This window comes from Frankia canadensis, from assembly GCF_900197875.1.
In the GTDB taxonomy this organism is placed as follows: Bacteria; Actinomycetota; Actinomycetes; order Frankiales; family Frankiaceae; genus Frankia; species Frankia canadensis.
This window is the reverse complement of the sequence record NZ_FZMO01000334.1, coordinates 1-55,421: the sequence shown is the minus strand read 5'-3', so window position 1 is coordinate 55,421 and position 55,421 is coordinate 1. Positions and strand designations below refer to the sequence as shown.

Below are 55,421 nucleotides of genomic sequence, written 5' to 3'. Positions count from 1 at the left end.
GCGTTTCCGGCCGTGAGTGCGGGCGCCTACGGCTGGCCGCTCGACGACGCCGCCCGGCTGGCGGTGACGAGCGTGCTCGGGGCGACGACGGCGGTGCGCGAGGTCCGTTTCGTCCTGTTCGACGAGCGGACCCACCGGGCGTTCACCGCGGCGCTGGCGGCGGCCAGTCCAGGGTGAGCTCGCCGAGCCGCCAGCGCCGCGCGTCACCCCGCACGGGCCAGCCGGCCGCCCGCAGCTCACCGGCGGCGGCGATCCAGCGCTGCCGCGGCGAGAACACCGCCCGCGGCGCCGCCCGCGCCCACGCGTCGTCCAGCGCGCCGAGCAGGCGGTGAATGCCCTGACCGGGCACGTTGCGGGCGATGAGCGACTTCGGCAGCCGCTCGGCGAGCTCGGAGGGGGCCCGCAGGCTCGCCAGATGCGCCGCCAGGGTGAGGGTGGGGACCGTCGGCACCCGCCCGGCGGCGGCCGCCCAGCCGGGTGGCGCCTGCCCTGCCGGCAGGCCGAACCAGCAGGCCCGCCGCCCGATCTCGTCGCAGGTGCCCTCGACGAGCAGGCCGCCGGGCGCGAGCCGGCCCGTCATCGTCGCCCACGCCCCGGCCACGGCCGGCTCCGGATACTGCCGCAGCACGTTCAGCGCCCGGATCACCACCGGGCTGCCGAGCTCCGGGGGCAGCCCGAATCCGCCGCGGGCGAACGTCAGCCCGGGTGGCCGGGCGGCGGGCAGCGCGGCGGCGACGCGGTCGGGGTCGAGCTCCAGGCCGACAACCCGCACCCGCGGACAAACCGCGCGTAACCGGGTGTACAGCTCGACTGTAGTGACCGCCGACGCGCCGAAGCCGAGGTCGACGACCAGCGGATCGGCGCAGCCCCGCAGCAGCGGCCCGGCGGTGTCGAGCAGCCACCGGTCGATCCGCCGCAGCCGGTTCGGCGCGGTGGTGCCCCGGGTGGGCAGACCGAGGGCCCGGGCCCGGCCGGCCGCGAGCCGCCCGGCACCAGACGTCGACACCGGACCAGCCTCGCAGACCGGCCACACCCGTCCGGGGGCCGGGGTGACGTTGGATTCGTTACAGAACTGTGACCGCCCGGCTGGCATGGATGCCCCGCGACGGCGTGTTGACCAGCATGGGGACAGGCATTTCCCCCGGTCCGGCGGCGGATCCGGCTGGTGGGCTCCCGCCGGGCGGGCCGGACTGATCGGTTGACCCCACAACCGGGCGGGTAGAACGGTGGTTCTCGTGTCGGTCCACAGCAGGGATGGTCGTGCCGGGCGGACGCCCCAGGCGGAATGCGGAGGTGCCGGGTGCGTCTGATCGGCAGCGGGGCCGAGGCGGGCCGCACCGGGCCCGAGCGCGGGCGGCGGCCGCGGCGCGTCGCGATGCTGTCGATGCACACGTCGCCGCTGGAGCAGCCCGGCACGGGTGACGCCGGCGGGCTCAACGTCTACGTGGTGGAGCTGTCCCGGCAGCTGGCCGCGCTCGGCGTCGAGGTCGAGGTGTTCACCCGGGCGGTGAGCAGCCGGGCGCCGACGTCGGCCGAACTCGTCCCCGGCGTCACCGTGCGCCACGTCGACGCCGGGCCGTTCGAGGAGGTCCACCGCGAGGACCTGCCGGCCTGGCTGTGCGCGTTCACCGCCGACGTGCTGCGGGCCGAGGCCGGGCAGGAGCCCGGCTGGTTCGACCTCATCCACTCGCACTACTGGCTGTCGGGCCAGGTCGCCCTCGCCGTGGCCCGGCGCTGGGGCGTCCCGTTCGTGCACACCTCGCACACCCTGGCGAAGGTCAAGAACGACGCGCTCGCCGCCGGGGACCGGCCCGAACCACCCGGCCGGGTCCGGGGCGAGCAGGAGGTGATCGCCGGTGCCACCCGGCTGATCGCCTCCACCGAGGACGAACGCGAACACCTCGGCGGCCTCTACGGCGCTGCCGCGGACCGGGTGGACGTCGTCGCCCCCGGCGTCGACCTTGACGTCTTCCGCCCCGGCGACGCGGCGCGCTCGCGGGCACTGCTCGGGCTCGACCCGGACGGGGACCTGCTGCTGTTCGTCGGGCGCATCCAGCCCCTGAAGGCCCCCGATCTGCTGCTGCACGCCGCCGCCGAGCTGCTTCGCCGTGATCCGGGCCGGCGGGACCGGCTGACCGTGGCCGTCGTCGGCGGCCCGAGCGGCTCGGGGCTGGAGCAGCCGGACGTCCTGGTCAAGCTCGCGGCCGACCTCGGGATCTCCGACCTGGTCCGTTTCCAGCCGCCGGCGCCGCAGCGCGACCTCGCCCACTGGTACCGGGCGGCCACCGCCGTCGTCGTGCCCAGCCACAGCGAGAGCTTCGGGCTGGTCGCGCTGGAGGCGCAGGCCTGCGGCACGCCGGTGGTCGCCGCGGCCGTCGGCGGCCTGCGCACCGCCGTCGCCGACGGCGTCTCCGGTCTGCTGGTGCCCGGCCGCGATCCGGCGCGCTACGCCGACGCGCTGGACCAGCTGCTGCGCCAGCCGCACTGGCGGGCCCGGCTCGCCGCCGGCGCCCTCGGCCGGGCCTCGGGCTTCGGCTGGTCCACCACCGCCCGCGGCGTCCTGCGCAGCTACCGGCACGCGCTGAGCCCCGCGGCCGTCGCCGTCTGAGCCGCCGCCGGCGCGCTGGCCGTCACGGACCCGCCGCCGGCGTGCCTGGAGGGCCGCTGGCGGGGACCGCTGCCGCCAGGGCGGTCGACCGGATGCGAGGATCTGCACCGGATCCGGCATCGTCGCCGCGGCGACAGGGGAGGTTTGCGGTCATGACGGCACCCATCGACACGACGGAGCGCCAGCGGCTCGACGCGCTGATCGCCACCGCCCTGGCCGACCTCGACCTCGCCTTCGAGCACGTCGACACCGGCTCGTTCCTGGTCACCCTGGAGGGCGAGCACAAGCTGCGCACGATGACCTGGCTCGTCGTGCAGGACCACTCGCTGTTCGTCGAGGCGTTCTTCATGCGCGCCCCGGCCGAGAACGCCGCGGGCACCTACGGCTTCCTGCTCGGCCGCAACGCGCGCACCTACGGCGTGCACTTCTCCATCGACCGGGTCGGCGACATCTTCCTGACCGGGCAGCTCCCGCTCGCCGCCATCACCGCCGAGGAGATCGACCGGATCCTCGGCTGCGTCGGCACCTACGCCGACGACAACTTCGACCCGGCGATCGCCCTCGGGTTCGCCTCCGCGATCGAGCGGGAGAAGGCCTGGCGGGCCAAGCTCGCCGCGGATGGCGGCAGCGCGGCCAGTCCCGCCTGACGCGTTAGTCAGTGACCCGCTTCAGCCGCGCCGACAGGTGCGACTGCAGCGGCTTGCCCTCCGCCTCCATGTCGATCGCGTAGGCGAGGTCGCCGCCCTCGACCAGCCCGTACAGGCGGACCGAGCGGGTGACGTCCCGGGCGGTGGCGGTGCGGATCAGCACGTTGTGGTCGAGGTCGATCCGGGTACCGGTGACCGTGCCGACATAGATCTCGGCGATGCCGAACGGGTGCGCCAGCATCACCTCGACCGCCGTCGCGCCGTTCTCCCCCGGCTGTACCCGCCAGAAGCCCGTCTCGGTGGCCAGCGGGCTGCCGGGCTCGCGGCCGTCGCGCGGCTCGTCCGTCCACCAGGTGTGCGAGACGTATCCCAGCGCGGGCCGGCCGTCCGCGGCGAACGTGATCTCCTGGCCGTAGTGGAAGCCGTCCATGCCCTCGTAGCCGCCGACGCCCTCGCCGCGCCAGGTCCCGACCAGGAAGGCGAGCGGCAGCAGGCTGGCGTGCAGGTCCACCGCGCCGCGCACGTCGGCGGAGCGCGGCCGCTCGGCGGCGGTCCGGTCCCGGGCGCTCACCGCAGTCCCTCGTACAGCTTGTGGACGACGTAGCCGGAGATCCAGGCGATCAGCACGCTCATCGCCACCAGGAGCCCGGTGAAGAAGTAGTGCAGCACGCTGCGCAGCCTAACGGCCGCCACGACGTCGACCACGCCCGGGCGGGTGAGGCAGACTGGAGGGATGCCCCGTCGCCTCGTCGTCAAGGTCACCGCCGGGCTCGACGCCCCGGAGCGTTGCTCGCAGGCCTTCACGGTGGCGGCGGTCGCCGTCGCGGCCGGTGCCGACGTGTCGCTCTGGCTCACCGGCGAGTCCGCGTGGTTCGCCCTGCCCGGCCGGGCCGCCGAGTTCAGCCTGCCGCAGGCCGCGCCGCTGCCGGACCTGCTCGCCGGCATCCTCGCCGGCGGCCGGGTGACGGTGTGCACCCAGTGTGCGGCCCGGCGCTCCTTCGGCCCGGACGACGTGCTCGACGGGATCACGATCGCCGGCGCGGCCGCCTTCGCCGACGAGGTGCTCGCGGACGGCGTCCAGGCCCTCGTCTACTGAGCCGCCGGGCCGTCTGGCGTCGGCTGCCCCCGGCGCCGTCAGGCCATTGCACAAGCCACTGCACGCGCAATAACGGACCACGGGCGGGTCACGCCGAAAGGGCCGTACGCCGCCGTCGCATGCGCTTTCCTGAATCGCATGACGGCTGAATCCGACATACTCTTCGCGGTGGTCCTGTTCGCGGCGGCCGGGCAGCGCACCGTCCGCCGCATCATCGCCCCGTTCCCGGATCGGGAGTCGGCGCTCGCCTTCGCCCGGGAGAACGGGCTGCGATGCTTCGCCGTCGGCCCGATGCACTTCGCGGTGCCGACGACCGTTCCGCCCGACACCGGGTTGTCTCCCACCTCGCCCGGCGCCGGCTGGGAACGGGAGCACCGGGTCTGCCGCTGATCCCGAAGCGGACAGAAATGGCCCTGACATGGGCAGGAATGCCCCTGACATGGGCAGGAATGCCCTGAACGACGAAAGGGGACAGCGGACGATCGCCCGCTGCCCCCTTCCCTGGTCGGCTGAGCTCAGGCCGCGACCTCGACCTGGGTGTCCACCGGCTCGCCCTGCCGGGCGAAGACCTTCTGCTCACCGCCGCCGCCGGGCACCAGGACCCGCACGGTCCACGTCCCCGGCCGCGCGAAGAACCGGAACTGGCCGGTCGCGGACAGCGGGACCTCGGCGGTGAAGTCGCCGCCCTCGTCGAGCAGCCGGGCGTAGCCGCTCGACACCGGCTCCCCGCCGCGCACCACGATGCCCTGGATCACGGTTTCCTTGGCCACGTCAATTCCCTCCACGGACGGTCCGCCGCTGGTCGCGCCGCACATGCGTCACGCCCCCCTCTCGATCGGCACGCCCACCAGCGAGCCGTACTCGGTCCACGATCCGTCGTAGTTCTTCACGTTCGGCTGGTCGAGCAGCTCGTGCAGCGCGAACCAGGTGTGCGCCGAGCGCTCCCCGATGCGGCAGTAGGCGATGATGTCCCGGGACAGGTCGACGCCGGCCTCGTCGTAGAGCGCGCGCAGCTGGTCGTTGCTCCGGAAGGTGCCGTCCTCGTTCGCCGTCTTCGCCCACGGGATGTTCTTCGCGGTGGGAATGTGACCGGGGCGCTGGGACTGCTCCTGCGGCAGGTGCGCCGGCGCGAGCAGGCGGCCGGAGAACTCGTCGGGCGAGCGGACATCGACGAGCGCCTTGTCCCCGATCGCGGCGACGACCTCCTCGCGGAAGGCGCGGATGTCGGTGCGCGGCTCGCTCGCGGCGTAGGTCGTCTCCGCGCGGGTGGGCACCTCGGCGGTCAGTTCGCGGCCGTCGAGCTCCCACTTCTTGCGACCACCGTCGAGCAGCCGGACGTCCGCGTGCCCGTACAGGCTGAAGTACCAGTAGGCGTAGGCGGCGAACCAGTTGTTGTTGCCGCCGTAGAGGACGACGGTGTCGTCGTTCGCGATGCCCTTGCCGGACAGCAGCTTCTCGAACTGCTCCTTGTTGACGAAGTCCCGGATCACCGGGTCCTGCAGCTCGGACTTCCAGTCGAGCCGCACGGCGCCCGGAATGTGACCCCGGTCGTAGGCGGAGACGTCCTCGTCGACCTCGACCAGGACGACCTTCGGGTCACCGCTGTTCGCCTCGACCCACGAGGCGTCGACCAATGCCTTCTCGCGGCTCATGCCCGCACTCCCTTCACGGTGATGGAACGGAAAAACAGGTACATCTGGCAGCCGAGGCAGAACTCGAACACGGCGTTCAGGAATGCCGCGACAAAGGCGGCGGCCGCGGCCGCGTAGCCGAGCACCGCGACGCCCGCGAGGAACCCGACGACCCCCACGATCCCGAAGATCGTGCCCACGAACTGGGCGAACCGGGGCGGAGCCGGGTCCTCGGTGCTCGCCGGGGGCCCGAGCCGGGGCCTGATCAACGCGCGGAAGACGACGGCGTACGGCGCGTACCGCACGCCCGCCGCGGCACCGATGGCGAAGACGACCGTCTGGGCGAGCAGCAGCCACCCGCTGCCCGTGACGAGCACGACGGCGAGCACCACGGTGGTGACGGCAGCGGTGAACCGCATGCCCCGGGGATCTGTCACCGGACTTCTCCTGACTGCGCCTGACTACCCGATCGGATACGGAGCGAAGCAGGGCGCACCGATCAACTCGGACGGCGCGGACCCGCGGTCAGGAAAAAGCGACACAGGCAGCTGCTCACGCGGCACAGGTCGACCGCGCGGCGCTGCACAAGCTGCGTCCGGAACATAGTTCGTGTCACGGTAGCAGCGAACGTCACGTCTGTGTTAACCCGCGGGCGATGGTTCCGAAGAATCACTGTCTGCCCGATTGGTCCCCGCCCGGTGGGACGATCTCCGCGAGAGTGGCGAACACCGCGTCGCGCGACGGCGGGGCACCGCTCGCCCGCCGCACCTCCAGGCCATGCCCGTCCAGGACGAGCACCGTCGGGGTGCGCCGAACGCCGAGCCGGCGCACGAGCCCCAGGTGTGCCTCCGCGTCCACCTCGACGTGGCGCACGCCCGGCACCGTCTCGGCGACACCGGCGAGAACCCGCCGCGTCGTCCGGCACGGCGCGCAGAACGCCGTCGAGAACTGCAGCAGCGTCGCGCGCTCCCCCAGCTCGGCACCGAGCGCCGCGAGCTCCCCACCCAGTCCGTCCGCCGCCACCTCGCCCGGCGCGGGCCCGACACCACTGCCCACCGAACCCTCCAGCCCACCCTCCAGCCCGACCGCGCGTGGGAGCCGCGCACCCGACACGACGGGCGGCGAGACCCGCGACCGGCGCGGGCGCAACCGGCCGTCCCGGCGGCGGCTGGCGACGCCGATCACGAGCGCCACGACGACCGCCGCCAGCAGGACCCAGACTCCCGTCACGCTACGTACAGCACCCCGGCTCCGCTCCCTCTTCCCACCTCACGCGCCGCCGAGGTCACATCCGGCCGCACACGTCATCCGCGCGGACGTCCCGGTCAGGGGGACGTCCCGGTCAGGGGGACGTCCCGGTCAGGGGGACGTCGGGGTACCGGTGCCGATGGTCGCGTTCGGGTCGAGCACCACGTTCTGGCCGGAGGCCGCGAAGACGATCCGGTCCGCGGCCACCGTCGCCGAGGTCAGGCGCATGTTGAACGGCAGGCCCGCGATCGGCACGCGGACCGTCAGCAGCTCTCCGACGCTCTGGCGCAGGGCCGGCGGCAGCACCGCGCCCACCGAGGCGGCCAGCTCCCGCGGGGTGAAGGTCACCGCGGCCGGCGCCACCCCGATGTCCGCCGTGCCGGACACCGGGTAGCTCGTCCCCAGCACCGCGACGCTCCCGGCCACCCGGATCGCCTCACCCTGCGCGCCGATCGTGAGCGCGGAGCCCTGGCCGTGCAGGTAGGTGTTGATGTCGGCGAAGGTCAGTTCGACCCGGGCCGTCAGGTGGTCCACGGGCACCTGACGCACCTGGCCGCGCACCACGTCACCGAGCGGGACGCGGACCCCGGCGAGGTCGGCGTGCACCCGGTCGACGCGGACCCCCTGCTGGACCTGCCCACGCACGTCGACCCGGACGTCGCGGTAGTCGCCGGCGACGACCTGGGTCAGGAACGGGAAGCCGCCGAGGGACACGTCAGGCCGTGACGACAGGGCGTCGGAGCGCTGCGCCTGGATGGCGATCTGGCCGGCGACGACGCGCGCCGCGATCCGGTCCACGGCCACGAGCAGCCCGAGCAGGACAACCACGACGACGGCCGTGATGCGCAGTCCTCGATGGGATCCGCTCATCCGGGCAGGTGCCGTCCGACCAGGTAGACGAGGGGAGCCGCGCAGGCGAGGGGCAGGACGGCGGCAAGCAGCGCCGCCGATGCCGGCGGCGGCGCGGGCTCGTCGCGGGCCCGCACGAGCGTGCGGTCGACCAGTGCCGCGACGAGCGCACCGGCGGCCGCGGCGGCGAGCCCGGCGGTCGCCGACAGGCTGGCGGCGCCGGGACCGCCGAGGCCCGCACCCGCCGCGGCGGCGGCGAGCACCCCGAGCACCCCGGCGGGCGCCCAGGCGAGCCCCGCCCAGCCGAGCAGCCGGGCAACGGCGACCGCGGTGCCCGCGCCGAGCAGGCCGGCGGTCGCCATCAGGTCCGCCGGGTTCGGGGCACCGGACTCGGCCCGCAGCGCGAGGTAGCCGGTGGCCAGCGCGCCCAGGCTGATCCCGCCGAGCGCCGTGACGAGCTCGGCGCTCACCCGCGTCGCGGGGGCGCCCGGGGGCGCTCCCGCGGCCGGCGTACCGGCGGTGGGCGTCGGGGAAACCGCAGGGCCGGGGGAGGCGGCGGGGGTTGCCGAGGCCGCGGGGGTTGCCGAGGCCGCGGGGACGGCGACCGGTCGGACGCGCAGCGTCACCGCTCGGCGCAGCGTGAGCTGATAGAGGACGACCGCCGCGACGGCCGAGCCGACGACGCCGGCGGCCGAGCCGTAGGTGTGCCGGTGGGTGACGAGCACGGCCACGTCGGCCAGCACCGACCAGGCCGCGACCAGTCCGATCGTGCCCGGCGAGCAGCGCAGCACCCGGCCCCAGGCCCAGGCGAAGGCGACCTGCTCGGCGGCGAGGACCACCGCGAGCGCCCAGGTGGCGAGGATCGCGGCGGCGATCGCGAGCCCCGCCGCGACCACGGCGGCCACCGGCGCGAGCCAGGCCGCGTCCCCGGACTCATCGTCCCCGGGCAGGCCGTCCCGGGATGGGAGGGTGCTGCCGGGTGATCCCGGATCGCCTGCGCTCACGCCCGCCATGCTGTCATGCCCTCGTCGCGCGCCCGGCGCCGCACCGGTGGCGGGCGCGCGAACACGGATCAGCCGCCGGCGAACGGCGGCAGGGCCTCGACGACGGCACCGTCGGGCAGCACGACGCCGGCCGGGTCCCGCCGACCCACCGGGCAGTCGTCCACCAGGTAGGAGCAGCGCCGCAGCACCGCCGGCAGGGATCCACCGTGCCGGGCGGCGACGATCACGAACAGCTCCGCGAGGGTGCGGGCCGGGACTGTCTCCTCGGCCACGCCGGCGGCGGCCCGCGCGGCGGCCCAGTACCGCACGGTGACCCGCGGCGGCGCCGGTTCGGACTCGGCCGTCATCCGACCCTCGCCTCCGGGTCGGGGGGCACTGCCCTCGCGAGTGGCACCGCCGTCCCGGGAGCCACCGCCGGTCCGGACGGCCGGGTCTGTGCCGTCAGGCTGACGATCTCGGCGCCGATGCGGTCCAGCAGACCGGGGTTCAGGCCGGCCTCGGCGTGGCCGAACTCGGGCTCGATCCACAGCCGTGCCTGCTCTCCCGCCGCCGCGGCGAGCGCCCGCGGATGATCGAGCGTGAAATACCGGTCGCGGCATCCATGAACGATCAGCAATGGCGTTGGAGCAATCGATCCGATGAGGTCCAGCGGAGACGCCGGAATTGGCACGAAAGCGCCCGAATCGATGCGTACACGTAACACTCCGCGTGCCACCATCCGGCCAGTCGCGTGTTCCGCGAACCAGTGGATCCGACGCATGGGCCTGGTATCCCGCACGAACCAACGGCTCGTCGCGCTCACGCTGACCACCGCGTCCGGAGGATGACGAAGGCGGTGACCGTGACAGAGCGTACCAGACTTGACCATCGCGGCCTGCCGGATCACTGCGGCCCCACCCATCGACCAACCAATGGTGGCAACGCGCTGATAGCCGAGCCGGCGGGCGGCCCCGACCGCCGCGTCGACGTCGAACACCTCACGATCACCGAACGTGCAGAACCCCGTGGATCGGCCATGCCCGCGCAGGTCCATGACCTGCACGCCGGCATATTTCCTTAACCCGGCCGATACACGGCGTAACGCGGGCCGCGTCATCGATCCCGAGAAGCCGTGTGCCACCACAACGGCCAGATCCCGTGACTCTCCGTATAGATCGTTGATCTTAGGATCGTGACTCGTGGCCAGGATCTCAGAATCCGCGGTAGGTAGTAGCCCGTAGACGGTAGGAGCCGAGTAGGACACTCCGCTATCCTCCCCACATACCGGCCTTCGTTTCATGCCCATGACGGTCGTGAGACGCCCAGTGCCGGGGTTGGAGTTACTCACCGGGTCGACGCTGCCCCACCACAACACCTGCCTGGAGGAGTCGTCTTGAGCGTCGTCCTTTTGCTCACCAACGCCCCCGGTCCCTCCGCCGAGTCGTTTCCGTCCCTTGGTCTGCTCACCCACACGGTACGAGTCGCGCCGCTCGAGGCGAGCGCGCTGCTGGACGCCCCGCCCGTGGACGTGATCACGGTGGACGGCCGCCGGGAGCTCGTCATCGCCCGTGGCCTGTGCCGGCTGCTGCGTACCACCGGGCTCACGACCCCGCTGCTGGCGCTGGTCACCGAGGGCGGCCTGGCCGCGGTGTCCGCGGACTGGGGCGTCGACGACGTCGTCCTCGACTCCGCGGGTCCCGCCGAGGTCGAGGCCCGGTTGCGACTGGCCATCGGTCGGGTCGCCGCCGCCGGCGGCACCGCCGAGGCCGGTGTCATCCGGTCCGGCGACCTGTCGGTGGACGAGACCACCTACTCGGCGAAGCTGCGCGGCCGCCCCCTCGAACTCACCTTCAAGGAGTTCGAGCTGCTCAAGTACCTGGCCCAGCACCCCGGCCGGGTCTTCACCCGGGCGCAGCTGCTCCAGGAGGTGTGGGGCTACGACTACTACGGTGGCACCCGGACGGTCGACGTCCACGTCCGCCGGCTGCGCGCGAAACTCGGCCCCGAACACGAGGCCATGATCGGCACGGTCCGGCACGTCGGCTACAAGTTCGTCGCGCCGCCGATCACCCCGCTCGCGGACGGTCCCGGCGGATCGGGCGGCCGGGTCAACCGCGAGGACACGCGGACTCCCGAGCGGGTCTAGGACCGGCCCGGGCCACGGCCAGGGCGGGTCGATGGCGCGACAGCGGGGCTCCCCGCCCCCTACGGTCGTACCATGACCTCCCTGACCTGGCAGTCGACGCTCAGCGGTGCCGACGTCGACGGCGTCGAGAGTCTGCTCGTGGCCGCGGAACGGGCCGACGGCTGCGGCCCGGTGTCCGAGGACGTCCGTCTTGCCCTGCGTCCGGGGCTGCCTGTGGGCGCCGGCCGTCACCTGCTGGCCATGCGGACGGTCACCGGCGGATCGTCGGCGCTGTCCGGTGCCGACGATCCGCGGGAGATCGTCGGCTACGCGCATCTCGGCGGGGGCATGGGCAACCATCAGGCCGAGGTCGTCGTGCATCCCGCGCACCGACGCCACGGCATCGGGAGGGCCCTGGCCGGCGCGCTGACCGAGGCGGTCGGCTCGCCGCCCGCACGGCTCGACGTCTGGGCGCACGGCGACCTCCCGGGTGCGGCGGTGCTCGCCGATCGGCTCGGTTTCGCCCGCGCGCGGGTGCTGTTCCAGCTGCGCCGTCCCCTCGACGCCGGGCCGCCGCTGCCGGCGCCCGAGCTGCCGCCCGGCATCGACGTACGCCCCTTCGTCCCCGGCCGGGACGACGAGGGCTGGCTGGCGGTCAACGCCGCGGCCTTCGCCGACCATCCCGAGCAGGGCCGGTGGACGCGTGCCGATCTGGCCCTGCGCCAGGCCGAGCCCTGGTTCGACCCGGCGGGATTCTTCGTCGCCGAGCGTGACGGTCGCCTCGTCGGCTTCCACTGGACCAAGGTGCACGAGGTGGACACGACGCCGCCGCCCGGCGCCGCGGGCGGTCCCATCGGGGAGGTCTACGTGATCGGCGTGCTGCCCGGGGCGGGCGGGGCCGGGCTCGGCCGGGCGTTGACCCTCGTCGGCCTGCGCCATCTGCGCGCCCACGGACTCGCCTCGGTACTGCTCTACGTCGACGAGGACAACGACCGGGCGGTGCGGATGTACACCGGCCTCGGCTTCACCGAGTACTCCCGGGACGTCTCCTACCACTGGACCGGCCAGCCGAGCGGGCGCGGGCCGCGCGACTGAGCCCGCCCGGACCGACCAGCCCGCCCGGACCGACCAGCCCGGCCGCCCCGCCCGGGCGGGAGACTTCGCCGGCCCGTCACCGCGGGCGCGCCGTCCCCGGCGGGGCGGGATCGTCAGGTCATGCTCCGCGCCGGCTCGCCACGCCGGACGCCGTCGCCGGGCCGCCCTGGTCGACGTCGATGACAGAGGTCAGGTTGGTGACGGTGAGCAGCCGGTAACCGTCCTCGTTGAGGTTGCGCAGCGCCAGCCGGCCGCCGGCCGATCGCTGGCGCTGGTGGGCGAACAGGATCACCGCCAGCCCCTGGGAGTCGAGGAAGCTGACCTCCGCCAGGTCCACGACGATGTCCCGAACGCCGGCGACCCGGGCGTCGAGCAGTGCCTCCCGCAGGGGATCCAGCGACGAGTAGTCGATGTCACCCACCGGGTGCACGACGATGGCGTCTCGACCGGTCACCTCGACCCGAACACTTGGCTCCATGGCTCCATGGCTCCGCTGACGACCGGACGGCCTGGGCGCCGCGAGAAGCCGGCCGGGCTGCCTCCCACCACGCGTCGTGCCCCTGGCAAGCGCGACGTTGCGGGCCTACCCCGACCACGCCCCTCCCACACCCGCCGAATTCCCACTGGGAAGCGGCCTTTCTCACACCGGACCGACACCCGACTCCCCCTGGCCGCTCGCTCGCCACGACCCTCCCGGGCCGATCGCCGGCCTTACCCCCCGACTTCTCCCCGTCTGGCGGGATGGGATCACACGTCGTCCGATGAGAACGTCTGTTCATGAACATCAACCCGCCCTGGTCCCGCGGTGACGTCGTTCCCCCGGACGCCGTCCCTCCCGCCGACCTCGCCACCCACCTCTACACCGCCGAGGGCGCGGCCGTCTCCGTCGGCCCGCCCCCCGGCATGACGGCGCGGCGACCGCTCGTCCTGCTCGGCGCCCAGGCGCCCGGCGCCACCCCGGCCGTCCTGCGGCTGCGGCCGGAGGAGGCGCGCCGGCTCGCGCAGACGCTGACCGAGGCCGCGGACGCCCAGCCCGCCCACGCCGAGCGGGCGAACCCCGCCGCCGCGGAGCCGACCAGCGCCGGAGCCGACCGGCCGCCCGAGCGCCACGAGCGGTACGTGGTCGCGGTACCGGAGGGGTGCGCGGCGGCGGAACTGCGGCGCACCCTCGCGCCGCTGCCCGCCGCGTCCCGTCTCGTCGACTTCTCCTCGGACACGGACGTCGTGCTCGTCTTCGCCACTGACGACCCTCGTTGGCCGTCCCGGTCCGGTCCCGCCCGGTGATCGGCTCGGCGGCGGCGCCGCCTACCCGCGCACCACCTCGATCCCCGAGATGACGGCGAGCACGAGGAACGCCGCCGCGGCGATCCGGGTGATCATGGAGATCGGTATCAGCCGCAGCAGCCCGCGCCCGCCGGCGATGGCAAGCCCGGCCACGGTCCACAGCGCCAGCACCGCGCCGAGCCAGACGGCGACAGGCGCGTCGAACCGGGCGGCCAGGTTCGCCGTCGAGATCTGGGTGAGGTCGCCGAGCTCGGCGAGGAAGACGACACCGAAGGAGGTGGCGGCCACCCGCCAGAACGGGGTGGCGGTGGCGGTGGCGCGGCCGGGCGCGGGAGCCTCGGCCCCCTCCGGAGAGGCCGGCGTCGCGGCGGCGCCGGCCTGCGTCCCGGCTGGTTCCCCGTCCTGGTGACCCTCGCGGAGCACGAGGACGGCCCCGGCCAGGAACAGCAGCGCCGTGATCGCGTCCACGAGCCGGTTCGGCAGCAGGGAGAAGGCACTGCCCGCCGCCACCGCCACGGTCACGTGGATGACGAACGCCGCCGCCACTCCCACCCAGACGTACAGGGGCCGGAACCGGCTTCCCAGCACGAGGCTCGCGACCATCGTCTTGTCGGGTAGTTCGGCGAGGAAGATGACGCCGAAGGTGACTAATGCCGCGGTGATACTCACGCCGGAACCTCTCGATCGGGCCAGGTCGTGAGCGGGGAGACGCCTTCGACCCGGCATGGCTGCCGTGTCGAAGGTCTCGCCCACCCGACCATCGCGGCCGGGCCCGGCCGCCGGGCGCCGACGGCCCGGCCCGCGACGGGCCGATCCAGCGGACGCCAGTATGTCGACGCACCGGGCCGCTCGAGGCAGCCCGGCGCACACGCCGCCGCCGACCCGGTGCGGATCGGCGTGGCCGCGCGCCGACGCTGCATCGCTCGGCGGGGCTACTCCCCTTCGGGGTGAGAGGCTACCCGACCGGCGGATGGCACGCATCACGCCGGAAGCCGCCACCTGGACATTTCAGAGGAACACACGAAGACACATCCGCGGGACGGCAACCCGCATGGACATCACGGATTGCGTCACTAGATTTACGTGAAGTGATTGACGATCTGGCCCCTCCCCGCTCCGACGCCGCCGAGGATCCGGTACCGGCGCCGGTGGCGCTCGCCCGCACCGTGACCGGGCTGCGCCCGGTGATCAATGCCACCGGGGTACTGCTGCACGGCGCGCTCGGCCGGGCACCCCTGTCGGCGGCAGCCCGGGCGGCCGTCGATCTGGCCGCCGGCACGACCGATCTGGAGCTCGATCTCCACACCGGCCGCCGGGACCGCCGGGGGCGGACGGCCCACGCGGCCATGGCCGCCGCGGTGCCGGCGGCGGCCGCGGTACACGTGGTGAACAACAACGCCGCGGCCCTCGCCCTGTCCGCCGCGGCCCTCGCCGGCCAGCGGGAGATCGTCGTCAGCCGGGGCGAACTGCTGGAGACCACCGACGGATTCCGGCTGCCGGATCTCCTGGTCGCCGCGGGAGCCCGGCTGCGCGAGGTCGGCACCACCAACCACACGACCCTCGGCGACTACGCCGACGCGATCGGGCCCGAGACGGGCTTCGTGCTCCGCGTGCACCCGGCCGGCTACCAGGTCGTCGGCTTCACCGACCGGCCCGGCGTCGGCGATCTCGCCGCGCTGTGCGCCGACTTCGCGGTGCCGCTCGTCGGCGACTGCGGCTCCGGCCTGCTCCGTCCCGAGCCGTTGCTGGCCGCGGAGCCGGACGTGACGACCTGGCTGGACGCGGGCGTCGGCGTGGTCACGGCCAGCGGCGACAAACTCCTCGGCGGTCCGCAGTGCGGCCTGCTGTTCGGGCGCGCGGACCTGATCGACCGGATGCGGCGGCATCCCATGTCCCGGGCGCTGCGAGCCGGCAAGCTCACCCTCGCCGCGCTCGAGGCGACGCTGCGCCAGGGCGACTCGCCGACGGGCCGCGCCCTGCGGGCCCATCCGGAGCGGCTGACCGCGCGCGCCGAGACGCTCGCGGCCTGGCTGCGCCGCGCCGGAATCGCCGCGTCCGCCGTGGCCGGACGGGCGTTCGTGGACGACGGGGCCGCTGCCGCCGCCGTCCCCGCCGGCGCCGAGACCGGGTATCGGCGCTGGCCCGTCACCATCGGCGCCGAACTGCCCAGCGCGGCCGTAGCACTGGACGCCGCCGTGGCGGCACCGCTGCGCCACGGTGAGCCCGCCGTGCTCGGCCGCGTCGAGCACGGCTGCTGCCTGCTCGACCTGCGCACCGTCCCGCCGGAGCTCGATCCGGTGCTCGCCGCCGCCGTCCTCGCCGCGGCCACCGCCGCCGGCGCGACCGGCCACACCGACCCGCCGACCGCGCCGCGCGGCACCACGACGACGCGGGTGCTGGCGCCCCACCCGTCGGCGGCGCACCGAGCCGTGTCCACCCCGCCCTCCGGGCCGTCGCACGCGCCCGAGCCGCCCGGGACGACGCCTCGCCCCAGCACCACCCGCCCGGATGCCCCACCGACACACATGGAACAACCACCGGGTCGACCTGGCCCGGCGTCGCACCCGTCGGCACGGCATCTACCCCCGCAGCACCCGCCCGGCGCGGCCCCGAGCAGCCGCCCGGCGCACACCTGCGCGCCGGAAGGGGGTGTCCTCGCCGCGGTCGCGACGTTGGACGGGCCCCCGGCCTCGACCGCTCGCGCCGCCCTCACCGCGACCGACGACACCACCTCCTGTCCGCTCCTCGGTCCGCTCCCGCCCGCGTCCACCGCCCCGCTCGAGACGGCGGAGATGGACACCGTCGAGTCCGCGACCATTCCGCCGCCGTCCACATCGGGGCGGCACACCCCGTGAGCGGTTCCCGGCTTCGGGATCATCCCGTCGTCTCCGACGCGGCGCGCCGGCTGTCCGCCGCGGCCGCCGGCTCGATGCTGCTCTGCTACGGGCTCGTTCATCTGCTGGTCTGGCCGGGGGCGCCGACCGGCACGCCGGGTGAGCGCTACGGCTGGGACGGCGCCTCCCGGCTGTTGGACTGGCTGCCCGCCGCCGCGGTCCGGACCACCGGCGGGCTCCTGCTCGCCGTCGCCGTGCTCGGTCACGCGTGCGGCGCGGCCGGCGTCGCCGGGGTTCCCGTCCTGCGCCGCTATCGGCTCGCCACGACCGGGGCGGGCGCCGCCGGCTCGCTCGGCCTCTACGCGGTGACGTGGCCGGGGCTGCAACCGTCGCCGACGGATTTCAGCGCCGGGCCGGTCATCAGCGGCCTGCTGCTGACCTGTGTGCTGGCGACGGCCTGCGCGCGGCGGTACCCGCCCCCCGCTGCCGGCGACCATCCGGGCCGGCGGTGACGCCGGCGCTCGGTGGCGTCAGCCGAGCGCGTCGAGCTCGCGGAGCAGGTTGAGCCGGGCCGTGGGCTCCCAGGCACGGCGTGCCCAGGCCGTCGCGTAGACGGGACCGCTCAGCAGGGCGCGCACGACCGCGCCGCGCCCCGCCCGCCACACCTGGTCGTCGAGGCCCCCGTACTCGCGGCGGACACGGCGGACGTACTGGTCGTAGGCGGCCGGGTGCCGGGACAGGATCCGCAGGTCCGCGTCGTTGACGAGCGCCTCGTCCGGCTGGTGCGAGCGGTGCGCGGCGGTGGCCAGCACCAGGCGTGCCACCGTCTCCCCCACCTGCCCGGGACAGCCCAGGCGTTCGAGGACCGCTACCGCGAGCTGGGCGGAGCGCTGCTCGTTGTCGATCCGCCGCGGCACGAGGACGGCGTCGTGGAAGTAGCCGGCGAGCACGCAGGCATGGACGGTCGCACCCTCGGGCGAGGACCGGGCCGCGGGCGCAGGCCGCTCGGCGGCGAGCAGCACCCGCAGGGCGGCCGTCATCTCGGCCACGTGCCGCAGCGTGTGGTAGTGCCGCCCAGGCTCCTGGTAGCGCCGGGCGAGGTCCACGAAGGCCGCCACCCGCTCGCCGGGATCCGCCCGGGCGCCCGCGGTGACCAGAGCGTCGTCGAAGACCCGGGCCAGCGGGGAGCGCGGGCCGCCCGCGCCCGCCGCGCCGACGGCGCTCACGTTCGTCCCTTTCCCGCCACTCGCCCCTCCCCACTCGCGTGATGGCCGCCGCGGACCGCGCGCCACCCACTCGGCCACCCCCAACCTTGCCACGATCGAACACGTGTGCGACTGTTGGGCGGTGGAAGTGCAGATCCTGATCGACGGGCAGCCCTATCCGCTGCCGGCGGGGACCGATCCGGAGGAGCTGCGCCGACGGGTCGCCCAGGCGGTCTTCCGCTGCGAGGTCGAGCAGCTCCATCTGGCCGACGGCCGAACCATGCTGGTCAACTGGCGATCCGTCCGCCTGGTCGAGATCCGACAGGCCGGCGGTGCGTCCGCGCCCACCCGGGACAGGCAGCCCGCGGCGCCGGCGACGATCCCCCCGCCACCCCCGGCGAGCGGGCCGAACAAAGACGATCTCTCATGACAAGAACCCAATTCGCCATGTCTTCGATATAGCGGAGTATATCGGTCCTTTTCGGGCACCCGCTGACCGGGTGGCATTGATGCGGCGTTTATGGTTCGCACACCCCGTCGAGATGGTTAAGTGTTATTTGTCTACCGGTTGCGATAATTGCGATCTTTGTGGGACGCGGGGGACGCGGCCGGCCCACTCCGTGGAGAAGCCATCAGGGGGTCTCGTCATGAGCGGATACGACTATTCGGTTGCGATCCTGGGGAGCGGCATCGCCGGCTCGACGCTGGCCAACATCCTCGCCCGGCACGGGCACAGCGTGGTGCTCGTGGACAGCGGCAGTCATCCCAGGTTCGCGCTCGGCGAGTCTACGATCGGAGAAACGACCTACCTGCTGAAACTCCTGGCGGAGCGGTTCGACGTCCCCGAGCTGGCCCACGTGAGCAGCTTCGAGGGAGTGCGCTCGCACGTCACCTCCGCCTGCGGCGTCAAGCGCAACTTCGGCTTCGTGTACCACCGTGAAGGCCACGTCCAGAACCCCGAGGAAGTCACCCAGTGCAACGTCTCCGAGTTCCCCAACGGGCCGGAGATGCACATGCACCGCCAGGACATCGACTCCTACCTGTTCTATACGGCGGTCCGGTACGGAGCGGAGCCGCGCCAGCGGACGTGGGTGGAGAAGGTCGAGTTCAGCGCCGACGCGGCGACGCTGACGACGCGGTCCGGCGACAGGCTGCGGGTCCGGTACGTCGTCGACGCGTCCGGGCGCAACTCCGTGCTCGCCTCCACCTTCGGACTCCGCGAGGATCCCTGCCGGTTCCGGACGAGCTCCCGCACGCTGTTCACACACATGGTCGGCGTGACCCCGTTCGACGAGGTCACCACCCCGAGCGGGCAGCCGTCCGAGTGGCACCAGGGCACCCTGCACCACATCTTCGACGGCGGCTGGCTGTGGGTGATCCCGTTCGACAACCACCAGCGCGCCACCAACCCGCTGTGCAGCGTCGGGCTCAACCTCGACACCCGGCGCTTCCCCAAGGAGCCGGGCCGCTCCGCCGACCAGGAGTGGGCCGACTTCCTCAGCCGTTTCCCCAGCGTGGCGCGGCAGTTCGCGGGCGCCCGGCCGGCCTGGGACTGGGTGTCCACCGGGCGCACCCAGTACTCCAGCAGCCGCACGGTCGGTGATCGCTGGGCGATGATGAGCCACGCGGCCGGTGCGATAGACGCGCTGTTCTCCCGCGGCATGGCCAACACGATGCAGGTGATCTACGCCTTCGCCCCGACCCTGCTGGCCGCGCTCGACGACGACGACTTCTCCGCCGAGCGGTTCAATCACATCGACGCCCTCAACCAGACCATCCTCGACGTCAACGACAAGCTCGTGCACGGCTCGTACGTCTCGTTCCGCGACTTCGACCTGTGGCGGGCGTGGTCGAAGGTCTGGTTCATGGGCTGGAACATGGGCATCGCCCGAATCCTCGGCACGTACTTCGGCTACCTGGAGAAGGGCGACCGCGAGCTGTTCGACCGGCTGCTCGACGCGCCGCACCCGGGCACCTTCTGCCCCGACCTGCCGGAGTTCCAGCCGCTGTTCGCCGCGCTGAGCGGGGTGATGGTGGACGTGGAGGAGGGCCGGCTCGCCGCGGCGGACGCCGTCGGGCGCCTGGCCGGGCTCCTCGGCGGCGCGGACTTCCTGCCGACCCCGCTGCGCCTCGGGGACGTGCTCCGCCGCTGGCACGACGGCTCCTTCGAGTCGCAGCGCCGGATGTACGAGTGGGGCCGCAGCAGCTCGCCGGAGCCGATGCGGCGCTGGTACGAGTACGACCTCGACGAGCTGCTCAGTCGCGCCGGCGGGGTCGGCGAGCCGGTCAGCTTCTGATCGCGGGGCGCGGACCGGGGCCGCGTGGGGCCGGGGCGCCACTGCTGGGCGGGCCGTATCCTGACACCGGTACCGAATTCTGAGGGGTCGTGCGCTGGAAGCAGGCGGGCCTGCTCGGGATGAAGTACTCCGACGTCGAGACGATCGCCGAGCAGGTCAACCGGCTCTGACCCACATCGGCACAGGTGCGGGGACGCGGGCCGCCGGGGTCGCGACGGCGCCGAACCGCTCGGCACCCGCCGTCCAGTCGGCACGGGCGGCCTCGATCTCGCCGCGGGTACGGGCGACGAGGTTCCACCACATGACCACCTGCTCGGGAAACGGCTCGCCGCCGAGCAGCATCGCCCGCACGCCACGCCCACCGGCGCCGCCCGTGCCGCCCGTGCCGCTGGCGGGAACGCCGGCCACGGCCGGCCCGGTGCCGATCGGCAGCTCCTCCCGGCCGGGGCGCAGGTAGCCCAGCTGGCCGGCGACCAGGACGTTCGCGCCGATCCGCACCGCCCCGTCGAGGGCGATCACGGCGTACTCGAAGTCGCGCCGCAGCGGCAGCACGCCGCCCCCGCCGTGCAGGGCGAGCTCGGCTCCGACCAGAGGCGTGTCGGTGCGAGCCGGGGAGGCCGCGCCGCCCAGCTCGCCGAGCAGCACCGTCACCTCGACCGAGCCGAAGCCGGCGACGGGCAGGTGCGGGTGGTGGGCGAAGTCGGCGGGGCCGTGCCGGGTGCGGTCCGGTTGGGCGACCCACAGCTGCACGCCGTGCAGCTGGCCGTCGCCGTCCTCGGACGCCTCGGCGTGGGCGACGCCGTTGCCGGCGGTCATCAGGTTGAGTTCCCGGGGCCGCAGCGGCTGGTTGCTGCCCAGGCTGTCCCGGTGCACCAGCCCACCGGACAGCAGCCAGGTCACGGTGGCGAGCCCGATGTGCGGGTGAGGCCCGATCTCGACCGGGCGCCGCGGGCCGACCGCCAGCGGGCCCATCTGGTCGACGAAGCACCAGGCACCGACGGTCCGCCGCCCCTGGCGGGGCAGGGTGCGGCGCACCGGGATGCCGCCCACGTCGGCCGCCCGCCCGTCAACGACCTCCAGGTCGACGCCGACGGCCGGGACGGGTCCGCTCATCCATCCACAATACGTTGTACACGCAACAACGTGATATGGATGCCAGAACGGTGCCGCGCCGCCCGGGCGGCTCTCACGCGTCCCGGTGGACGGTGTCGGGGGTGAAGCCCGGCAGGCAGACGGAGACGTAGTCGGCGCCGTCGGGTCCCGGCGTGCTGTAGCGCACCCACTCCCCGGCAGCCGTGCGCACCGCCTGACCCGCTCCGACCTCGAGGGTTCCGCCTTCGTGCTCCACCAGGACCGCCCCGCGCAGGACGATCGTGTACTCGTCGAACTCGGGGCGCTGGCCGGGCTCGGCCCACCCGCCCGGGCTCGACATGTGCGCGATGCTCAGTCCGCGGGTGCCGGTGTTCACCGCCCCCACATACTCACGAATGACTTTGGGCAGGTTCCCGGCGGCCTCGACGATGGTCGGCTTCTCGATGAAAGTCGGCATGGGAGGCATCATCGTCGACCGCGGGGGCGCCGCGGCGGAACTACCGTCTCCGGGCGGAACAACCAGCCGCGTGGAACAAACTCCGTAGCGTGGAACGGCCGCCGCCGTGCACGCCCCGCCGGCAGTCGGCGCCGGGGGACGACGATACGATCGGCAAACTCCCCCGATGCCGGTGGGACGTGGAGGGGGCGTCGTGTCAACGGAATCGGTCTTTCTCACTCGTGCGCCCGAGCGGGCGGGCGGTATCTCCGCCACCGGCCGGGCACCCGTCGGGCAATTCCCGCTCGCGCCGCGACCGGGCACGGGATTCGCCGCGGTTGATTCGATCCTGGCCAACCTGACCTTTCACCACTTCGGCATCGTCGTCGCCGACCTCGACCTGGCCCGCGGGCTTTACACGGTCGCCCTCGGCATCGACTCCTGGCAGGTGGTGGCGCTGTCCGGCCCGGCATTGCGCCGTAACCGGACCATCGCCCTCGACGGCGCCCGGGTGGCTGTCGGCCGTCTCGGCGCGGGCCACGTCCAGCTGGTCGAGCCGGGGCACCAGCCGTCACTGGCGCGCGAGATGCTCGATCTTCGCGGCGAGGGTCTGTTCGCCATCGGCTACCTGGTCGACGATCTGGCGGCCGCGTTGCGCGGCGCGGGCCGCGGTGGTGCCCTGGTCGAGCAGATCCAGCCGGATCCGGGCAGCCCCACCCAGGCCTACCTGGACGGCGGCTCGGGCCTGCTCGTCGACCTGTTGCAGCGCGGCGCACCCTGGCCTGCCTGACCTTCCCCTGCCACCTGGGCCGACGCCCCGAGTGGTCGGCTGGCTTGTGTCCGGGACGGTTCAAATGTCATCATGAATAGGAGGCCGCCCGGCACCCCCCGAGCTGGGCGGCCTCACCTGTGCGCGGAAGTGCCCGCGTCCGTCGTCTCGCGCGGTCGGCCCGGCGAGGGGCGACGTGCCCGGTCAGGTGGTCTCAGGTGGTCAGCACCACGACGGTCAGCACGACGCCGATGAGGGTGGTCGCGATCGCGACGAAGGTCGCCACCCGGCCGCGTCCGCTGCCCCGCCGCCAGGCCAGGGCGCCGCAACCGATCGCGATCAGGCCGGAAAGCGGGAAGAACAACCCGACGGCGGCGAACGTGAACGCGAGAATCCACAGCGCCCGTGCTCCCGGCAGTTCGTCGGCGGTCACTTCCGGGCTATCGGCCATCGCCTGGCCGGGGTCATCGTCCGGATACGGAGCATGTGGCGCCGCCCCGGTGCCCGGCGCGGCGGCCCCGACCGGCTCCGCGCCTTCCGTGGCGCTTCCCGGACGCCGGGGGTCGGAACCGGCCGGCGCGCCGCCGCCCGCCTTCGCCGACCCGACCGATGCCCTGGCGGATGCCCCGGCCGGCGCCGGCCCGGAATCGGCACTGGCGGCGGTCGGTCTGGTCATGACGGACTCCTCAGTGGACGAACTACCGCTCGTCCTGATCGTTCCCGACGCAGCGTCGGCCCGCGGACCGACCCGTTCTCGTCGAGCCTGACGCAGATCCGCGGCGGCGTCCCGAACACCACGCCAAAAGCGAACATATGGAACATCACAGTTCCCCGAAAGCGCCCCCCGTATGGCCTGCGTCACAGCGGCGACGACGTATAGGACGTGCGCGGACCTTCGTCGCGGGGCGTGCGCGGCCGCCACCAGGGTCACCAGATCGGATCAGGCGCCCCTGGTGAGGGCAGGCGGCACCGCTCCCGGCAGACTGGACGCGGCCGGGCAACCCGGGCGTCACCGCGCGGGCGGGTGCCCGCCCGCGCGATTGCCCGGCGGGTCGGCCGTCCGCATGGCGCCTGTCACGACCACAACCGAAAGGATGGCTGTCGATGCCGACAGTGGGGCAGCCACTCAGCTCGATCGAACGCCTCGGCCCGGACCATCACCGCGTCCTGGTCGACCTCGGCGCACGCTCCTACCCGGTCGAGATCGGCCCGGGGGTACGCCGGGTCCTGCCCGAGATCGTCGCCCGGACCGGGGCCCGGCGCGCGGTCATCGTCTCCGCCCGTCCCCTGGACACCGTGCCGGATCCGCGAGTGCCAGCGCTGCGACTGCCCGCCCGCGACGGCGAGGCGGACAAGACGCTCGCGAACGTCGAGGCGCTGTGCGGGCGGTTCACCGACTTCGGGCTGACCCGGTCCGACGTGGTCATCTCCTGCGGCGGCGGCACGACGACCGACGTCGTCGGGCTCGCGGCCGCGCTCTACCACCGCGGCGTCGCCGTCATCCATCTGCCGACGTCCCTGCTCGCCCAGGTGGACGCGAGCGTCGGCGGGAAGACCGCGGTGAACCTGTCCGCCGGCAAGAACCTCGTCGGGGCCTACTGGCAGCCGAGCGCCGTCCTGTGCGACACCGACCTGCTGGCCACTCTGCCCCGCCGGGAGTGGATCAACGGCTACGGCGAGATCGCCCGAGCGCACTTCATCGGCGCTCCCGACCTGCTGGGACGCCCGGTCGCCGAGCAGATCGCGGCCAGCGTCGCGCTCAAGGCCGCCGTCGTCGCCCGCGACGAGCGCGACGCGAGCCTGCGCCACATCCTCAACTACGGGCACACCCTCGGCCACGCGCTGGAACGGGTCACCGACTACGCGCTGCGCCACGGCGAGGCGGTGGCCGTCGGTACCGTGTTCGCCGGTCAGCTCGCGGGCGCCCTCGGCCGGATCGGGCCCGACCGGGTCGCCGAGCACCTCGACGTCGTGCGAGGCTACGGCCTGCCCACGGCCCTGCCAGCCGGCGCCGGGGCGGCCGACCTCGTCGCCGTGATGCGGCTGGACAAGAAGTCGACGAACACCGGGCTGACGTTCGTGCTCGACGGCGCGAACGGTCCCGAGCTGGTCCCCGATGTCGACGAGCGGGTCGTGCTCTCGACGCTCGCCGCGATGCCGCGCCAGGACGCGGCGTGACCGCGCCCCCCACCACGCCCACCGCGCTACCGATCAGCGGCACCACCAGGCTGTACGCGGTGATCGGCGACCCGGTCACCCAGGTCCAGGCGCCCGCGCTGCTCAACCCGCTGTTCGCTCGGCTCGCGATGGACGCCGTCCTGATCCCCGTGCAGGCCCACCCACGGCGGTTCGCCACCGTGCTGGAAGGTCTGGAAGCGATCGGGAACCTCGACGGCGTGCTCGTCACGATCCCGCACAAGATCGCCGCCTGCACCCTGGCCAGTGAGCGCAGCACCGCCGCCGCGATCAGCGGCAGCGCCAACGTGCTGCGCCGCGCTCCCGGCGGCTGGCGCGCGGACAACTTCGACGGCGCCGGCTTCGTCCGCGGCCTCACCGCCGCCGGGCACCCGCCGCGCGGCGCGCGGGTCGCGCTCCTGGGCGCGGGCGGCGCCGGCAGCGCGATCGCGGTCGCGCTGCTCGAGGCCGGCTGCGGCCCGCTGGCCATCCACGACCCGGACCAGGACAAGTGCGCGGACCTCGTCGCCCGGCTGGACGCGCACTGGCCGGGACGCACCGTCGCCGCCGCCGCACCGGTGCTGGGCGACGCGGATCTGGCGGTCAACGCGACACCGCTCGGCCTGCGCCCCGACGACCCGCTGCCCTTCCCGCCCGACGCGCTGCCCGCCGGCTGCGTGGTCGCGGACATCATCATGAAGCCCGCGCGCACCCGGCTGCTGGCCGCCGCCGCCACCCTCGGGCTACCCACCCATCCCGGCATCCACATGCTCGCCGAGCAGCTCGACCTGTACCGCTCGTTCTTCGGTCTCATCCCCGCGCAGCGCGCCTGACCGGCGGCGAGAGGAGTCCCACCGTGTCATCCACCGCCCTGCCGCCCGCTGTCGGCGCCGGTGTCGCCGGGGTGCTCGGCATCGACATCGGCGGCACCAAGGTCGCCCTGCGGATCGAACCCGCCGCGCCCGCGCCCGCACCCGCACCGGTCGAGGCGACCCTGCGTTGGCAGCCGGCCGCACCGGCGGCGCGCGACGTCGAGGACCTCGCCGAGCACGTCGCCGCCCTGCTGGTCCGCTGGGCCGGTCCGGTGGAGGCCGTCGGCGTCGCGATGCCGGGGACCGTCGACGCGGCGGGCTTGGTGACCACCTGGCCGGGCCGGCCGAGCTGGACCGGGCTTCGGTTCGCCGACACGCTGCGCGGGCTGGTGCCGGGCGCCACGATCGCTCATGCCGACGACGGCGACGTCGCCGCGCTCGCGGAGGCCTCGGCCGCCGGCTGCCCGGACGTCGTCTACATCGGCGTCGGCACCGGGGTGGGCGGCGGGATCGTGCTGGCCGGTCGGCCCTGCCCAGGGCCCGGCCGCGGCTCGGCCGAGGTGGGACACATGGTGATCGCCATGGACGGCCCGCCGTGCGGCTGCGGGCGGCGCGGCTGCGTGCAGGCCATCGCCAGCGGCCCCGCCACCCTGCGCCGCGCCGCCCGCCACCGGGCCGCCACCGCTGTCACCGCCGCCACCGCTGTCACCGCTGTCACCGCTGTCACCGCTGCCGACGTCGAGCGCGGCGGCGAGGGCGGCGTGCGGGGCGTGGACTTCGTCGAGCTGCGCGCGGGCTGGGTGGACGGCGCCGACTGGGCGGTGCGGGCGGTGCGGGAGAGCGCGGCGGCGGTGGCGGTCGCCGTGGTCAGCCTCACCGAGCTGCTGCACCCGGCGCTGGCCGTGGTGGGCGGCGGGTTCGCCGACGGGCTGCCCGGGTTCACCGACGCCGTGGCCGAGCATGCCCGTGGGCTCGCGCGGCCCGGCCATCCGCCGGCGCCGGTGCGCGCGGCGGTCCTCGGCGGCCTGTCGTCCCTCGCGGGCGCGACCCTGCTCGCCCGCCAGGCCCTCCGGCCCGCCCACGTCCCAGCCGGCTGACCCGTCGCCCCACCCGGCCAGTCTCCCCCGGTGGTCGAACTCCCTGGCCGGGGCGCGGGCGTCGCCGGCCAGGGGCTGGGCTGCCAGGGACGCAGCTGCCGACAGGTGCGTCAGTCCGAGGCGTCGCTCCGGGGTGTCAGTCGCCGGAGAGGACCCCACCGGCGACCGGCGCCCCGGCGGCGACCGGCGGCGCCAGACCGGCCGGTGGCACGGCGGCCGTCGCGACCGCGGTGGGCGGCACGGGGGAACCATCCGAGCGTGCGGCCGGAACATCCGGCGCGGGCCGCGTGGAGCCGTCCGCCGATCCGGGGCCGAACCCCGCCGGCGACTCACCGAGCAGCGCGAGCAGGTCCGCCGGCCGGTGCAGAATCGCGTCCGGCTCGGCGGCGATCAGCTCGACACCGTCGGTCTCTCCCCACAGCGCGGCGACGGCCATGACCCCGGCACCGCGGGCGCTGTCGAGGTCCGCGACCGCGTCCCCGATCATCATCGCCTCGCCGGGTTCCGCGCCGAGCAGGTCAAGCGCCCGCAGCACGATGTCGGGTGCGGGCTTGGGCCGGGGGATCTCATCGGAGCCGAGCACATGGTCGAACAGCCCCAGCACACCGAGCTCGCCGAGCAGATGGCGGGCCCTCGGGCCGGCCTTGCCGGTGGCGACCGCCAGCCCGTAGCCGCGCTCCCGCAGCGTGCGCAGCATGTCCGCGACGCCGTCGAAGAGGACGACCTCGCGGGCGAGCCGGTAGCTCTCCCGGACGAACGGCTCCTCCATCTCCAGCGGCAGATTCATGATTCGCATGATGTCGGGGAAGTAGCGCCCCAGGTGACGCTCGTACTCCTCGAACGGCGGCTCGCCCGGGCCGACGACCTCGGCGTAGGCGATCGTGAAGGCCTGGCGCATGACGCCGAAGCTGTCCACGAGGACGCCGTCGAGATCGAAGATCACCGTCCGCCGGCGGATCCCACCGGCCGCGACCAGCCGGGCCTGCACGGTCTCGGGCGGGCCGAAGCCACCGTCCGCGCGGTTGCCGTCAGGTTCCGTACCCACATGCCCCTCCGGGCTCAACGCGTAGGACCTCGGTGACTTGTCGGCGGGGCGTCATCGGCCCGCGGGGACGAGGGCGGATGCCGCCCGGTGCGAACGGGCGGAGTCGTAGAGCCGTTCGATCGCGGCGATGGTCGGGCGGACCTCGGCGATCGCGCGTCCCCGGAAGGCCGGGTCGGCGAGCATCGCCGGCAGCTCGTCGAGCTGGCGCCGGTACTCGGTCCCGATGGGTTCCTCGGGCAGGTCGACCGCGGTGGTCTGACCGGTACGGGTGACGGTCAGGGCCGAGCGGTCCTGCCGGTTCGGCCCGAAACCGAACGTGCAGGTCAGCGAGGCGGTTCCGGCTGTGCCCTCGACGCGGATCGCGGTGATGTCGCGGGCCTCGTGCGAGGCCCAGCTCGCCCGCAGCGCGACCGAGGTGCCCTGTTCGGTCACCAGGAAGCCACGCACGGTGTCCTCGACGTCGCCTCCCGCGCGGGCGGTCCGGACACCTGCCGGTCCCTGCTCCGCCGCCTGGTCCTCCTCGTCACCGTGGCGCCAGGAGGCGGCCCACGCGCCGTCGCTGACGAAGTCGTCCGACGTCGTGCCGACGACCTGGTGGAAGTGGACGCTGCCGAGCAGCGGAGTGAGCGTGTCGAGAAGATGCCAGCCGAGGTCGACCAGCGCGCCGCCGCCGGACTGCTCGCGGCGGGTGAACCAGCCGCCCGCGTCCGGGATGCCGCGGGCGCGGACCCAGGCGAGGTCGACGTGGCGGATCGCGCCGAGACCCGCCGCGACCTCGTAGAGCCGACTGACGTCGGCCCGGTAGCGGGCCGCGCTGCCGGCCAGCAGGGTGACGTCGCCCGCTCGCTCCGCGACGGCCAGCCGGTCGGCTTCCGCCGAGCTGAGGCACACCGGCTTCTCCAGGAACACCGGGACGCCGGCGCTCAGCAGCCGCTCGGCGATGTCGGCGTGCCGGTGGTTGGGCACCGCCACGACAGCGAGGTCGGGCCGGACCGCGCCGAGCTCGGCCACGTCGGCGACGACCGCCAGGTCTGGATCCTCCCCGGCGACGGCAGCGCGCGCGGTGGGGTCGGGATCCACCGCCGCGATCACCGTGAAGCGCCGATGCTCCCGCAGCCGGGGCAGCCAGATCGACCGCCCGGCCCAGCCGAGGCCGACGACGGCGACCCGGATCGGTGTCGACCCGGCCACTGGCCCCCCCGTGGTCACGGGCCCGCCGTCGGTCACTGGGCCGCCATGGTGTCGGCCACGACGGCCGCGACCTCGTGCATCTGCTCCTCGGTGCCCAGCAGGGTGCGGTGGTGCAGCCAGATGCCGTCGGCGCTGAGCGCCTCGGTGTTCGGGCAGCGCCGCGCGATGTCGTCGACCGTCTCGTCCGGGGCGCCGGTCTCCCAGAAGCCGTTGGAGCGGTAGATCGCGCGGAACGCGGCGAAGGCGGGCAGCCCACGCTCGACAAGCGCGTCGACGAGGGCGTTGCGGCGCTCCTCACCGAGGCCGGGGACCCGGAACATCGCCATGTAGTGCGGCTTGCGGTCACAACGCTCGTCGCGGCCCTGGGGAACGACACCCGGGATGGCCGCGAGCGCGTCGGCGAGCACCGGCCAGCGCTGCTCGCGGGTGTCGATCTGGCCGGCGAGCCGGCCGAGCTGGGCCCGCAGGACCGAGGCGGAGAACTCGTTGAGCCGGAAGTTCGAGCCGGAGGTCTGGTGGAAGTACCGGCGGTCGGTGCGGGGGCGCCCGCAGCTGTGCCGCAGGAAGGCGAGTTCGTGCAGCTCCGCGTCCGGGAACGTGACGGCGCCGCCCTCACCGGCCGTCATGAGCTTGCCGTTCTGGAAGCTGAACGCGGCCACGGAGCCGAGCTCGCCGACCTTGCGGCCCTGCCACTGGGCACCGTGGGCGTGCGCGGCGTCCTGGATGATCGGGATGCCGGTGTCGGCCGACAGCTTGGCCAGCGCATCCATGTCCGCGATCTGGCCGGCCATGTGCACCGGCATGATCGCCTTGGTGCGGGGCGTCACGGCGGCGGCGGCCGCGGCGGGATCGATGCAGTAGGTGTCCAGGTCGACGTCGACCGGTACCGCCACGGCGCCGAGACGCTGCGCGGCCTGGGAGGACGAGATGAACGTGAACCCCGGGACGATGACCTCCGTGCCCGGCCCGACACCGAGTACCTGCAGAGCAAGCTCCAGGGCGTGGGTCCCGTTCGTGACGGCCAGGGCGTAGTCGGCGCCGTGATAGGCGGCGAATTCACGCTCGAAGCTGTCGACCTCACTTCCGCCCATGCGCCACCACTGGCCCTGCTCCAGGGCCCGGATCAGACCGTCGCGCTCCTCGTCGGAGTACTGCGGCCAAGCCGGCAGCTCCGGTGCGCGTCGCGCTCCACCGCTCATGGTCCCCACCCTTTTCTTACGTGACGATAGGTTCGCGCGAGGATCCCGGTCGTCGACGGTTCATTACCCTGGGTTGCCCGAAGAATCCGCACGAGTGCATGCGCGACGGACGGTACCGCAACGCCCTGAGACAGCCTGCCGTCACCCGGACCCGATCACGCAATGAACAACAACATGACAATGATTGCACCATGAGCATCCTGCCGAGACCCACCCACGCTGGGATTTTACCGCCCATCGCCCGGCAGCGACCCCCAGCGTAACTGCGATATTGTGCCCGACAGGGCGCCGGCCGACCGGGCCCCTTGGCTACAGCGATGATGAGGTCCGGTGAGCACGCTCCTTCTTCTGAACGGCCCGAACCTGGGCATACTGGGCCGCCGCCAGCCAGAGGTCTACGGCACGGCCACCCTCGCGGACATCGAATCCGCCGTCGCCACCCGGATCGCCGACCGCGGCTGGAAACTGGTTTCGGTCCAGCGCGAGTCCGAGGGCGAACTCATCCATGCGATACAGGATAACTATGATTCGGTCGGCGCGATAGTCAACCCGGGCGCGCTCATGATGTACGGCTGGAGCCTGCGGGACGCCCTGGCGAACTATCCGAATCCGTGGATCGAAGTCCATCTGTCGAATGTCTGGGCACGCGAGACATTCCGGCACGAGTCGATTCTCTCGGCACTCGCACGGGGGGTGGTCGTGGGCCTGGGAGCGCTTGGCTACGAGCTCGCCGCCCAGGCGCTGCTTGAGCTCGTGCCAGCTGGGACCGACTGAACGCCGGGTCTGAACGGCCCGGTCCCCGCCGAGCGCGCCGGCGGGGACCGCACCCTCCGCCCACGGACTTCCACGGCTGGGGAGCGCCCGCGCCGCGGGGAGCGCGTGTCCGCAGAACGTCCCGGCGGTGAGCCCCGCCACCCCGCCGCCGGCCGAGGTGAGCCGGATCTCCGGCCGGCACCGGAATGCCGGGCGCGAGGGCGCGACAATACGGGGCACCTCGTTACCGGAATTTCAGCCGTCGCCTACCGCCACGCCACCTGTCGGCCACATGGCCCAGGCCTGGGAAAGACCGTGCCGCGCCGCGGGGCCGTGGATTACTGACACGGGCCCGAATACCGAAGGTGCATGAGGCCCGTCCCGTCGGCGGACCGCCGCGTGGACCGGGGTGCAACGGCGCGCGATCGGCGGCGGCGTGGGAGCGGCGGGAAACCGAAACGGCAGGCGGCCTTTCCGGCACCAACTCTGTCGGCGGTCCGACACATGCGCGACTGTCCTGCCGGGCATCGCCGGCCGCCGCGACAGACCCGGTGACGCGACAGACCCGGTGAACGGAGGTCAGTCCTCCGCGAGCGCCCGGGTCGCCGCCTCGGCGACGGCCGGCGTCAGGCGCGGGTGGTCGAGCGGCGGCAGCAGCCCGCCGGGCGGGGTGAGATCCACCAGCGCCCGCACGGCGGCCAGCCGGGCCGCCATCGTGACCGCCCGGTGGGCGCGGACAGCGGCGCGTAGCAGGCCCGGCAGCGCGTGCAGCGGCCGGGGTCCGGAGGTCGCCGAGGCCAGCGGCGGCGGGGTCTCCGGCCGGATGCGCAGCACGGGCGCTCCCCGCGGCGGGGAGGCCAGGCCGATCAGGTCGACGACCAGGTCAAGCTCGTTGGCGAGCTGGTGAAGCGGCTGGATCCCGTAGCTGAGCGGGTCGTAGAGGGTCAGGTCACGGATGCCGGCGGCGAGCAGCAGGCCAGCGAGGTCGCCGCCGCGGGCGGGATCGACGACGACCACCCGGGCCCGCCCGGGCGGCAGGCCGCGGGCGAGCAGATGGCTGAGCGCGGCGGCGGTCGCCGCCACGGCGAGGCCGTCGTTCAGTGTGTCGAGCAACGGCGTGGCGCCGGCGGCCGCCGGCGCGGCGCGCACCGCGTCGATGTGGCTGACATGCGTGTGGACCAGCACCGTCGCCGCGAAGCCGGGGGCGATCATCCCGATCGCGAGCCCCAGATCGGCGGCGTCCCGCGCGGCGATCGGCATCGGGATGACGTCGAGCCCTGTCGCCCGGTGCAGGTGCACCGCCTGCGACTCGACCGCCGGCAGGGCCGCCTCGGCGGTGAGCGGCTCGAAGTCGAGCACGGCACTGGCATCGGTGAGCAGGGCCACCCGGCGCGGCCGCCCGGTGAACAGGTCGGTGTGCGTGGGGTGGCTGGCCAGGTGGCGGATGACCCGGCGGTCGGCGTCCGCGTCGAGCAGCGCGAGGTCGTGGCCGGTGATGACGGACGCGCACAGGGACTGGGTGAGCTTGCCGGTGGACGCGACGACGAACACCGGGTCCTCCGTCTGCAGCAGGTCCGCGCCCAGCCGGCTGCGCAGGGCGTGGATGAGCCAGGTCAGTGTCGCTGCGCTGTCCGCGTCGAGGGTGATCCGCCTGCCGGCCGGGTCCGGTTCGTCGGCGTAGCAGGTGATGGCCCCGGGAGCCGCCGCGACCACCGCGTCGATGACCTGCCGCGCCGTGCCCGGCACGCGAACCGTGACGCTGTATGCGGGATTGGCCTGGGTCACGAGGCACTCTCCATGATCGTCAATCCGGGCGGGCGAACGCCCGCGGCGCCGAACCGTCCGCCGCCGCGTCGCCGGTGTCGAGGCCGGCATCGGGCGGGGCGGTTGCGCCATGTGTACGACGATCGTCGACTATCCCGCCGCCTGCCCGAGATCCTCACCGCGTCACCGTCGAATCTCATCGCACGTCCCGCCGCGTCCCGGCATCACCAGCCGGGCGGAACACCAGCCGCGGAGGCCGGGTCCTCGCCGGACCGCTCCGCTCGTCGCACCGGGCCTGTCATCCCGACCCCGCGCTCCGCGACGCCCGGTCCCACGTCAGGACGACCCGGAGCGACCGGCGGATCGCCGGATTTTTCCCACGTTACGCCACACCGCGCGCTCGCAGGTCACGCACCGGCACACGCCGGACCGCGGTCCACCGCGGCGAACGCGTACGCCACGGGAGAAAACGCGTACGCCACGGGAGAAAGTGCCCCAGGTAGGAATCGGACCTACGGCCTACCGCTTAGGAGGCGGTCGCTCTATCCACTGAGCTACTGGGGCATGGGACGAGGTGGAAACGACCACGTCGTGACGTGCTGAGGTGGCTCGGGCGCACCGGGCCCGGTGCCTCTCGACGATCGAGAGTACCCGGGACGCCACTGCGGCTGATCGTACGGCCATGGGGGCGCGGGCGGCAGCCTCCCGGAGAATCACTCCCCCGGGAGCCGCCGAGGCGGCGTCCGGCAGCGCGGACCGCCGGTCAGCCGAACTGCTGGGCTATCTCGACAAGTTCCTTGCATTTCGGGCAGATCGGGAACCGCGAGGGGTCCCGGACGGGTTCGAACTTGTAGCCGCACAGCGCGGTGACCCGGCCGCCCTCGATCGACGCGCGGACGATCTCCTCGCGGCGGGCGTAGTGGGAGTGGTCGTCACCCTCGTTGGTGCGGGTGTCCGACGTCTCAGGTGCGATCTGAGTCGTGCTCATGCTGGCGATTCTAGTGCCGTGCCCGGCGTGCCCGGCGCGGGCGAGCCGGGCGCGGTCCGACTTGCGGCGGCCCGTGACGGGCGCCGCTCGGGGTGTCGCCACGGACGCCCACGGTGGTCCGACGGACACAGCCGCCACGGGACACATGGCACTTGCATTTCACGGGCGCGGCGTACTCTGGAGTGGACGAAGGAGACCGGTGACTGGACTGATCGACAGTACCGAGATGTACCTCCGCACCCTGTATGAACTGAGGGAAGAGGGCATCCCCCCGCTACGCGCGCGCCTCGTGGAACGGCTGCACGTGAGCGCGCCTGCCGCCAGCGAGTCGACGGCTCGCCTGGCCAACGAGGGCCTCGTGTCCCTCGCCGATGACCGTACCGTCCAGTTCACCGAGAAAGGCCTGATGCGCGCCACCGCCGTCATGCGCAAGCATCGGCTGGCGGAGCTGCTCCTCACGAAGGTCATCGGGCTGGACTGGGCCCTGGTGCACAACGAGGCGTGCCGCTGGGAGCACGTGATCTCCGACGAGGTCGAGGCGCGGCTGACGGTCCTGCTGGGCGATCCGAAGCGCTGCCCGTTCGGCAACGAGATCCCGCCCGCGCAGCACCCGGAGCAGACACGCCCGGCCACCGCGCCGGTCAGCCTGCTCGCCTCCGCCGACCGCGCCCCGGCCAACGGCGGCCAGCCGGTGACGGTGAGCTGGATCTCCGAACGGCTGCAGACCGACGAGTCGGCCATGCGTCGCCTGCAGGACGCCGCCATCGTGCCGGGCGCCCAGGTGATGCCGGGTTCCCGCGGCGATCTGATCCGGATCATGACCCCCAACGGCCAGACCGACGCGGAGATCAGCCGCAGCACGGCGGCGCTCGTCTACGTCGACCGCTGATCCCTCCGTCCGCCCTGGGCTCGCGCCGGCGGCCTTCAGCTACCGGCCAGCGGCTCGGCCGCCCCAGGGCCGGCGGACCCGGCCAGCTCCGGGGCGGACTCACGCACCCGGTCGCACTCCACCCTGGAAGCTCGACCACCAGACGTCCTCGACCCGTACCACCTCGCCGGTCCGCGGCGCGTTGATCATCTTTCCGCTTCCCACGTAGATGCCGACGTGGTCGATGTCGGCGTGGAAGAAGACCAGGTCACCGGCGACCAGCTCGGCACGGCTCACCCGCCGCCCCTCGTTCCACTGCGAGCCCGTGTAGTGGCTGAGGGCGACACCTGCCTTCCGCCACACCCACTGGGTCAGGCCGGAGCAGTCGAAGGTGCCCGGTCCCTCCGCCCCCCACACGTACGGCTTCCCGAGCTGGGCGTATGCCTCCCGCACGGCCGTCCCGGCGCCGCCACTGCCCAGCGGCGGTTCCGCTGGCGCGGCCGTGACCGGCGTGGCGGCGAAGCCCTTGCCGGCCGCCGCCGCGGCACCCGCCTGCTGTCCGTAGCGGGCGCTCTCGGCGGCGGCCTGCCGCGCCGCCGCGGCGGCCGCGGCGGCGGCCGCGGCCTGTCTGGCCCGCCGGGCGGCCTCCGCCCGCGCCCTGGCCCGCTTCTCCAGCTCCGCGAAGCGTGCCTGGAGCTGACCGAGCAGGTCCTGCTGGTCCGTGGCGGTGGCCGCGAGGGCGCTTTTCCGCTCGGCGAGGTCATCCACGATCTTCTTCTTGCCAGCGAGCGCGTCGTCCGCCTCCCGCCGCGCCTCGGTGAGATCCCGGCGAGCCAGACGCAGCCCGCCGTCGGCCACCCGCTGGCGGCGCGCCAGCGCGTCGACGGCACCCAGCCGGTCCAGCGCGCGGCGCGGGTCACCGCCGAGCAGCAGGGACAGCTCGCTGAACCCCCCGGATCGGTCCACCGAGACGGCCAGTCCCCGGTGGCGATCCGAGGCCGCCCGCACGGCCTGGTTGGCCCGCCCCACCCGGGCAGCGGCGGCGGAGGCGGCCCGCTCGGCGGCCGCGAGCCGGATTCGACCGGCGTCGAACTCCTCCGCCGCCCGCGCCGACTGCCGGACCGACGCGTCCAGCGCCGCCTTCGTGCGGTCGATCTCCACCTGGACCTCGGCGAGGCTCGAGGACGTGGCGGGTGCCGCCGGCCCCGGCGCCCCCCAGGCCGCGCCGGCCAGGCCCGTCAGCGCCATCGGCGCGGCCAGGAGCAGCCCCGTGAGGCACGAGACCGCCTGGCGGGATGCGCGCGGTGGGTCTGGTGGACACGAAGCCGCAGTCGGGACGTCGGCCCGTCCACGGCGCGCCCGGAACGCGTCTTCGGCGTCGATATCGGCGCCCGCGTCGGCGTCGATATCGGCGCCCGAGTCGGCGTCGCGGTGGCGGGTCTCGGAACACGATTCGCCGGCGTTGCGCCGGCCCTCCGTGGGGACGCTGCTCACACCGCCGGACCGTAACTGTGTGCAGTTATACAGTCACGGAAGCACGCCGAAGTGGGCGCAGAGTCTCCGGAGACCCACTGTGAGACCGCCGAAACGGGCCACAGGTCGCCCAATTCAGCGATTTCACACGTCAGAAACAGCTTAGACACAGGTCGGGAACAGATCCTGCCGAACCTTCGGACCCGAGGATCCGGGACGAGCGCAGCGTGGCCGGCGACCGGGTGAGCGTAGTGTCCGCGCAACGCGCGGGGGGATGACAGGAGTGAAATGGACAAATTGAACTCGGGCGATACCGCGTGGATGCTCACCAGTGCCGCGATCGTGCTGTTCATGACACCCGGGCTGGCGTTCTTCTACGGCGGCATGGTCCGTGCGAAGAACGTCCTCGGCATGATCATGCAGAACTTCTTCACCATCGGCATGATCACGCTCGTCTGGTCGGTCCTCGGCTTCAGCCTGGCCTTCGGTGACGGCAACGGGTTCTGGGGCGGCTTCCACTTCTTCGCCCTGCAGAACCTGACCAGCGGCGATGCCGCGATCCCGTACGTGGTGTTCGTGGCGTTCCAGATGATGTTCGCGATCATCACCCCCGCGCTCATCACCGGTTCCATCGCCGACCGGATGAAGTTCAGCGCCTTCGCGGTGTTCATCACGCTGTGGTCGCTGTTCGTCTACTCGCCGATCGCCCACTGGGTCTGGGCGACCAACGGCTGGCTGTTCAAGCGCGGCGCGATGGACTTCGCGGGTGGCACGGTCGTGCACGCCAACGCCGGTATCGCCGCGATCGTGCTCGCGCTGGTGCTCGGCAAGCGCGCCGGCTGGCCCAGCGGCGACTTCCGCCCGCACAACGTGCCGTTCGTCCTGCTCGGTACCGGCATCCTGTGGGTCGGCTGGTTCGGGTTCAACGCCGGCTCGGCGCTGGGCGCGAACAAGCTCGCCGGTGTGGCGCTGCTCAACACGCAGATCGCGACCGGTGTCGCCATCCTCGGCTGGCTGGTCATCGAGAGGATCCGCGACGGCAAGGCCACCACGCTGGGCGCCGCGTCCGGTGCGGTCGCGGGTCTGGTCGCCATCACCCCGGCCTGTGGTTTCGTCTCGCCGATGGGATCGATCGCGGTCGGCGGCATCGCCGGCGTGGTCTGCGCCCTGGCCACGTCCATCAAGGGCAAGGTCGGCATCGACGACTCGCTCGACGTCGGTGCGGTCCACCTCGTCGGTGGTGTGCTCGGCGCCCTGCTGACCGGTCTGTTCGCCACCGTGGACACCAACTCGGCGGGCAAGGACGGCGTGTTCTACGGCGGCCCGTGGAGCGTCTTCGGCGAGCAGGCGCTGGCCGTCGGCGCAACGCTCGGCTACTCGGCTGTCGTCACTGCGATCATCGCGCTGGCGATCAAGTACACGATCGGCCTGAAGCTGAGCGAGGAGGACCAGTTCACTGGCATGGACGAGGCGCTGCACGGCGAGACCGCCTACCGGTACACCTCGATCGGCGGCGCCGGTTCGCTGTCGTCGTCCGTCAGCTCCGTCAAGGTGCCTGAGGAGGCCCAGGCATGACCAAGCTCGTCACCGCCGTCATCAAGCCGTTCAAGGTCGACGACGTCAAGACGGCGCTGGAGAAGCTGGGTGTGCACGGCCTGACGATCTCCGAGGTCCAGGGCTACGGCCGCCAGAAGGGCCACACGGAGGTCTACCGGGGCGCCGAGTACAAGGTCGACTTCGTCCCGAAGATCAAGATCGAGATCGTCGTCGCCGACGAGGCCGCGGACGACCTGGTCGCCGCGATCACCGCGGCCGCGCAGACCGGCAAGATCGGCGACGGCAAGGTCTGGGTCGTCCCGGTCGACTCGGTCGTGCGAGTCCGCACCGGCGAACGCGGCACCGACGCGCTCTGATCACCCCGGCACGTCCGGGTGCTGGCCACGCCGGCACCCACCACGCACCATCACATGAGGCGGCACCGCGCGATCACCAGCGCGGTGCCGCGCCATGCGTCCGGCAGGCCGAGGTGTTCCACGGGTGCCACGGCCGGACTCCGCTCGCGGAGGAGACAGCCATGAAGGACCGTCTGGACATCCTGCGCGGACGCCACGACCCGCTCCCCACGGCAACCGGGGCCGCCCTGCGCCGCCAGCTCACCGACCTGGCCGACGAGGTGCTCCTCGAGCTGTTCGGCGACCCGGGCCCGGGCGTCGCCCTCGTCGCCGTGGGCGGCTACGGCCGGGCCCAGCCCGCCTTCGGCAGCGACCTCGACCTGGTCCTCCTGCACGACGGCGCACGACGGGACATCACCGCCCTCGCCGACGCGATCTGGTATCCGCTGTGGGACGCCGGCATCGGCCTCGACCACAGCGTGCGCACGATCGACGAGGCGAACGCGGTGGCCGACGAGGACCTCAAAGCGGCCCTGGGTCTGCTCGACGCCCGTCACATCGCCGGCGACGAGAACCTCTCGAAGGACCTGGCTCGCCGCGCCCGCTCCCGGTGGCGCACCCGCGCGCCGAAACGCCTCCCCGAGCTCGCGGCCGCCGTCGCCGAGCGCGCGGCCCGCCTCGGCGAGGTCGCGTTCCTGCTCGAACCCGACCTCAAGGAGTCCCGCGGCGGCCTGCGTGACGTCGACGCCCTGCACGCCCTTGCGGCCGCCTGGGTCGCCGAGGTCCCCTCCGAGCGGGTGCTGGCCGCCGCCGAGGTGCTCCTCGACGCCCGCGGCGAGATCCGCCGGCTCAGCGCCGGGCGCGCACAGGACCGGCTGCTGCTGCAGGACGGCACCGCGGTCGCGGAGGCCCTCGGCTACGCCGACTCGATGGCGCTCGCCCACGCGGTCGCCGACGCCGGCCGGACGATCTCCTGGGCCTGGGACGCGACCTGGTACCGGACGTTCGCCGGCCTGCGCTCCACGTCGCGCTGGCCCGGCCGGCGCCCCGTTCGCCGCCCGCTCGACGAAGGGGTGATCGACCAGGGCGGCGAGATCCAGCTCGCCCTGGACGCCGAGCCGACGAAGGACCCGATCCTGGTGCTGCGGGTCGCCGCCGCCGCGGCGCGCACCGGCCTGCCGCTGGGCCGCTACGCCGTCGACCGCCTCGCCCGCGAGGCACCGCCGATGCCCGCTCCCTGGCCGCCTGCCGCCCTCGACGCGCTCGTCGCCCTGCTCGCGACCGGGGACGCAGCCGTCGGCGTCCTGGAGTCCCTCGACCAGGTCGGTCTGCTCGTCCGTCTGCTCCCCGAGTGGGCAGCCGTGCGCAGCCGACCGCAGCGCAACCCGTACCACCGTTTCACCGTCGACCGGCACCTGATGGAGGCCGCCGCGCGGGCGGCCGCGTTCACCCGGGACGTGGACCGTCCCGACCTGCTCCTGCTGGGCGCCCTGCTGCACGACATCGGCAAGGGCTTTCCCGGCGACCACACCGACACGGGCATCGAGCAGGTCCGCCGGATCGGCCCACGACTCGGTCTGCCCGACGAGGACGTCGAGGTTCTCGTCGCGATGGTCCGCCATCACCTGCTGCTGGGGGAGACCGCGACTCGACGCGACATCGACGACATGGCCACGATCCGAGCCGTCGCCACCGCCGCTGGCAGCGACCGGATCCTGTCGCTACTGCACCGCCTTACCGAGGCCGACTCCCGCGCGACCGGCCCGACCGCGTGGAACGCCTGGAAGGCCCGTCTGATCGGCGATCTGGTCGCCCGCGCCCGCGCCCTCCTCGACGGCGAGCGGGTCCCCTGCCCGCCGCGCCTCGACGATCGCCAGCGCGCGCTGCTCGCCCTGCCCGACGAACACGTTGTCCAGGTCAACCCGCTGCCCGACGAGGGCATGTTCGAGATCGTCGTGGTCACCGCCGACCAGGTCGGCCTGCTCGCCGTGACAGCCGGCGTCCTCGCGCTCAACCGCCTGGACATCCGCCGGGCCTCCGCCCGCAGCCAGGATGGGCGGGCGCTGCTGCAGGCCGCCGTCGCCGCGCCGCACGGCAGGACGCCGGAACGGGCGAAACTGCTCGCCGACCTGCGCGCGGTGCTCGCCGGCACGGTGGACATCGCCGAGCGTCTCGCCGCCCGGGAACGCGACTACGCCGGGGTGAAGCAGTGGACCACACCGGGGCCACCGCAGGTGCTGTTCGACGACCTCGGGACCACCACCGTCCTCGAGGTGCGGGCCCCCGACCGCGCGGGCGTCCTGTTCCGGATCGTGCGTGAGCTCTCCGGCCTGCGCCTCGACGTGGCCACCGCGATCGTCGCCACCCTCGGACTCGACGTGGTCGACGCCTTCTACCTGCGTGAGGCCGATGGCGGCCCGGTGGCCGACGAAGCTCGCAGGGCCGAGATCGCGCACGCGGTGCTGACCGCGCTGGGCGGGCGGGCGGACAGCGACGCAACCGCGGCCCCCGCCGGCACCAGCGAGCCTGCCGGGAATCTCCCGGGGACGGGCAGCGGCGCGACGACGCCCGCCACGGGCGTCGAGCCGCGAGCGGACCCGTCATCCGAGGCGTCGGCCATCCCGGCCTGACCACAGACCTGACCCGCCGGCCCGCGCCCACCGTGGTGTGATCCATCCCGCGCGCTCCGGGCAGGACCCGCCCCGTTGGCACGCGCGGGGGAGACGCTATGATGAGCACGCACGTTGGGAGGCTTCGCCTAGTCCGGTCTATGGCGCCGCACTGCTAATGCGGTTGGGGGCTTCAACCCCCTCCCGGGTTCAAATCCCGGAGCCTCCGCCCTTCGCTCCCGGGGTCCGTCGCACGACTGGCCCTACGAGCAGCCCAGCCTCGCCGGGACGTCTGCGTGGGCCTCCGTTTCCGCGGGCAGCACCGGTTCCCGCGATCACGTCTCGCCGTTGCCTCGTGGGACCGGGTCACTGTCCGGAGGTGCCTGTCGGTTCGGCGACCAGCCGGTCGGCGGAGCACCATCCAAGGCGTGCCTGTCCGGCCCCGTCCACTCGCTCGGGGCGCGGGGCTGTCACGACTCTGGCTGACCGTGCCGCTCCTGCTCGGCGTCCTCGTCATGCACGCCGGCCTGTCCATCAACACCGGCCATGCCTCACTCGCCAGCGACGCCTCCCTCGCCAGCCATGCCGCCCCCGCCAGCCACGCCCCCCTCGCCAGCCATGCCGGCATCCCAACGCCGTCAGGCGACCGTCTGGCGATGCCGTTGCATGAGGGCGCTCGATAGCGCCGTTCATGCCGCCTCACCTAATGGTGGGGCACCCCGGGTCTGACCGGCCGTGGCCGTGCCCGGTTCCTGTTTCACAGCCACCTGCCCCGCAAGCGGGGTCCTCTGGTCGACTCCACGGGCGTTTTCCGTCTCCGATGTACTGGCGGCGACGAGGTTTGCCAAGTTGACCGCGGCGTTGCGGTCGCGGTCGGCTACCAGCCCGCAGGACTGGCAGGTGAACGTACGATCCGACAGGGGCAGGCTTGGGTTTCGCCAGCCACAGCCGGAACAGGTCTTCGAGCTCGGATACCAGCGGTCGGCGACGACGAGCGTCGAGCCGTACCAGCGGGTCTTGTAGTCGAGTTGCCGGCGGACTTCAGCCATCGCGACGTCCGAGACGGCGCGTGCGAGCCGCCGGTTACGGACCATCCCGGCGACATGGAGATCCTCGACCACGATCACGTCATGGTTCTTCGCGAGCCGGGTCGTGAGTGTGTGCAGGCCGTCGCGACGCTGGTTGGCGACCCGGGCGTGGATCCGGCCGAGGGCGGCCGCCCGCTTGCGCCGTCCGGCGCTTCCTGGCTTCGCCCGGGCGTAGGCCCGGGATGCCCTGCGCAGCCGGCGCTCGGACCGCCGGGCGTGCTTCGGGTTCGCAATCCGCTCTCCGGTCGAGAGGACAGCAAGGTGCCTCACGCCCAGATCGACGCCGACCACGCCGCCGCGACCGGGCTGGGCGGGGATCTCACGGTCGGCGTCGACGGTGAACGAGACATACCAGCGCCCGGCGGTCCGGGACACGGTGGCGCCGAGCAGCCGGGCGCGGCCGTCGGCAAGCCGGCCGGTGAGCGCGCCCATCGGCTCGTGGACCTTCACCCGCCCGATCCGGGGCAGCTTGACGTGCAGGTCATCCGCCGGACCGTAGGCGCCGGTGGTGTAGCGGAAGCTGTCGCGTGCCCTGCCGCGCTTCTTGAACCGGGCAAACCCGACCCGCCGGCCTTTGCGTTTCCCGTTGCGGGAGTCGCCGAAGTTCTTCAACGCACGGGCGAGCTGGTCCAGCCCGGCCGAGTACGCCTCCTTCGAGCACTCCGCCCACCATGAGGCGGCATCGTCCTTGGCCGCGTTCCAGGCCCGCCGCAGGACGGGCAGCGTCCACGGCACTGGGGTGAGCTGGTCGCTGTCGATCCCGTAGGACTTCTCCGCGTCGCGCTGGGCAAGCGCGGCCTTCACCAGCGCCAGACCCCAGTTGTAGGCGAACCGGGCCGCCCCGGCGTGCCGTCGCAGCCCGGCAAGCTGGGCGTCGTTCGGGTCAAGCGCGAACCGGTACGCCTGCATCGTCTTCACACCGGACCGTCCTTCGTGGCCTCGACGACCGCGCGGGCAGCCCGGTTCGCCGCCGCGCGGCGGCCATACAGCCGGGCACACATCGACGTGAGGATCTCGGTGATGTCCCGGACCAGATCATCGTCGACCTCGGCCGGGTCGACGACCAGCAACTCCCGGCCGTGCGCGGCCAACACCGCCTCGACGTATTCGGCGCCGAACCGCGCGAACCGGCCGCGGTGCTCGACGACGATCGCGCTCACCCCCGGGTCGCCCAGCAACACGAACAACTTCCCGCGGTGGCCGTTCAACACCGAACCGACCTCGGTCACGACCCGGCCAACGGGCAGGCCCTGCCCGACCGCCCACACGGTGACCCGGGCGACCTGCCAGTCCAGGTCGGCCTTCTGGTCAGCGGACGACACCCGGGCGTACACCGCCGTCACACCAGATGGCACCAGCCGTGTCTCGACGTCGCCGACCAGAATCAGGCCGCCAACCTTGCGGGCGGGGACCCGGAGCGTACCAGCGCCGGGCGGTCACGTACGCGACGCCCCGCGACTCGGCCCACTCCTTCAGGTTCACCTGACCATTATAGCGGGCCAAAGAGTACTATTGAGCGCCACTAGGCCAGCAGTTCACGGCCCCCTCGGCGCACCCTGGAACGGCGACATGCCGGCGTTGCCGTCCGGCGGCCCAGCACCGCCTGGCCGCCAGGCGCGGATGGCTCACACGAACTTGGCAGCGCCCGATCCAAGCCTGCACCCCCGCTCCGTCGCGCACACACCTCACCATCTGCATACCGGCGCGATGTGCCTGGCATTTCTCCGCCCTACGGGACTGCTGGCCTTCGCGTTGCTCCTCGCCGGTGCTCTTGCCGTCTCCGCATCACGGTGCCTGCTCTGCGGGTCCGCATGCTCGCCTGGTGGCCGGCCGCCCCCTGGCGAGTCCTGGCACTCCGCTACTCCCTCGCTCGCCCAGCTCTGCGTGCTTCGCCGGTAGATCGGCCGCTGCCGCCCAGGACATCCCTCCGCGGACCCCTGACCGGCACCCGACCACGGCTACGCACCGACAGAACGAGGGATCGCTTCACCATGAGACGACTGGCACTGTTGCTCTCAATGATCGCGACCGCGGCCCTGCTCGCGGCCTGCGGCGGGAACGACAGCGACGATCCGGGGAGCGGCGCCCACAACGGCGCCGACACCACCTTCACCCAGCACATGATCATCCATCATCGACAGGCGATCGAAATGGCGGATCTCGCTCCGACGCGCCCCGGAGACGGCAGGGTCGAAACGCTGGTGGATCAGATCCGCACCGCGCAGACGCCGCAGATCACCACTATGACCAGCTGGCTCAAGGCCTGGGGGCAGGCGACGGAGCCGGCGCAGGACGATGCCGGCGATGACCGATCGATGCCTGGCCCCGCCGGTCACGACCACGTCATGCCCAACGCGGGCACGACGCCCGCGGAGCCGATGGGCACCATGGACGGAATGATGTCCGACCTCGCCATGACCACCCTCAGGAACACCAGCGGCACCGCTTTCGACCGCATGTTTCTCACGATGATGATCGAGCATCACCAGGGCGCACTCGCCATGGCCAGCAGAGAGCTCCGCGATGGAGTCAACCCGGCGGCCCGCTCGCTCGCGACCGACATCAAGAGCGCACAGACCAGCGAGATCACCCGAATGCGTGAGCTGTTGAAGGGAATCTGACCCACCCGCTTGCCGGAAGGCGAGCGGGCTGACGTCGCCCCTGCGCCACAGGGGACGTCGGTCGCGGCCCCCGTCCCTGCGGTCAGGCGACGCGCCGCGGGTCGGCTGCTTCCCATCGCGACACCGCTCGCCGCTCCGGCGTCAGGATCACTGAATGCGCACGCAGTCACTATGTCAACACATGTCCAGCCCTCACGCAGACCTTTCCCCGAACACTGTTCGACAAAGTGGAGACTGCCCGTCGAGCGTCGCCGGAAGGATGCGGTCTGGCATCACTGCGGCGACCCTCACCGGCACAGAACCGGCCGGATCGGTCTCCTTGCGCGATAGCGCGTGCCGTGCGAGTAGGGGCTCTCACGCGGCGTTCCACCGCCACCTGGTCCGGTAGCCGGAAGGATCCCTGCTCGGTGATCACCGATGATGTCGCGGCGGCCGTGTTCGACTCGCTTCCCACTCCAGTCGCCGTCCTCGGGCCGGACGGAACGGTGGTTCGGCTCAACGAGGCCTGGCGGCGTAGTGCCGCGACCGGGGTCGCGTTGTTGCCCGTTCGACCTGGAATGAGCTGGCTGGTCGCCTGTGAGCACGCCATGGAGGCGGCGGCGCGCGGTGGCGACGCCGCCGGCGCCACCGAGACCCGCGTCCACGGGAGTCTGCCGGGCGATCCGGCCGCGCCGATTCGGATGCTGGCGACACTGTCGCGCCAGTTGATCGATCGACGTCGGACCAGGGCCCGCGTCGAGATGCCCCACCCGGCCGTCCGCGGCCAACGCTGGCTCGACGTACGGCTGAGCACGCTCGTCCGGGGCAACGGACTGCTCGTCGTGGTTGACGACGTCACCGACCGACGCCACCGCGAGGACGATCTTCGCCGCCAGGCCACAACCGATCCGATCACCGGCCTGCCGAACCGGACCGCCCTGCGCGCCCTGCTCACAACCCGCCTGACCGCCGATCCCACGGCCGACGCCCGCGCGGACACGGGAGCGTCACCCGGGAAATCCGGTCCGGCAGTGCTCTTTCTGGACCTGGACGCGTTTCGCCACATCAACAACTCCTTCGGCTACACGGTTGGCGATGCCGCGCTACATGCTTCCGCTCGGCGCTTTTCGAGCGTACTGGGAGCCGGCGACATCATCGGTCGATGGGACGGCGACGAATTCGTGGTTCTTTCCGACACCGAAACGGCTCAGGCGGCGGCCGATCTGGCGGAGCGACTGGCGGCCGCGCTCGATGAGCCGCTCGAAGTACACGGCCACCGGATCCATCTGTCGGTCAGCGTCGGCGTCGCGCTCGCCGTCGCCTCCGCATCTTCCGCTCAGGCAGGGCCTGTTGGCAAGGGGTCCCGGCGCGGAGCCTCCTCCCGGTCCGCCGCCTCCGCGTCTGAGGAGACCGGGGACGCGCTGGTGGCAAGGGCCGGCGCCGAGGTGATCCGCGTGCGTTCCCGGAACAGGCGACGGACCGACCGAAAATCTCGCTCCACGCCGCAGTAGAGGCTTTCGCTATTCCAATCTGCCACCCCACGACCACAACCTCAAATTCATATACGCAGCGTCGCCCAGCCTCGCCAGGATCGGATTCCGGGCCGTATTCTTCGGCCCATGCAGCTCTCCTTCACCGTCCACGATTCCCGTACGGGCACGCACGCCGACGTGCTTCTGAGAGCCGACGGCCGCGATACCGTCCGGCACCTCGCCACCGCCCTCGCCTGTGTCATCCGACCCAGCACCGGAGATCGGGCATCCGCACGGGCCGGGCCGTCGCTGAGCCTCGCTGACAGCCCTCGCGCGTTGGATCCCGACCTGCCACTCGGCTGCTCCCCGCTTCATGAGGGCGTGGTCGTGCTCCTGGACGCGTCGCAGGCTCGCCGCTCGTCGAGCGCCGGCCTGCTTGACCTGGCGATCGTCACGGGTGTGGGAGCCGGCGTCGTCCACCCGCTGCCCGCCGGAGAGCACCGGGTCGGCGTCTCACCAGGGGGAGTGATCACCCTCGGCGGCGGACTTCCGCGGCCACCGCTGCTCACGGTGCGCGTGGCCGTCGACGGCACATTCGATCTCATACCCGGGACGGGTACGCGGGTCATCTCGCGACCACCGGCCATGCCCCAGGGAACGATCGTCGCGCTGGTGGGGACGCCACCTGCCACCTTGCGATTCACGCGTCCGGCCGTTCAGGCCGCGCGCGCTCAGCTGCCCGCCCCTCGGTTCAACGTCAACCGGCCGCCCAGAATTCGCCCAACGCCATCGGCGACCGCGTTCACGCTCCCAGTGCCACCCACGCGTCCGCGTTCCATGCCCGTCCCCGTCCTGGCGACGCTTCTACCGGTGCTCGCCGCCGGCGGCATGGCCATGATCCTGGGATCAGCGTCCCTCCTGCTGTTCGCCGCTGTCGGCCCGTTGACCCTTGGCGCGTCGGTCCTGAGCACCCGGCGCAGAGACCGCAGCTCTCATCGGTCCGACCAGGCTCGGCACGAGCGAACCTGCCTCGCCGTCGAGCGGGCGGCGCGGCAGGCCCTGCGACGAGAACAGCGGGAACGGCACACGGACCACCCGGACCCGGCAGCCCTGTTCGCCATCGCCTGGCAGCGAGATGCCGGGCTGTGGCGGAGGCGCCCCGAGGACGCGGATTACCTGCGGCTGCGAGTTGGCACAGCGGAGCAGCCCAGCACGGTGGCGGTCTCGACGGCGGCGCGGGCCGCCAGTCCGCTCAGGGCGTGTTTTCCCGCCGTGATCGACCTGCCCGAGCACGGCGTGGCCGGCGTGGCCATACCTGCCGGTGGCGCCAGCGAACTTGGATCGTGGCTCGTCGCCCAGGCCGTCGTACTGCACAGCCCGGCGGAGCTCGCCGTCCGCGTTCTGGTGGCCGAGCCACGCGACGCCGACGCGTGGCGCTGGCTCCGCTGGCTGCCGCATTGCCGGTACGAGAGCGCCGATGCGCGACTGGTGTCGTTCGCCGCGGGCGAGGTGGGCTGCGCCGCGCAGGTCGCCGAATTGCTCTCCTTGATCGACGGGCGGAGGGAGCAGGGGTCCCGAGGCATCGCGCGCGGCCGTGACGTGCTGGTGGTCATCGAGGGAGCCCGAGCGCTTCGGGCCGTTCCCGGGATGATCGCTCTGCTGCGCACCGGACCTGAGCTCGGTGTCCACATCGTGTGCCTCGAGACTGCCGTTCGGAACCTTCCCGTCGAGTGCCGGACCGTCGTGGACGCGGACGGGGAGTACCTGACACTGCGCCGAGACCAGGGCTCAACAGTCCGGCGGGTCCGGCCGGATCTCGTCGGACCCGCCGGCCGACGTAGAAGTCTGACTGGGCTGGCGGGCACCTCTCGATGGTGCGAGTCGGTCGCACGCGCGCTCGCGCCGCTGCGGGACATCAGCGAGGACACCGGGCTCCCCGGGTCCGTCCGCCTGTCCGAGCTTCTGGCCCCCTATGGCACGACCGCCACCGCGATCGCCGCTCGGTGGGCATCAGCCGGATCCCCGGGTCCCGCCACCGGTGGCCGTCCCGTCCCGGTGGGCATCGCTGGTGGGGCCGTCTTCGCCCTGAACCTTCAGGCTGACGGTCCGCACGGGCTCATAGCGGGGACCACGGGAGCGGGCAAGTCCGAGCTGCTCCAGACCATCATCGCCGCGCACGCAGTCGCCTACCGTCCGGACGAGCTGACATTCGTGCTCGTCGACTACAAGGGCGGCAGCGCGTTCGCCGAATGCGCAGGACTACCCCACACCCTCGGCCTCGTGACGGACCTCGATCCACATCTCGTGCGGCGGGCGCTGACGTCGCTGTCAGCCGAACTGCGGCAGCGCGAGGGACTGCTCGCCCGTTACGGCGCCCGGGACCTCGAGTCCCTCAGCCGGCTGCCACCCGGGCAGCGGCCGGCGGCGACTCCGCCCCGACTCGTCCTCGTGGTCGACGAGTTCGCCACGCTGGCCCGGGAGCTACCCGACTTTGTCTCCGGTCTCGTCGGCCTTGCCCAACGCGGACGTTCCCTGGGGCTCCACCTCCTGTTGGCGACACAGCGGCCCAGCGGCGTCGTCTCGCCCGAGATCCGGGCGAACACCAACCTCCGCGTCGCCCTGCGCGTAACGGACATCGCCGAGAGCGAGGACGTCGTGGGCAGCCCGGACGCCGCTCTGATCGACCCGAGCACACCCGGACGCGCCGTGGTGCGATGCGGCCCCGATCGGGTCACGGTGGTGCAGACCGGTTGGGCCAGCGCCCCCTCACCGGACGACCTGGTCACGCCAGCGGGGCTGGAGGTCACCCGCCTTCCGTGGCCCGATCTCCGACCGCTCGTCGACGCTGCCGAGCCGGAGGCGACGTCATACGCGCCGACGACAGAGCTGACCGCCCTTGTCCACTCAGTGCGCGAAGCAGCCGCCTGCCTGCGGATCGGTTCCCAGCCGAGCCCCTGGCTCCCTCCCCTGCCCGAACGCCTGTCCTTGTCCGCCCTTCCGCCGGTTCCTCCCCTGTCTGCGGCCGCGGTTCACGCCGTGCGGCCAGTGACCATCGGACTCGTCGACGACTGCGACCGGCAGCGGCAGGACCCGTTCACCGTCGATCTGGAACACGGCGGCCACCTCCTGGTCGTGGGCGCGGCGCGATCCGGACGTTCCACAGCGCTGCGTGCCGTGGCCGGTGCGGTCGCGGGCGCGTTGTCCCCTCGCGACGTTCACCTCTACGGCCTGGACTGCGGGGGCGGAGCACTGGCCGCCATCACGGCACTGCCGCACACGGGGGCACTCGTCGGAAGAGACGACCCCGAGCGCGTCGGCCGCCTGCTCGCCCGTCTGATCGCCGTCGTCGACCAGAGACGGCGCCGCTTTGCCGTCGACGGTGTCGCCGACCTGCTCGAGGCTCGGCGCTCGGCGGGCCCCGGGGCCGCGTTGCCGTATCTTCTTCTGCTCCTCGACGGATTCGAAGGATTCCTCGCCGAGTTCGAGGACCTGAACGGTGGCGATCTGGTTGAGGACCTGATGCGGCTGCTGCGGGAGGGCCTCGGGGCCGGTCTGCGGGTCATCCTCTCCACGGATCGGCGCGGGCTGACGGGACGCCTCACCTCCCTCGTCGACGAACGCCTGATCCTGCGCATGGCCGATCCCGCGGACTACGCTCTCGCGGGAATCACCGCGGCGACGCTGCCGGGACACCTGCCCGCGGGGCGAGCTCTGGCGACCGGAGGACGCTTCGCCACGCCGGTTGAGGTGCAGGTCGGACTGCTCGATGGCGAGCCCGCCGGACGCAGCCAGGCCGCGGCCCTGCGCTCGCTGGGGGCCCGGGCCTCGGTCCTGGCCCCCGCGACCGTCCCGGCCTCGGGAGGCATGCGGCCTTTCCGCGTGGAGGCACTGCCCACCCGCGTGACAGCGGCTGAGATGGCCGCAGCACTACGCGACCGGCCAGCGCCGCTGCTCTCGACCGGACTCCGAGTCCCGCTCGGTCTGGGTGGTGACGATCTTTCCCCCGTCGAGATCGATCTCTCGGACGACACCGGCTTCGTGGTGGGAGGGCCGCCCCGATCCGGCCGCAGTTCCACACTTGTCACCATCTCGCTGGCTCTGTTGCGGCAGGGTATGGCCCTCGTCGCCGTGACGCCACGAGCCTGCGCCCTGCGCAACCTGATCGATCACCGCAACATGGTGGTCGTGCTGGACGCCGGCCTGAGCCCGCTCTCCGGGCATGCCACGCAGAACCGGCCGAATCCCCCGGAGCAGCTTCACCCTGTCACGAGGCTGCTGTGGCCAGGGGCTGGAGCTGACGGAACACCCTCCATCGACGCAGCGGGCAGGGCACCGGTCGTGCTCGTGGACGATGCGGAGCTCGTCGGGGAGCCAGCCGCCAGCGCGCTGGCCGACTACTGGAGACGCGCACGCGATCTCGGCGGGATTCTGATCATTGCTGGCTCAACCGAGGATCTGCTTCTGCAGTACCGCGGCTTCACGGTCGACGTGCGCCGAGAGGAGCACGGTCTGCTACTCGCGCCGAGGCGTGTGACCGACGGCGATCTCCTGGGAACGCGCCTTCCCCGTCCAGGCAGCGGACCGGTGCCGCCGGGGCGGGGGGTTCTCGTCCGGCGGGGGCGCCTGCGGCCCGTGCAGGTTGCCCGGCCACCATCGCCGTCCCCCACCGCCGCACCCAACCACAACCGGGAGCCCACGCGTCATGAGAACGGTCACCACTCCGGCAGCCATGCAAGCCGCCTCCCGGATGGGTCAGCTGCTGCCTGATCTGCAAAGAACGGCGACGACCCTCGTCCACCACGGCAACACGCTGGCCGACCCGCGCTTCTGGGAGGGCCCCAAGGCGCAGGTCTTCCGCAGCCAGATCTGGCCGGAGGTCCAGCGCGCGCTGATCGATCTGCACGCCGACCTCACCGAGCTCGCGCACGGCATCGCCGAGATCAACAGAAGGACCGCGGCGGCGGGAAGCTGACCACCGCCGACGATCCCGCCGTACCGCCAGAGCAAGGAGAGCGATGACCACCTCGGGTATCACCGTCCGTAGCACTCCGGAGGCCGCATCCGCCGTCTCGGACCTCGCCTCGATCGTCAACGGCACGCTGCTACACCACTTCGACGAGCTGCGCTCGATCGCCAGAGTGCTCACCGACCCGGAGAACTGGGACGGACGTGGAGCGGCCGACTTCCGGACCAACGTCTGGCCCAGCTACGAGCGGACCCTCACCGATCTGCACACCCAGCTCGACCAGCTGCGGGCCAGGCTCGCCGAGATCCAGAACGAGATTCAGAACGCGGGATGATCGGTGGCTGCCGGCCGGTGTTCAGTCACGAGGTTCGCCGGCGAGTAGCCCGATCGACTCCTCCGTGTCGAGCAACGCACAGACCCGGTCGGTGCGCACCACCGCCTCGGCGATCTCCATTCGCAGGATCGTCCAGCCGGTGCCAAGGTCGAACAAATCGGGCGTCGGATGCCGTTCAGCGAAAAGCACGGCGGCCGCCCGGCAGAACTCGGGGGGCAGCGACGCTACCCAACCGCCGAGCGCCACCGACACCCAACGACGCGTACTCGGCTCGGATCCAGACATGTTCACCCGGGCGGCCATGTCGTCGCTCTGCGGCCACGCCCCAGCGGCAGTCGGCACCAGCAGCAGGAGATGCGCCGCCTCCAACGCCGTGGTGCCATCGACCACCGATGACATCGGCGACAGCTCGGGCGCCGTCGACGAGCCGACCACCGGATGGGCAGGAGACACACCGGGATGGCCGTGCACCACCACTGGGCCGGAGAAGGCACCTGGAAGCGACTCGACCGTCGTCACGAAGCGCAGGCCGTGCACCACCCGCCCACCCCACAGGGCCAGGCTCGCGTACGGCGCTGACCTGATCAGGGATCTGGCAGCCCTGATCGGTGCGCTGTCCACGCCTCGCCGCTGGTCCGCCATCACATACCTCCAGGTCAACCTGTGGTTAAGCTTCCCTTGCTTAGGTTCGCCTAACTTAACGGAGGAGACGACGTTGCGCCACAAGCCGGTGGTCAAGTTGAGCCGGAGCCTCGGCCTGCCCCTCTCGGACAAGGCCGTGCGGTACTACGAGCGGCGCCCGTTCCCCCCGGGCGTCCACGGTCAGCGCCGCGTGACGATGACGCCCTACAAGGAGCGGCTACGCGAGAAGCAGCGGCTGCGCTTCCAATACCACATCAGCGAGAAGCAGCTACGCGCCGCGTTCACCCAGGCAACGCGAAGCGCCGGCAGGACCGGTCACGCCCTCCTCGAGGACCTGGAGACCCGGCTCGACGCGACCGTCTGGCGGTCCGGCCTGGCAAAGACGATCTACCAGGCTCGACAGTTCGTCAGCCACGGGCACATCCACGTCAACGGCCGCGGAGTCGACCGCCCGGGGCGGCGGGTGCAGCCGGGCGACGTCATCTCGGTCGCGCCCCGCAGCCGCTCCACGCCCCCGTTCCGACTGATCGCGGACGGGCCGGCCCCGACGGCCAGCACGCCGCCATACCTAAAAGTCCATCAACGCGAACTCACCGTGATCACGGAGAGACGGCCGCGCCGCCCCGAGATCCCGATCGTCTGCGACGAGCAGCTCGTCGTCGAGTACTACGCACGCTGAGCCGCCGCGCCCCAGCCCGCGACCGGTGCCACAGCCGTCGCCCGCGCGCGTGGTACCGCTCGGGAGCACCGGCGGGGCGAACCGACAGCCGCCGGATCGCCCCGCCTCCCGACCCACTTCGCCTGCCGCGGCGAAGTACTCCGAGCACGGACAATCGGGGACGGATGACTACTCAGTGCAAGACCAACCAGCGAACCCGAAGGCCATCAGGCGTAATGGATGCTCATCGTGCAGGGAAGACGTCAAATACGTCACCCCACCGCTCCCGTTCCGCGACCGCACTGGTACGGTTACAACCTGTTCGTCCTGCTGTCACCACTCGGCGCAGCGGCGTGAGGAGGCCGGATGCCCACAGCGCACCGCTCCCAGCGAACTTCCCCGCCTCGGCCGGCCGGCCGCACTTCTCAGTACCACACCGTTCACCGCCAGGTAGAACTACGTCTTCCCAACCATCGGATCCAGTCAATGGTCACAGGAAGGCCATGGAACTACTGCTTCACACGAAATTCCGGTCGCCGCCGCCCTAGCATGAGCGCCACACGGCGTGCCCCACGGACCAACGCCGCCCCGCGACTGGCACGCTCGTCCGCCCGACCCTGTACCTGATCGGGGACGATCCATGTCACCATCACCGTTCCCCCCGGCACCGTCGCCGTCCCAGCCGCCTGCTCGCTCCAGGCACCTCCGGCCGCCGGTCACCGAGCCGGGCGCCCCGGCCTCCCGACCGGCACCCCGGCCTCCCGGCGAGTCGGAGCTGGTGAGCACGTCCGCACGGGGAGTCCCGGCGCGCCAGTCGTTGCCGACCTCCACCGGCGACGAACGGGCGAGGGACCGTCGGCGTGCAGCTGCCGCACTCGCGGCGATCGTCATGGCGATCGCCGGGGTCCCCGTGCTGCTCGTCGTGGCGCTCGGTCCGCCGATCCAGGCCGGCGACGGAGCCGGAGCCGTGGCACGCGCGGTGGTGTCCCTGCTCTTCTGGGCCGCATGGGCGCACTTCCTCGCGTGCCTCATCGCGGAGTGGCGGGCCGAGGTGCGGGGAAGCGGTCTCGCGCCGCGTATTCCCCTCGGTGGCGCGCCCCAGGCGCTCGCCCGCCGGCTCATCGTCACCGCGTTACTCCTCTCGGGCACGACGGCGCTCATCGTCCCGATGACCTACAGTCAGGCGACGGCCGGCCCCGGCCCACGGTCACGGCGTCACGCCGCAGCGGGCATCCGGCAACCCTGTGGGAACAGCCACCGGCGCCACCGTCCGCCCGGTCCTCGAGCCGCCCTACCCGGATGATGCCGTCGATGGCCTGGTGACCCGCCACGGCGACGGCTACGACGACCGATACGACGACGATCTGTTCGGCGGGCCGGCTGGGACGGTCGGCCCCGGCGCTGACACGCCGGGTCCGGCAGAGACCGGATCGGCACACGGCGTCATGTCCGAGCCAGAGCAGGCCGCGTCTACCGGTCCACAGCCCACCGGTCAGACGACCGGATGGCCGTCTGACCGGCCGGGAAGCCGGCCCGAGCTGATCAGTCCTGTGATGGACCAGCACCGCCGGCTGATGCCCGGGGATCGGGTGGTCAAGCTATACGAGGTGCGCCCCGCCGAGGGGCGACATCATGACACTCTGTGGGGCATCGCCGAGCGGTTCCTGGGCGACGGCCTGCGATACCGAGAGATCTTCGACCTCAACGAAGGCCGGACCCAACCCGACGGGCGAACCCTGTCCAAACCTTCCCTGATCCACGCTGGATGGGTGCTGCTCCTACCCGCTGACGCCCAGGGCGAGGGCCTGCGGGTCCTACACGTTCCCGACGCCGCGAACGTCTGGTCCGAGGCCGCCGGTCAGGCCGATCCCGCGACGACGCTCGATGACGACGCCGACCTCGTCGATGACGCCGACGACAGCGCTCTGCCGCCGGGCAACGCGGATGGGGGATTCGCGGGCGGAAGGATCAGGGACATCGCCTGGTCCCACGATCCCGAGTCCATACCGCCAGGTTCCGGCGTGGGCGGGGGCGGACAGGAGACGTGGACTGGTCACAGCCGGCACGCCGTTGGCGCCGGCCCGAACGTGGACACGGCGGCCGATCCCGCGGCCAGCGACACGGCGTCGGCGGGCTGGGAGACGCCGGCCGTGTCGATCTCGGCGTTTCACACGCCGGAACCGGAGTTTCTGGGCCTTGCCGGCGCCGGGCTTCTCGCGGCCGGCGTCCTTGTCGCGCTGGCCGAGCGGAGAGCCGGGGCGACGCCGGCACCGACGGCGGCGGAGCAGGCGCTGCTGCTCGCCGCGGACCCCGACGCGGCCAGGTTCGTCGACCGCGCTCTTCGAGCCCTCGCCTCCGGCCTCACCGCCCAGGGACGCCTGCTCCCGCCCGTCTACGCGGCGATCCTCACCGACCAGACCATGATCCTTCACATGGCACCGGCCGAGGCCCAACCTCCTCCTGCGCCGTGGGTGCCCGGGGAGGTGGCGGGCTCGTGGCGGATCGATCGGATCCCCGGACTCCTGGACAGTCTCGGCGAGGACCTGGGCCCGTCGGCACCGGGTGGAGTGCCGGCGCCGTTCCCCGCGCTGGTCAGCTTCGGGCACGACGACGGCGGCAGCCGCATCCTGGTGGACATCGAAGGTGCGCCAGGAGTGATCAGCCTCCTCGGCGACCGAGCGGTCGCGACACAGATCGCGATCGCGGCAGCGCTCGAGCTGGCCACCAACATGTGGTCGGACGACCTGCGCGTCTGCTTCGTCGGATTTCCGCCCGACGACGCGCTCGGCGAACTTCTGGAGGTCGCACCAGAACGGCTGTGGGCCGCGCCGGACGTTCGGTACGCGCTCGACGAGCTGTCAGGACCCGAGGACGCGGACGCGGACGAGGACGGCGACGACTTCCCGCTGGAGGCCGGCCAGCGCATCGCCGGCAACCCTGGAGCGCTCGCCCCCGACCTGCTCATCCTCGCGCAGCCGACCGAGGACAACGAGACCGCCCGGCTGATCAGGATGTCACAGGGGCGCCGCCATGCCATCGGGATCCTGACGATCGGCGACTCCCCCGCGGCACGGTGGCGTTTCACCGTCGATGCGGACCGACGGATGTCGCTCGGAGTGCTCGGCGTCGACGTGTGGGCGCAGGGCGTGGCCCCAGCCGAGTACCGAGCGATCGCCGCGCTGTTCCGTCACCCGGCAACCGCCGCCCCGGCCTCGCCACAAGCCGCCGCGGCCGCCGTGCCGCCGGGAGCGGCCGGAAGGGCGCCGGCGGGGGCCGGGGCAGCCGGAGCGGAGTCAACGGCCGGCGGATCGAGCGCCGCCTACCCCGCCGGGACGACATCCCCGAGTACCGGGACCGCCGGGGCGGCATCGCACGCACCCGGTGCCCGTGCGCCGGGGACGGACGACGACATCACCCGGCCACCGGCAAGACCTGGAACGGTGCCCGGCGCTGTCCCCTGGACACCGTCCCGTTCCGGCCTCGTACCCCAGCCCGCCGGCCCGGTCGACGCGCGGCCGCCGGGCCCTGACAACGACTCCACCCGATCGCGATCGCGGCAGCGCTCGAGCTGGCCACCAACATGTGGTCGGACGACC

At 72.8% G+C, this 55,421-nt stretch carries 56 protein-coding genes, 2 tRNA genes and 1 pseudogene (1 of these 59 running past the window's edge); 31 read left to right on the top strand and 28 right to left on the bottom strand.

The window, feature by feature from the left end:
- Window positions 1–177 carry the 3' portion of an O-acetyl-ADP-ribose deacetylase gene (locus tag C1A33_RS22700; protein ID WP_101833380.1) on the top strand. The gene continues 348 nt to the left of window position 1, outside the view, so 177 of the gene's 525 nt are visible here — the last part of the coding sequence; the start codon falls outside the window, past its left edge; its stop codon occupies window positions 175–177.
- On the opposite strand, the gene C1A33_RS22695 is transcribed toward C1A33_RS22700, so the two are convergent.
- A complete protein-coding gene (locus C1A33_RS22695; RefSeq protein ID WP_101833410.1) occupies window positions 143–1,006 on the bottom strand; it encodes an SAM-dependent methyltransferase in 864 nt (287 codons plus the stop codon). The genes C1A33_RS22700 and C1A33_RS22695 overlap by 35 nt on opposite strands.
- Before the next feature lie 294 nt (window positions 1,007–1,300).
- Between C1A33_RS22695 and mshA the strand changes: the two genes are divergently transcribed.
- Window positions 1,301–2,608: a D-inositol-3-phosphate glycosyltransferase gene (gene mshA / locus C1A33_RS22690; protein ID WP_101833379.1), complete on the top strand. Its 1,308-nt coding sequence runs from the start codon at window positions 1,301–1,303 to the stop codon at window positions 2,606–2,608.
- Between the two features lie 152 nt (window positions 2,609–2,760).
- On the top strand, window positions 2,761–3,255 hold the full coding sequence (locus C1A33_RS22685) for a type III secretion system chaperone family protein (RefSeq protein WP_101833378.1): 495 nt from the start codon (window positions 2,761–2,763) through the stop codon (window positions 3,253–3,255).
- Between the two features lie 4 nt (window positions 3,256–3,259).
- Here the strand turns inward: C1A33_RS22685 and C1A33_RS22680 are convergent, their stop codons facing one another.
- Both C1A33_RS22680 and C1A33_RS37555 read right to left on the bottom strand, forming a co-directional pair.
- Window positions 3,260–3,826: a nitrobindin family protein gene (locus tag C1A33_RS22680; protein ID WP_243407842.1), complete on the bottom strand. Its 567-nt coding sequence runs from the start codon at window positions 3,824–3,826 to the stop codon at window positions 3,260–3,262.
- Complete coding sequence (locus tag C1A33_RS37555; RefSeq protein ID WP_279354687.1) at window positions 3,823–3,948, bottom strand: hypothetical protein; 126 nt, start codon at window positions 3,946–3,948, stop codon at window positions 3,823–3,825. Before C1A33_RS37555 ends, C1A33_RS22680 begins: the two co-directional genes overlap by 4 nt.
- Window positions 3,949–3,988: 40 nt before the next feature.
- Here C1A33_RS37555 and C1A33_RS22675 point away from each other — a divergent pair, with 40 nt between their 5' ends.
- Together C1A33_RS22675 and C1A33_RS22670 are read left to right on the top strand one after the other, a co-directional pair.
- The gene (locus C1A33_RS22675; RefSeq protein ID WP_101833377.1) at window positions 3,989–4,351 is read left to right on the top strand and encodes a DsrE family protein; all 363 of its coding nucleotides are present in this window, start codon (window positions 3,989–3,991) and stop codon (window positions 4,349–4,351) included.
- A 138-nt stretch (window positions 4,352–4,489) separates the two neighbouring features.
- Window positions 4,490–4,741: a hypothetical protein gene (locus tag C1A33_RS22670; RefSeq protein ID WP_101833376.1), complete on the top strand. Its 252-nt coding sequence runs from the start codon at window positions 4,490–4,492 to the stop codon at window positions 4,739–4,741.
- A 125-nt stretch (window positions 4,742–4,866) separates the two neighbouring features.
- Here the strand turns inward: C1A33_RS22670 and C1A33_RS22665 are convergent, their stop codons facing one another.
- From C1A33_RS22665 to C1A33_RS22630, 9 genes are all read right to left on the bottom strand, one after another.
- Entirely contained in the window at window positions 4,867–5,166 is a 300-nt protein-coding gene (locus tag C1A33_RS22665) for a DUF1416 domain-containing protein (protein ID WP_101833375.1), read from the bottom strand.
- A gap of 3 nt (window positions 5,167–5,169) precedes the next feature.
- Window positions 5,170–6,003, bottom strand: a complete 834-nt coding sequence (locus tag C1A33_RS22660; RefSeq protein WP_101833374.1) for a sulfurtransferase — start codon at window positions 6,001–6,003, stop codon at window positions 5,170–5,172.
- Entirely contained in the window at window positions 6,000–6,419 is a 420-nt protein-coding gene (locus C1A33_RS22655) for a DUF4395 domain-containing protein (protein ID WP_101833373.1), read from the bottom strand. Before C1A33_RS22655 ends, C1A33_RS22660 begins: the two co-directional genes overlap by 4 nt.
- 62 nt (window positions 6,420–6,481) lie before the next feature.
- Complete coding sequence (locus tag C1A33_RS38100) at window positions 6,482–6,586, bottom strand: putative leader peptide (protein WP_423748125.1); 105 nt, start codon at window positions 6,584–6,586, stop codon at window positions 6,482–6,484.
- Between the two features lie 65 nt (window positions 6,587–6,651).
- Entirely contained in the window at window positions 6,652–7,212 is a 561-nt protein-coding gene (locus C1A33_RS36975) for a thioredoxin family protein (RefSeq protein WP_243407840.1), read from the bottom strand.
- A gap of 129 nt (window positions 7,213–7,341) precedes the next feature.
- Entirely contained in the window at window positions 7,342–8,100 is a 759-nt protein-coding gene (locus tag C1A33_RS22645) for an LmeA family phospholipid-binding protein (protein ID WP_101833372.1), read from the bottom strand.
- Window positions 8,097–9,092 (bottom strand): hypothetical protein, encoded by a 996-nt coding sequence (locus C1A33_RS22640; RefSeq protein WP_101833371.1) that lies wholly within the window; start codon window positions 9,090–9,092, stop codon window positions 8,097–8,099. The genes C1A33_RS22645 and C1A33_RS22640 overlap by 4 nt, the downstream gene beginning before the upstream one ends.
- 59 nt (window positions 9,093–9,151) lie before the next feature.
- Window positions 9,152–9,430 carry a ubiquitin family protein gene (locus C1A33_RS22635; RefSeq protein WP_101833370.1) on the bottom strand — a complete coding sequence of 93 codons (279 nt, stop codon included), beginning with the start codon at window positions 9,428–9,430 and terminating at the stop codon, window positions 9,152–9,154.
- Window positions 9,427–10,116 (bottom strand): alpha/beta hydrolase, encoded by a 690-nt coding sequence (locus C1A33_RS22630; protein WP_243407849.1) that lies wholly within the window; start codon window positions 10,114–10,116, stop codon window positions 9,427–9,429. The genes C1A33_RS22635 and C1A33_RS22630 overlap by 4 nt, the downstream gene beginning before the upstream one ends.
- Before the next feature lie 339 nt (window positions 10,117–10,455).
- Here C1A33_RS22630 and C1A33_RS22625 point away from each other — a divergent pair, with 339 nt between their 5' ends.
- Together C1A33_RS22625 and mshD are read left to right on the top strand one after the other, a co-directional pair.
- Window positions 10,456–11,208: a response regulator transcription factor gene (locus tag C1A33_RS22625; protein ID WP_101833369.1), complete on the top strand. Its 753-nt coding sequence runs from the start codon at window positions 10,456–10,458 to the stop codon at window positions 11,206–11,208.
- A gap of 72 nt (window positions 11,209–11,280) precedes the next feature.
- Entirely contained in the window at window positions 11,281–12,282 is a 1,002-nt protein-coding gene (mshD, locus tag C1A33_RS22620; protein ID WP_101833368.1) for a mycothiol synthase, read from the top strand.
- A gap of 118 nt (window positions 12,283–12,400) precedes the next feature.
- Here the strand turns inward: mshD and C1A33_RS22615 are convergent, their stop codons facing one another.
- Complete coding sequence (locus tag C1A33_RS22615) at window positions 12,401–12,760, bottom strand: STAS domain-containing protein (protein ID WP_101833367.1); 360 nt, start codon at window positions 12,758–12,760, stop codon at window positions 12,401–12,403.
- A 299-nt stretch (window positions 12,761–13,059) separates the two neighbouring features.
- Between C1A33_RS22615 and C1A33_RS22610 the strand changes: the two genes are divergently transcribed.
- On the top strand, window positions 13,060–13,566 hold the full coding sequence (locus C1A33_RS22610; RefSeq protein ID WP_101833366.1) for a hypothetical protein: 507 nt from the start codon (window positions 13,060–13,062) through the stop codon (window positions 13,564–13,566).
- Window positions 13,567–13,587: 21 nt separating this feature from the next.
- Here C1A33_RS22610 and C1A33_RS22605 read toward each other — a convergent pair whose 3' ends face one another.
- On the bottom strand, window positions 13,588–14,235 hold the full coding sequence (locus C1A33_RS22605) for a TMEM165/GDT1 family protein (RefSeq protein ID WP_207770444.1): 648 nt from the start codon (window positions 14,233–14,235) through the stop codon (window positions 13,588–13,590).
- Between the two features lie 419 nt (window positions 14,236–14,654).
- On the opposite strand from C1A33_RS22605, the gene selA reads away from it, so the two are divergent.
- Both selA and C1A33_RS22595 read left to right on the top strand, forming a co-directional pair.
- Window positions 14,655–16,421, top strand: coding sequence for an L-seryl-tRNA(Sec) selenium transferase (gene selA, locus C1A33_RS22600; protein WP_243407838.1), 1,767 nt, complete (start codon window positions 14,655–14,657; stop codon window positions 16,419–16,421).
- Window positions 16,418–16,912 (top strand): hypothetical protein, encoded by a 495-nt coding sequence (locus C1A33_RS22595; RefSeq protein WP_101833365.1) that lies wholly within the window; start codon window positions 16,418–16,420, stop codon window positions 16,910–16,912. The genes selA and C1A33_RS22595 overlap by 4 nt, the downstream gene beginning before the upstream one ends.
- Before the next feature lie 18 nt (window positions 16,913–16,930).
- Here the strand turns inward: C1A33_RS22595 and C1A33_RS22590 are convergent, their stop codons facing one another.
- The gene (locus C1A33_RS22590) at window positions 16,931–17,626 is read right to left on the bottom strand and encodes an HD domain-containing protein (RefSeq protein ID WP_101833364.1); all 696 of its coding nucleotides are present in this window, start codon (window positions 17,624–17,626) and stop codon (window positions 16,931–16,933) included.
- 121 nt (window positions 17,627–17,747) lie between these two features.
- Between C1A33_RS22590 and C1A33_RS22585 the strand changes: the two genes are divergently transcribed.
- Both C1A33_RS22585 and C1A33_RS22580 read left to right on the top strand, forming a co-directional pair.
- Window positions 17,748–18,035, top strand: coding sequence for a hypothetical protein (locus C1A33_RS22585; protein ID WP_133150793.1), 288 nt, complete (start codon window positions 17,748–17,750; stop codon window positions 18,033–18,035).
- Between the two features lie 217 nt (window positions 18,036–18,252).
- Window positions 18,253–19,902, top strand: a complete 1,650-nt coding sequence (locus C1A33_RS22580; RefSeq protein ID WP_101833362.1) for an NAD(P)/FAD-dependent oxidoreductase — start codon at window positions 18,253–18,255, stop codon at window positions 19,900–19,902.
- A 156-nt stretch (window positions 19,903–20,058) separates the two neighbouring features.
- On the opposite strand, the gene C1A33_RS22570 is transcribed toward C1A33_RS22580, so the two are convergent.
- Both C1A33_RS22570 and C1A33_RS22565 read right to left on the bottom strand, forming a co-directional pair.
- Entirely contained in the window at window positions 20,059–21,015 is a 957-nt protein-coding gene (locus tag C1A33_RS22570) for a pirin family protein (protein ID WP_101833361.1), read from the bottom strand.
- A 73-nt stretch (window positions 21,016–21,088) separates the two neighbouring features.
- Window positions 21,089–21,451: a cupin domain-containing protein gene (locus C1A33_RS22565; RefSeq protein WP_101833360.1), complete on the bottom strand. Its 363-nt coding sequence runs from the start codon at window positions 21,449–21,451 to the stop codon at window positions 21,089–21,091.
- A 193-nt stretch (window positions 21,452–21,644) separates the two neighbouring features.
- Here C1A33_RS22565 and C1A33_RS22560 point away from each other — a divergent pair, with 193 nt between their 5' ends.
- Window positions 21,645–22,220, top strand: a complete 576-nt coding sequence (locus tag C1A33_RS22560; protein WP_243407837.1) for a VOC family protein — start codon at window positions 21,645–21,647, stop codon at window positions 22,218–22,220.
- Window positions 22,221–22,413: 193 nt separating this feature from the next.
- Here the strand turns inward: C1A33_RS22560 and C1A33_RS22555 are convergent, their stop codons facing one another.
- Complete coding sequence (locus tag C1A33_RS22555; protein WP_101833358.1) at window positions 22,414–22,875, bottom strand: hypothetical protein; 462 nt, start codon at window positions 22,873–22,875, stop codon at window positions 22,414–22,416.
- Between the two features lie 428 nt (window positions 22,876–23,303).
- Here C1A33_RS22555 and C1A33_RS22550 point away from each other — a divergent pair, with 428 nt between their 5' ends.
- The 3 genes from C1A33_RS22550 to C1A33_RS22540 are packed head-to-tail and all read left to right on the top strand — an operon-like array spanning window position 23,304 to window position 26,283.
- Window positions 23,304–24,377, top strand: coding sequence for a 3-dehydroquinate synthase family protein (locus tag C1A33_RS22550; protein WP_101833357.1), 1,074 nt, complete (start codon window positions 23,304–23,306; stop codon window positions 24,375–24,377).
- Window positions 24,374–25,207: a shikimate dehydrogenase family protein gene (locus C1A33_RS22545; RefSeq protein ID WP_165818543.1), complete on the top strand. Its 834-nt coding sequence runs from the start codon at window positions 24,374–24,376 to the stop codon at window positions 25,205–25,207. Before C1A33_RS22550 ends, C1A33_RS22545 begins: the two co-directional genes overlap by 4 nt.
- Before the next feature lie 23 nt (window positions 25,208–25,230).
- Window positions 25,231–26,283 carry an ROK family protein gene (locus tag C1A33_RS22540; protein ID WP_243407836.1) on the top strand — a complete coding sequence of 351 codons (1,053 nt, stop codon included), beginning with the start codon at window positions 25,231–25,233 and terminating at the stop codon, window positions 26,281–26,283.
- 136 nt (window positions 26,284–26,419) lie between these two features.
- Here the strand turns inward: C1A33_RS22540 and C1A33_RS38425 are convergent, their stop codons facing one another.
- From C1A33_RS38425 to C1A33_RS22525, 3 genes are read right to left on the bottom strand one after another with little or no spacing between them, the layout of a single operon-like run.
- Window positions 26,420–27,328, bottom strand: a complete 909-nt coding sequence (locus C1A33_RS38425) for an HAD-IA family hydrolase (protein WP_341477253.1) — start codon at window positions 27,326–27,328, stop codon at window positions 26,420–26,422.
- Window positions 27,329–27,379: 51 nt separating this feature from the next.
- The gene (locus C1A33_RS22530) at window positions 27,380–28,537 is read right to left on the bottom strand and encodes a Gfo/Idh/MocA family protein (protein ID WP_243407835.1); all 1,158 of its coding nucleotides are present in this window, start codon (window positions 28,535–28,537) and stop codon (window positions 27,380–27,382) included.
- Between the two features lie 14 nt (window positions 28,538–28,551).
- Entirely contained in the window at window positions 28,552–29,718 is a 1,167-nt protein-coding gene (locus tag C1A33_RS22525; RefSeq protein ID WP_101833356.1) for a DegT/DnrJ/EryC1/StrS family aminotransferase, read from the bottom strand.
- Between the two features lie 330 nt (window positions 29,719–30,048).
- On the opposite strand from C1A33_RS22525, the gene C1A33_RS22520 reads away from it, so the two are divergent.
- Window positions 30,049–30,492, top strand: coding sequence for a type II 3-dehydroquinate dehydratase (locus tag C1A33_RS22520; RefSeq protein ID WP_101833355.1), 444 nt, complete (start codon window positions 30,049–30,051; stop codon window positions 30,490–30,492).
- A gap of 558 nt (window positions 30,493–31,050) precedes the next feature.
- On the opposite strand, the gene C1A33_RS22515 is transcribed toward C1A33_RS22520, so the two are convergent.
- The 3 genes from C1A33_RS22515 to C1A33_RS22505 all read right to left on the bottom strand — a co-directional run bounded on the left by C1A33_RS22515 (window position 31,051) and on the right by C1A33_RS22505 (window position 33,223).
- Window positions 31,051–32,256 (bottom strand): malic enzyme-like protein, encoded by a 1,206-nt coding sequence (locus tag C1A33_RS22515; RefSeq protein WP_243407834.1) that lies wholly within the window; start codon window positions 32,254–32,256, stop codon window positions 31,051–31,053.
- Between the two features lie 470 nt (window positions 32,257–32,726).
- Window positions 32,727–32,799: transfer RNA gene (locus C1A33_RS22510), tRNA-Arg, on the bottom strand.
- 199 nt (window positions 32,800–32,998) lie between these two features.
- Complete coding sequence (locus tag C1A33_RS22505) at window positions 32,999–33,223, bottom strand: DUF3039 domain-containing protein (protein ID WP_101833401.1); 225 nt, start codon at window positions 33,221–33,223, stop codon at window positions 32,999–33,001.
- 199 nt (window positions 33,224–33,422) lie between these two features.
- On the opposite strand from C1A33_RS22505, the gene C1A33_RS22500 reads away from it, so the two are divergent.
- Window positions 33,423–34,112, top strand: coding sequence for a metal-dependent transcriptional regulator (locus tag C1A33_RS22500; protein WP_101833354.1), 690 nt, complete (start codon window positions 33,423–33,425; stop codon window positions 34,110–34,112).
- Between the two features lie 99 nt (window positions 34,113–34,211).
- Here the strand turns inward: C1A33_RS22500 and C1A33_RS22495 are convergent, their stop codons facing one another.
- The gene (locus tag C1A33_RS22495) at window positions 34,212–35,585 is read right to left on the bottom strand and encodes a C40 family peptidase (RefSeq protein ID WP_243407833.1); all 1,374 of its coding nucleotides are present in this window, start codon (window positions 35,583–35,585) and stop codon (window positions 34,212–34,214) included.
- Window positions 35,586–35,852: 267 nt separating this feature from the next.
- On the opposite strand from C1A33_RS22495, the gene C1A33_RS22490 reads away from it, so the two are divergent.
- From C1A33_RS22490 to C1A33_RS22470, 5 genes are all read left to right on the top strand, one after another.
- Window positions 35,853–37,139 carry an ammonium transporter gene (locus C1A33_RS22490; RefSeq protein ID WP_101833353.1) on the top strand — a complete coding sequence of 429 codons (1,287 nt, stop codon included), beginning with the start codon at window positions 35,853–35,855 and terminating at the stop codon, window positions 37,137–37,139.
- The gene (locus C1A33_RS22485) at window positions 37,136–37,477 is read left to right on the top strand and encodes a P-II family nitrogen regulator (RefSeq protein ID WP_101833352.1); all 342 of its coding nucleotides are present in this window, start codon (window positions 37,136–37,138) and stop codon (window positions 37,475–37,477) included. The genes C1A33_RS22490 and C1A33_RS22485 overlap by 4 nt, the downstream gene beginning before the upstream one ends.
- A gap of 161 nt (window positions 37,478–37,638) precedes the next feature.
- Window positions 37,639–40,086 (top strand): [protein-PII] uridylyltransferase, encoded by a 2,448-nt coding sequence (locus tag C1A33_RS22480; RefSeq protein ID WP_101833351.1) that lies wholly within the window; start codon window positions 37,639–37,641, stop codon window positions 40,084–40,086.
- 117 nt (window positions 40,087–40,203) lie between these two features.
- Window positions 40,204–40,294, top strand: a tRNA-Ser gene (locus C1A33_RS22475).
- 199 nt (window positions 40,295–40,493) lie between these two features.
- On the top strand, window positions 40,494–40,748 hold the full coding sequence (locus C1A33_RS22470) for a hypothetical protein (RefSeq protein WP_133150792.1): 255 nt from the start codon (window positions 40,494–40,496) through the stop codon (window positions 40,746–40,748).
- A gap of 6 nt (window positions 40,749–40,754) precedes the next feature.
- Here the strand turns inward: C1A33_RS22470 and tnpB are convergent, their stop codons facing one another.
- Window positions 40,755–42,071: an IS607 family element RNA-guided endonuclease TnpB gene (gene tnpB, locus C1A33_RS22465; protein WP_101833349.1), complete on the bottom strand. Its 1,317-nt coding sequence runs from the start codon at window positions 42,069–42,071 to the stop codon at window positions 40,755–40,757.
- Window positions 42,068–42,635, bottom strand: a pseudogene (locus C1A33_RS22460) (IS607 family transposase). The gene tnpB and the pseudogene C1A33_RS22460 overlap by 4 nt, the downstream one beginning before the upstream one ends.
- Window positions 42,636–43,144: 509 nt before the next feature.
- On the opposite strand from C1A33_RS22460, the gene C1A33_RS22455 reads away from it, so the two are divergent.
- From C1A33_RS22455 to C1A33_RS22435, 5 genes are all read left to right on the top strand, one after another.
- Window positions 43,145–43,774, top strand: a complete 630-nt coding sequence (locus tag C1A33_RS22455) for a DUF305 domain-containing protein (RefSeq protein ID WP_101833348.1) — start codon at window positions 43,145–43,147, stop codon at window positions 43,772–43,774.
- Window positions 43,775–44,361: 587 nt separating this feature from the next.
- On the top strand, window positions 44,362–45,264 hold the full coding sequence (locus tag C1A33_RS22450; protein ID WP_243407832.1) for a GGDEF domain-containing protein: 903 nt from the start codon (window positions 44,362–44,364) through the stop codon (window positions 45,262–45,264).
- 348 nt (window positions 45,265–45,612) lie between these two features.
- Window positions 45,613–49,992, top strand: a complete 4,380-nt coding sequence (locus tag C1A33_RS22445; protein ID WP_243407831.1) for an FtsK/SpoIIIE domain-containing protein — start codon at window positions 45,613–45,615, stop codon at window positions 49,990–49,992.
- Window positions 49,928–50,197: a pyrophosphorylase gene (locus C1A33_RS22440; RefSeq protein ID WP_101833345.1), complete on the top strand. Its 270-nt coding sequence runs from the start codon at window positions 49,928–49,930 to the stop codon at window positions 50,195–50,197. The genes C1A33_RS22445 and C1A33_RS22440 overlap by 65 nt, the downstream gene beginning before the upstream one ends.
- A 43-nt stretch (window positions 50,198–50,240) precedes the next feature.
- Window positions 50,241–50,525 (top strand): hypothetical protein, encoded by a 285-nt coding sequence (locus C1A33_RS22435; RefSeq protein WP_101833344.1) that lies wholly within the window; start codon window positions 50,241–50,243, stop codon window positions 50,523–50,525.
- A 21-nt stretch (window positions 50,526–50,546) separates the two neighbouring features.
- Here C1A33_RS22435 and C1A33_RS22430 read toward each other — a convergent pair whose 3' ends face one another.
- Window positions 50,547–51,263, bottom strand: coding sequence for a hypothetical protein (locus tag C1A33_RS22430; RefSeq protein ID WP_243407829.1), 717 nt, complete (start codon window positions 51,261–51,263; stop codon window positions 50,547–50,549).
- Here C1A33_RS22430 and rpsD point away from each other — a divergent pair.
- The 3 genes from rpsD to C1A33_RS22415 all read left to right on the top strand — a co-directional run.
- Window positions 51,241–51,846 carry a 30S ribosomal protein S4 gene (gene rpsD, locus C1A33_RS22425; RefSeq protein ID WP_101833342.1) on the top strand — a complete coding sequence of 202 codons (606 nt, stop codon included), beginning with the start codon at window positions 51,241–51,243 and terminating at the stop codon, window positions 51,844–51,846. The two genes, C1A33_RS22430 and rpsD, sit on opposite strands and share 23 nt — an antisense overlap.
- An 868-nt stretch (window positions 51,847–52,714) precedes the next feature.
- Complete coding sequence (locus tag C1A33_RS22420; protein WP_101833341.1) at window positions 52,715–53,128, top strand: hypothetical protein; 414 nt, start codon at window positions 52,715–52,717, stop codon at window positions 53,126–53,128.
- Window positions 53,129–53,378: 250 nt separating this feature from the next.
- The coding region (locus tag C1A33_RS22415) for a LysM peptidoglycan-binding domain-containing protein (protein ID WP_207770443.1) at window positions 53,379–55,421 on the top strand (2,043 nt) is incomplete at its 3' end.

Excerpts from the sequence above, each read along its gene's own strand:
- C1A33_RS22685 (WP_101833378.1), top strand. The coding sequence starts at position 2,761 with ATGACGGCACCCATCGACACGACGGAGCGCCAGCGGCTCGACGCGCTG.
- C1A33_RS22675 (WP_101833377.1), top strand. The coding sequence starts at position 3,989 with ATGCCCCGTCGCCTCGTCGTCAAGGTCACCGCCGGGCTCGACGCCCCG.
- C1A33_RS22670 (WP_101833376.1), top strand. The coding sequence starts at position 4,490 with ATGACGGCTGAATCCGACATACTCTTCGCGGTGGTCCTGTTCGCGGCG.
- C1A33_RS22665 (WP_101833375.1), bottom strand. The coding sequence starts at position 5,166 with ATGTGCGGCGCGACCAGCGGCGGACCGTCCGTGGAGGGAATTGACGTG.
- C1A33_RS22660 (WP_101833374.1), bottom strand. The coding sequence starts at position 6,003 with ATGAGCCGCGAGAAGGCATTGGTCGACGCCTCGTGGGTCGAGGCGAAC.
- C1A33_RS38100 (WP_423748125.1), bottom strand. The coding sequence starts at position 6,586 with ATGTTCCGGACGCAGCTTGTGCAGCGCCGCGCGGTCGACCTGTGCCGC.
- C1A33_RS22645 (WP_101833372.1), bottom strand. The coding sequence starts at position 8,100 with ATGAGCGGATCCCATCGAGGACTGCGCATCACGGCCGTCGTCGTGGTT.
- C1A33_RS22640 (WP_101833371.1), bottom strand. The coding sequence starts at position 9,092 with ATGGCGGGCGTGAGCGCAGGCGATCCGGGATCACCCGGCAGCACCCTC.
- C1A33_RS22635 (WP_101833370.1), bottom strand. The coding sequence starts at position 9,430 with ATGACGGCCGAGTCCGAACCGGCGCCGCCGCGGGTCACCGTGCGGTAC.
- C1A33_RS22630 (WP_243407849.1), bottom strand. The coding sequence starts at position 10,116 with ATGGACCTGCGCGGGCATGGCCGATCCACGGGGTTCTGCACGTTCGGT.
- mshD (WP_101833368.1), top strand. The coding sequence starts at position 11,281 with ATGACCTCCCTGACCTGGCAGTCGACGCTCAGCGGTGCCGACGTCGAC.
- C1A33_RS22615 (WP_101833367.1), bottom strand. The coding sequence starts at position 12,760 with ATGGAGCCAAGTGTTCGGGTCGAGGTGACCGGTCGAGACGCCATCGTC.
- C1A33_RS22610 (WP_101833366.1), top strand. The coding sequence starts at position 13,060 with ATGAACATCAACCCGCCCTGGTCCCGCGGTGACGTCGTTCCCCCGGAC.
- C1A33_RS22580 (WP_101833362.1), top strand. The coding sequence starts at position 18,253 with ATGAGCGGATACGACTATTCGGTTGCGATCCTGGGGAGCGGCATCGCC.
- C1A33_RS22570 (WP_101833361.1), bottom strand. The coding sequence starts at position 21,015 with ATGAGCGGACCCGTCCCGGCCGTCGGCGTCGACCTGGAGGTCGTTGAC.
- C1A33_RS22565 (WP_101833360.1), bottom strand. The coding sequence starts at position 21,451 with ATGCCGACTTTCATCGAGAAGCCGACCATCGTCGAGGCCGCCGGGAAC.
- C1A33_RS22555 (WP_101833358.1), bottom strand. The coding sequence starts at position 22,875 with ATGACCAGACCGACCGCCGCCAGTGCCGATTCCGGGCCGGCGCCGGCC.
- C1A33_RS22550 (WP_101833357.1), top strand. The coding sequence starts at position 23,304 with ATGCCGACAGTGGGGCAGCCACTCAGCTCGATCGAACGCCTCGGCCCG.
- C1A33_RS22525 (WP_101833356.1), bottom strand. The coding sequence starts at position 29,718 with ATGAGCGGTGGAGCGCGACGCGCACCGGAGCTGCCGGCTTGGCCGCAG.
- C1A33_RS22505 (WP_101833401.1), bottom strand. The coding sequence starts at position 33,223 with ATGAGCACGACTCAGATCGCACCTGAGACGTCGGACACCCGCACCAAC.
- C1A33_RS22490 (WP_101833353.1), top strand. The coding sequence starts at position 35,853 with ATGGACAAATTGAACTCGGGCGATACCGCGTGGATGCTCACCAGTGCC.
- C1A33_RS22485 (WP_101833352.1), top strand. The coding sequence starts at position 37,136 with ATGACCAAGCTCGTCACCGCCGTCATCAAGCCGTTCAAGGTCGACGAC.
- C1A33_RS22480 (WP_101833351.1), top strand. The coding sequence starts at position 37,639 with ATGAAGGACCGTCTGGACATCCTGCGCGGACGCCACGACCCGCTCCCC.
- C1A33_RS22455 (WP_101833348.1), top strand. The coding sequence starts at position 43,145 with ATGAGACGACTGGCACTGTTGCTCTCAATGATCGCGACCGCGGCCCTG.
- C1A33_RS22450 (WP_243407832.1), top strand. The coding sequence starts at position 44,362 with ATGGAGGCGGCGGCGCGCGGTGGCGACGCCGCCGGCGCCACCGAGACC.
- C1A33_RS22440 (WP_101833345.1), top strand. The coding sequence starts at position 49,928 with ATGAGAACGGTCACCACTCCGGCAGCCATGCAAGCCGCCTCCCGGATG.
- C1A33_RS22435 (WP_101833344.1), top strand. The coding sequence starts at position 50,241 with ATGACCACCTCGGGTATCACCGTCCGTAGCACTCCGGAGGCCGCATCC.
- C1A33_RS22420 (WP_101833341.1), top strand. The coding sequence starts at position 52,715 with ATGGCGATCGCCGGGGTCCCCGTGCTGCTCGTCGTGGCGCTCGGTCCG.